Genomic DNA, 57,671 nt, shown 5'->3' on the forward strand with positions numbered 1-57,671 from the left:
TCTTACGGCGGACTTGGTGCTGATGGAGGATATAACATTCGCGTAGCCCGCTCCCAAACGCCCGATGGTCCTTTCCTCGATGCCGAAGGAAACGACATGATCAACGTTAAAGCGGACAAGGATAAACCGTTGTTTGACGATCGTTCTATCGAGCCTTTTGGGGTCAAATTATTGGGGAACTTCCTGTTCGAGAGACAGATCGGTGATCCGGGTACTGGTATAGGAACCGGCTATGTATCGCCAGGACATAACTCTGCCTACTATGATGCGGAGACCGGAAAACAATATCTCATCTTCCATACTCGCTTTCCAGGACGTGGCGAAGAGCATGAAGTCCGCGTACATGAGATGCATATGAATGCGGATGGATGGCCTGTTGTTTCTCCGTATCGTTATGCGGATTTGGAAGCGGATACAGCACAACTGACAACACAGGATATCGCTGGCCAGTACCAATGGGTAAATCATGGTAAGGACATCACGGCGGACATCAAGCCATCCCAGACCGTTCAGTTCACGGCAGATGGGCAGATTCATGGTGCCGTGACAGGAACATGGAGTCTTGGTGCAGACAACCAGGTTCAGATCACTTCGAATAACGTTGTGTACAAAGGTATATTCACACATGAATGGAATTCGGAATTTCAAAGTACGGTTCTGACCTTTAGCGCTCTCTCCTCCTCCGGTATTGCCATCTGGGGAAGTCAAGGTGTTGAACGGAGTGATCAGGACATTGTTGACTCGGTAAAAAAAGATCTAAGTATTGGTAGTACAGATCATGTGTTCTTCAATCTGTCTCTGCCTACAAAGGGAACAAGTGATGCAGACATTACGTGGAAAAGCTCTAACACGTCGGCTCTATCCGCTACAGGTGTAGTGCAGCGACCACGCGCTGGTAAAGGCGATGCCAAAGTGAAATTAACCGCCACCATTCGTAAAGGAACTGCGGTAAGCTCCAAAACGTTCAATGTTATCATTCCACAGCAAGCGGTCAGCCCATTGCTTGGAGAGTATACTTTTGAACACAAGAAACTTGCCAAAGTCGCTCAGGATTACAGCAAAAACGAATATCATGGACAAGCTTTTAACGTGGCCAGCTCTACTGATGTAGGTAAAAATCAGGCTGCCACATTCAATGGGACAGACAGTTTCATCCAGTTACCTGGAATCGTTACGGATGCAACAGACTACACGTTTAGCGCCTGGGTCAATTGGGATGGCGGCGAGTCCTGGCAACGTATTTTCGACTTCGGAAATGGCTTGACGAGGCATATGTTCCTCACGCCCTCCCAGCATAATGGCGCATTCCAATTCACCATTCATAATGAAGGACGGGATCAAAGCCTGATTGCTGCAGATCCACTGCCTTCCAAAGAGTGGGTTCATGTTGCTGTAACCCTTCAGGGTGATGTGGGCACTCTATATGTGAATGGCACATCGGTCGCAAGCAGCTCCGAGATCACCTTTAACCCGAAAGATCTGCATGTGACAGAAGCTTATGTGGGCAAGAGTCGTTATGCGTCTGATCCGTTCTACAAGGGCAGTCTGGATAACGTGAGAGTGTATGATAAAGCATTAACAGCCAAGGAAATCCAGCGTCAGGCCAAAGAAAAGCCTTAAGATAGAGTCCTATCATTGGCGCTGGGTCCATCAGCACACAAATCAATAAAGCAGCCAATGTTTCGAACTGCACCCTTTGTTAGACATGACTATCAAGGAGTTGAAGTTCATTACATCAGGCTGCTTTATTGTCATTCCATTCATTCGTTACATCCACAGGCTGAACCTTGATATCACTTCGAATAATGAATAACCATGCTTAACTTGATAGCTGAAGCTCCGGGATTCATATAGGCATGGGGCTTGTCTGCTCGAAAACGGATCGACTCCCCTTGATTCACCGTATAATCTTCCGTCCCAACCCGAATCGTAACCTGCCCTTCAAAAACAGTAATAAATTCTTCGGTTCCTTCGATGTGCGGTTCAGCACTTAAAGAAGATTCCACATCCATCTCCATCATGTACATCTCAAAGTGGCGTCCTTCTTCAAAAGTAAAATGCGGATATATTCGAACCCTGCCCTCGTCTTCCATCAATACTTGAATATCATCGCCCGTTACAACGGTAGTATCTGACTTCGGCTCGTGGATCAAAGCAGTGAAGGAGGTTTTCAAGCCGTTAGCAATCTTCCATACGGTTGCAATCGATGGATTGGATTCACCACGTTCAATCTGACCAAGCATGGTCTTGCTAATGCCGGACATCTCTGCGACCTTGTCCAAACTAAGCTTTCTTTGTTCTCGAAGCTGTTTCAGGTTCTGAGCAAGAATACTATTAATATTTTTCAAAATCCATCCTCCTCATTTTATAATTATGTTGTGCTATATAACGCACATATTGTACAATAATAAAGACCGTACGCTACAACGTACATTTAGGTCATTATATCATACAACTAAGAAGACGTGGAGGATGCATGAACATCATACCTTTAGTGACATACGCAATCATTGCTTCATTTACACCTGGACCCAACAACATCATTTCCATGACGCACGCAAGAAATCAGGGGTTCCGTAAGACGCTTCCGTTTATTGGCGGAGTTGCAGCTGGCTGTCTGCTTATTATGTTTCTGTCCAGTTACTTCAACCTTATTCTTCATCAATACATCCCAAGGATCACACCTGTCTTGAACGTCTTAGGATGTGTGTACATGCTCTATCTGGCGCTTAAAATTATGCGAAGTAAACCTGCAGATTCCGAAGAAAACAAGGTCAATCATTATTCATTTCTGTTCGGGCTCACCCTGCAATTCATCAATCCCAAAGTCATTCTGTATGGGCTTACTGCCATATCCGTTTTTGTTCTACCTCTTGGACAGTCCCATGTTCAATTGATCGTATTTTCCTTGCTGCTCACCTTTATCGGCATTAGTGCCAATATGACCTGGGCGCTCGGTGGTCTGTTATTCCAGAGCTTTCTATTGAGATACGAGCGGCCTGTTAATATCGTCATGGGTATTTTGTTAATTTACAGTGCACTATCGATCCTGATATAAAATGCAATAGAAAAAGCGTCCACTCATTCGATGAGCTGAACGCTTTTATTTTTATCCTAATTCCGGTCTCCACCACGGATGTATAGGGTAATCCTCCGTATGAAGAACAACCTTCTCGCCGATTTTGGGTGTTGCAATCTTGACTTTCAGGGCATGTGCAGCCTTCGTGATTCGTTCGACCGGTTCATTCCAGGCATGATAAGCGAGCGTAAATGCGGCCCAATGAATCGGGATGAGCAACTTACCACCTACATCCAAGTGTGCTTGTACCGTTTCTTCCGGCATCATGTGAATGTTGGACCAACGCTCGTCATATTGCCCACATTCCATCAAAGTCAGGTCAAATGGACCGTATTTACTGCCGATCTCCTTGAAATGAGGACCATATCCGCTATCTCCACTAAAGAATACCTTCGTATGTTGTCCAGCGATAACCCACGAACACCATAAGGTAGAATTACGGTCGAATAATCCTCTACCCGAGAAATGGCGCGCTGGTGTGCAAGCGAATGTCAAACCTTTGAATGATAACTCATCCCACCAGTTATGCTCAGTAATCTGTTCTGAAGGCACACCCAGTTGAATCAGTCGACGACGGACGCCAAGTGGCACGATAAATCGCTTTGTTTTATCCTTCAATCTGCGGATGGATTCATAGTCCAGATGATCATAATGGTCATGCGATATAATGATTGCATCGAGCGTTGGGAAATCCTCCGGTTGAATTGGTAGATTGGTGCTGTAACGTTTGGTACCCACCCAGGATACGGGGGATGGACGATTGCCCAGCATCGGATCAAAGAGCAATCTATGACCTTCAATTTCAAGCAAAAAGGCCGAATGGCCGAACCATGTAACCTGTGGATTATCGGATGCATTAAAGGTTTCAGCAGGTTCACATATCTCGATAGGCATCATGCCCGATGGCCTCCGCTCTACATTGCCACGCATGGAATCTCTCAATATACTGATCAGGGACTTGAAGCTCATACCGGCTGATGTCGGGATCTGGTTTTCGTATTTTGTCATTGTGCATACCTTCTGTTCTATATAATCAATCTGTGACTCAACTTTTGGATAAGAACTATTCATATCGTAGCTTTAGTTTAATTCATTGGCTGTTGATATTCAATTTTCGGTAGAATTCAACTATCCCCGCATGATCGAAAGTAGATTCAATTAAGATAGAATTAAGACTCTGTTTTCTCTCGTATAAGATTGGGCATATATGATAGAGAAAATACATGGAGAGTATGTGAGAGAACATGAAGAAATGGCCCAAAAGATTAGTTAAATTTTTGATATTCGACCTGGCGGTAGTTCTGTTGCTTCTGGGTACTGGCGTGATTTACCAACAAGTGGGTTTAAGGCAGGATGCCAAAATACTCGTACCCCCTGGAAAACTGTACAACGTACATGGTGACAATATGCATTTATATACCGGTGGAGAAGGCGATGTAACGGTAGTACTTGCCTCCGGCTGGGGTACTGCCAATCCTTATGTAGATTATTATCCATTATATGAAAAGCTTGCTCCCAACACAAAATTCGCTGTATATGACCGGTTTGGATACGGATATAGTGATCGTACCGATAAGAAACGAGATGTCGATACCGTAGCCGACGAATTGCATGAGTTATTAGAGGTGTCCGGACAAAAACCACCTTATGTTCTGGTCGGTCATTCCCTCGGCTCGTTGGAAACCATCCGTTTCGCACAGAAATACCCGGATCTCGTGAAAGGCATCGTCATGATCGATGGCGGAAGCCCCGAATATTATTCCAATGACGATGATACCTTGGCGGATACAATTGGTGGGTTTGCAAACAAGTTACGTATTCAATCTGGACTATTTCGCCTTTCCATGCAATCTGATTTGGTTGTCGAGACTTCCAATGCCAATCGAAATGAACTGAAACTTGTACCCGACGATCTGAAAAAGTTGGATACAACTGCGCTCTTGCACAACTATGGCAATGCCAACACGTTGGATGAGTTACGTGAAATAGCAGCCAATGCCAAAGTGGTCGTGGATCACAAGCAAACGTTACCGTTTCCTCTCACCATACTGACCGCTGATTACCTTGGTGCCAGTGAACCCAATTGGGACAAAACTCAAGTTGAATTTAAGTCCTGGTCGGATGAATCCAAGCAAATCACACTCAAAGATACGGATCATTACATCCATCAATATCGCCCGGATCTTGTAGCCGATGAAATATTGGCCCTGGTGAAGAAGTAACTTACACTTAACTAAGGTAGGGATACTCTATATTGCGAAAGAAACCCCAAAGATTCTCCAATCTTTGGGGTTTTGGCTGTGAACATTATTGTGCTAACGCCAGTCTTGGTTGCTGGGATCTGAAATCATTGAAGGCTTGTTCGATCTCAGATGACGTGAGCTGGTGACGGTAAAAATACTGCTGCATCGCGTCCATCTCGTCTCGATCCCCATTGTAGATATTTTCAATTCTCTGAATTACTTCCTTATACAGACTCTCACGCCTGGACCTTACAGGTTCACACAACCAAAAGTCCGTTCTTTTCACATCTCCTGTCTCCGTCCAGAGCAAATTCTCATATCGGATGACATCCCAGTCCCAATATCCAGCATGAATCTGCTGAAGTTCCGTCGTTAATATATCGTATATTAAGTGGTGAGGAACGTGTCCATACTTCGCCCGATACTGTTTCAGGCTGAGTGCTTCAATCCATTCAGTCAGCGTGTACTCCCCTGGCGAATACGCATACAATTTGGGTGCATACGTATTGCCTTGCAATGACCGGAGAGCTTCACTTTCCATTTCTCCATCCAATCTTGCACGTGAAGCATATACCTTGAGACAGTAATCTTGCAATCTATATACAACCGAACTATTACTGATAAGCGAAGCCTGTAGAGTCAGGTGGCCATTTTTTTCGTAGTGCAACAGCATCTTTTCAATGTTATCGCCAATGGGATTAATGATGATCATAACGATGTCTCCTTGCGTAAAGATAAAATATAAACCGTTTTCGAAATGGTTAAAAATTGCACTAATACATTCTATATTACCCTTTTATATTAATATGAACATATACAATCTTGCCGGAACATGAAGTATTTGCTCTGAAAATTATTCTTTTGAACCACCATCGTCCGGCTATATTCTTACTCTAATTGCTGAAACCCGCTTCACGTCAAGTTAAAAGAAAGACAATATCTAAAAACAAAAAAAGCGATGGGTTCCTATACTAGGAACCCATCGCTCTTATATCATATCAGGTTATTCATGTTAGTTAATGGATTAATGCATAGGACCTTGTTGTCCTGACGTTGATCCGACTTTGACCCGTTTCACGAAGAGTGAAGTAATCAGACCGATAATCGACAGTACTAATGCGAATACAAATGCATTCTGTACACCTGACGTGAAACCTGCCAGCTGATTCTCAGGACTTTCCGGATTCGCCACTCCGCTCAAAAAGCGGGATTGTCCTGCGCTCAGTATACTTACTGCAACAGCCGTACCTATCGCTCCGGAAACCTGTTGCAACGTATTCATGATGGCAGTACCGTGAGGATAGTACTCACGTGGCAATTGGTTCAGACCATTCGTCTGTGCAGGCATCATAATCATCGAGATTCCGACCATCATGAACACATGCAGTGTAATAATTTTGGCCAGAGTCGTTGTTGGTGTAATTCCAGTGTACATGAAGAGTACAACCGTCACGACAGCCAGACCAATAATCACAAGCCACTTCGGACCAAACTTATCAAACAGTCGACCCATCACCGGAGACAGTAAACCGTTGAGCAAACTGCCCGGCAATAGAACCAGTCCGGCAGTTAACGCTGTAACGGCCATACCTTGTTGCAGATACATTGGCAGGATCAACATGGATGACAACATCATCATCATACAGATGAAGATCAGGATCAGACCAATCGTAAACATCGGATATTTGAACACTCGCAGATCCATCATTGGCTGTTTCATTCTCAGCTGACGGATGCTGAATAACAACAAGGACAGTGCGCCAATGACGATAGTGGAGATAACAACCGGACTTGTCCAGCCACCGCCAGTTTCTCCATGTCCTCCTGCACTACTGAAGCCATATACGATACCGCCAAAGCCTACTGTAGATAGAATGATGGAGAATACATCAATTTTGGGCTTGGTCAATTTCGAAATATTCGGCAAGAACAGCAACCCGCATACCAGTGAGATCAGGAAGAACGGCAAGGAAATCCAGAAGATCCAGTGCCAGCTCAGATTAGCCAGAATCAGACCGGAGATACTCGGACCGCTTGCTGGTGCAAACATGATAACCAAACCGATCAATCCCATGGCCGCGCCACGTTTTTCAATCGGGAAAATAACCAATATGGTGTTAAACATCAGTGGCAACAATAGCGCTGTACCTATCGCCTGCAATACCCGTGCCACCAACAGAATTTCGAAACTAGGTGCAAGTGCAGCAACAAACGTTCCTGCAATCGAGAAAATCAAGGATGTTGTAAACAGCTGTCTTGTGCTAAACCATTGCAACAGCATACCGGATACCGGTACCAGGATTCCCAACACAAGCAAGTAACCTGTGGTTAACCATTGAATCGTTGTAGGACCTACTTCCAGTAGAGTCATAAGTGGCGTCAATGCCACATTTAATGCCGTTTCTCCAAACAGGCCAATAAAGCCGCTCAGCAGCATGGCGAACAAAATCGGAAATACCTTGTATTGCTTTGTTTCTTCTTGATTCTGTACAGAATCAGCCTTCATGGAAACCTCCACGATCCCATCCTCCTCAAACGTATCGAACTTTCTTTTTCTCTTGGTATAACTTATTGAATCTGTCTGGCATTTTTCGCCACAACCGACAAATAATCAGCAGCCGTCAGCAGAGGCTGTTTATCCTGATTCGTCAGGCTGATAATCAGTGCTCCCTCCATCAAGGAAATGACCAGAAGTGATGTCTCCCGCGCCTTCTCTTCACCAATACCATCCATAATCAGATGTTTCGTAATGATATCCTGCCAACCTGCAAATACACCCTGACAGGCAATGCGTAGCTGATGGCTGATACAGGATGTCTCCACGGCCGCCCAGAAGCTGAATGGAAGGAATCCGGTAAAACCAGCTGCTTCCGTTTCATGAGCCATATCGTGTATGAATCGCTGAATACCATCTGCTGTATTGTCATGAGCTGCGAAGGTTTCTTCAAACTTTTGCAGGATATGCTCATTGGCTTTTTGAATACACTCGTGCGCGAGCTCCTCCTTGCCTTGCGGGAAATAATGATACAACGACCCTTTCGGCGTACTACTCTCCTTGATGATCTGATTCAGACCGGTCGCATGATATCCTTGTGAAAAAAACAGTCTCGCTGCTGTGCTGACAATGGACTCTCTAGCATTAGACTTTTCACTCAACGAAAGCCACTTCCTTCAAATAATTATAACAATCGGTCTATATAATTAAACTCGTTCAGATAAGGACTGTCAATCATTTTTATTTCAAATTTTAATGTAAACGCCATCATCTTTCTCATACCAGAGTCTGTATCTATGAGCATATTTTCTATTTTCAGACATGGGCTCTTTTTGCATCGCTTCATTAATAGAGCGCCAATCCACATGAACCTGTAGTGAAAATAAACAGGAGATTGCATAAACAATCCCCTGTAGAACCTGATCGTTTTGTTTCTTACCAAACTAGTGAATGTTCTGTGCATTCCATGCTTCCACATTCAACTCATGATTCAAGCTTACCGCAGACAACGCCCCCAGAGAAGCAGCCGTAATTGCCTGATACAACTCGGATGCTGCATCACCGGCACTGAATACACCCGGAACAGACGTTTTGCCAGATTCATCAACGATAACCGTCCCTGAATCCGTTATTTCACAACCGATGGCCTTCGGTAGTTCTGATCCGGTAAACAGTTTGGGTTGGAAGAAGATACCCGTACACGGAATCGTTGTACCGTCATTCAGTACCACTTGCTTTACCATTCCGTCTTCTGAGTCAATAGATTGAACCGATGCATCAAATACAGTAACATTATGCTGCTTCAGCTCTTCACGCTGCTCATCGGTTAACGAATCTGTTCTATTCGTACAGATCGTATAGCGTTCTGTCCAACCGGATATGACTTTTGCCATATGTAATGCCTTATCACCATTAACAATAATGACCAGCGACTGGTCTCTTAGTTCCCATCCATCACAATATGGACACACAAAAGCACTTTTACCGTACACCTCTGTTAACCCGTTGATATCCAAGGGCAGATCTTTCTTACCCACCGCAAACAAAATCTTTTTCGTACGATAACTTTCCCCCTGTGCAGTCGTGATTCGAAAATCACCATCGCTACCTGTTATCGCTGTCGCCGTATCGGATGCAAATTGAACTGAGGGATACGCTGCAATCTGTTCTTTGGCTGCTTTGCGGAATTCACGTGGACTGGCCCCATCTCTTGTCACAAACCCATGAGTCTCCCTTGTAACCCAGTTTCGAGGTGTCTCATCGTCAATGACCAGCACGTTCTTCCGGGCTCTGCCAAGTACAAGTGCTGCATTCAGCCCCGCTGGTCCTCCACCAATAATAAGTACATCCAAGAGTTGATTCATATTAATCATATTATACACCCTTTCCAGACATTTAATATCTCTAATTTAGTTTTAAAAATAACCTCCGCTTTCTCTAAGAAAAGTAATATCGGAGATTTACAAGAATACATTTAAACAACACTATTAAAGATATCTTATATCTACAATAAACAAAACCTGAGCATTTTGCAAGACATTCTTTATCTGTTCTCTTCAATACAATGTATAGCCGCATTTTTCGATTCTCTCCTGTAACACAGAAATAATTATTTAACAATTAAAAAAAACCTTGTTTTTAAATTGTTCACAATCAAATGACATTATTTTAAATACTAAAACGTTAATTAAATCACATAGTGTATTGAATGGTATAATAGCAACATAATATATAAGTATAGATATAGGAAGTGAGTTCTTGAAAACATTGAATAATGGTTCACAGACCAATATCAGCCTGGAGTATAGCTCGATTCCGAAAGTTTTCTTCGATACGATCAAAATCGGAATCATCAAGTCCAACCTGATCGCCATGTTTGCGGGTTTAAGTTTGGCTTTATATGTATTTGATGCTTCAATCTTAGCTAATATTGTACCGATCATCCTTTCCTTTATTGGGTCTTCCCTCATTATTGGGGCTGCAGGGGTGTTTAACAATCTGTATGATCGTGATATTGATGCGATCATGGAACGCACGAAGAAACGTCCTACCGTTACGGGACGCGTAGATACCAAGTCGGGTCTAATTCTCGGTATTGCAATTACCATTATCGGGGGCATCATGCTGTACATCGCTTCCCCATCCGCTGCTGTATTTGGTATTTTGGGACTGTTGCTTTACGTGTTCCCTTACACGATGTGGACCAAACGGACAACGATCTACAACACGGAAGTGGGAAGTCTCTCAGGTGCTGTGCCTCCGCTAATCGGTTGGGCAGCCATTTCACCGGAACTAGGTCATTTTGAGATCTGGGCATTGGTCGTTACGATGCTATTATGGCAAATGCCTCACTTTTACGGGATTGCGATTCGTCGTTTTGACGAATACAAGGCTGCTGGGGTTCCCATGCTACCTGTCGTTAAAGGTATTAGACGGACATACATTCAGACGAATGTGTATCTGGTACTGTTATTGATCTCCAGCTTTTTATTCTGGCCGATGAGTCCATTTGTCGCTATTGTGGCATTTTTGGTTAGCTTGGCTTGGCTTATTCTTAGTGTGGCTACCTTCGATCGGAAAGAAACCGAGAAATGGTCCAAACGGATGTTTATCTTCTCCATTAACCATATCACTATTATCTTCCTGGTCATCATTGCGTATTCTTTGATTGCTCAAATGATGAGATAAAGATATTCAATCGTTACACTCGTTATCCGAAAAAAGCCTTACAGACCGTACTCTTTCAAAAGAGTCGTCTGTAAGGCTTTTTTTCGTTTTTCATTGTTTTCTAAGTTTCTAGAGCTATCCAACTTTCACAGGAGTTTGCTCCCCTTGCCACAGCAGCTGCATCTCTTCATTGGTGGCAAGCAATTCTGCCAAGCTTCCCTCAGCTTCGATGCGTCCATCTTTCATAACGATAATATGATCTGCTTTGGAAAGTGCTGCTCTACGGTGAGACACCGCGATACAGGTTACATCCGGCTCTTGGAACAGCCCTTCCCATACTTGTTGTTCTGTCTCCACATCCAATGCACTGGACAGATCATCAAAGATAAACAGATCCGCCTCCGTCATCAGCATGCGTCCTGTAGCCGCGCGCTGAATCTGACCGCCTGACAGCATCACCCCTCTCGGACCAACCGAGGTCTCAAGCCCCTGATCCAGATGCTTGATATCTTTTTCCATCACAGCCAGACGAATGGCTTTTTCAAGAGCTTGCTCGATGTTTCCCTGTTTGCCCTGAACGATATTTTCTTTCAACGTATCACTGAACAATCTGGGCACTTGTGGGGTATAAGCTGCTCTAGGCGGCATCAGAAACGTCGCTGGATCAACAGCTTCTCCATTCCAGTGAATGTCCCCTTTTTGCTTGGGTAGTAGTCCAAGAAGTGTTCGTACGAGCGTTGATTTACCTGAGCCAATCCGTCCCGTAATGACAAGAAATTGGCCGCGTTTCAGACGGAAACTGATTTCTTGAATCCCATTTGTGGAATTCGGATATTGATAAGTTAGATTTTTAACCTCAAGAGATTGCAATTTCTCCTTGGGATCTCTCTGTTCACTTACCAGTTCCGGCGGATCTTCATACAGATAGATTTCTCTCGAATCCATGATCTGGTCTTCTTCCCCTGGGCGGAATAGCTTACGCATACGATCATAGGACACCTTGAGCCTTTTGTGCTGAAACACCATATAGCCAAACAGTGAAATGCTAAATCCGATATTGGCAAGATAACTGGTGAATAAGGCAAAATCACCGACAGTAAAGTTCCCTGCTTTCATCTCAGCGGCACACATGAGTAGAATCAATCCGGTACAGATACTTAGAACATGCTGATTCAATGATCTCATCCACTGCTTGAACAGATTATCCCGAAGTGCAGCTTGGCGACGACTTTCATTTAGCTGGTTAAATCGCGTAGAGACATTCTCTTCGGCCTGACCCAGTTTCAGAGCTTGAACGGCTCCAAATGTTTCCGCAATAAAACTGGTAATCCGCCCGGTCGCTTCGCGATTAACCTGAGCATACTTCCGAGCCCGATTCCCGGACAGATTGTTGAGTAAGGTTACGACCACCAGTGGCAGCACGGCAACCATGGTAATTTGCCAATTAATGTTCGCCATGATGATGATGGACACGATAGCAAATACGAGCCGCCCCCAGAAATCCACCCATGATTCTACATACTCGACGACTTCATCCACATCATCTCGAAAGCGACTCATCGCCTCACCTGGTGAAGCCGGAAGATTACGCCCCGGCCAGCGCATGATAGCTGCAAGCATATTGGTTCTTAAAATGGCTTGTATATGATACAAGTAGGTAACCCACGCATAGAACGCTACAAAAAATGTGCCCACCCGCGCCATTCGAACCAGAGCAATAAAGATCAGCGGCACAGCAAGCCACATATAGTCATTTGAACCCGCTGTCGTCCGATCAAAAAACCACTGCATCCCGATCCCGATGGCTAACGGCAAGGAATGAAATATACACCATAACAATCCGTTGATCACAAATAACAAAGGCCTGAATTGAAACAAACGGCCTATAAATCCCGCTACAGTCATGCCAATTCCTCCTCTCGGCCTGTAATCAGCAGTCTGGCATAATGGGATGCCGGGTTACTGGCAAGTTCTTCTCTTGCTCCAAATTCCAGCACCTTGCCATCTCCAAGCACCATAATCCGGTCTACTTTTTCCAGTGTAGCCAGTCGGTGTGCAATGATGACTCCGGTGGATTGTTTCATTAACTGGTCAATCGCAGATTGAAGCATGGCTTCTGTAGCAGCATCCAGACGTGATGAAGGCTCATCCAGAATAACCAGACTGGGTTCGGTCAGGAATACGCGAGTTAAGGCAAATAACTGTGCTTCCCCTGCCGATAATGAAGCTCCACCTGCTGTCAGATACGTATCGAGCCCTGCAGGTTGCGAATCAATCCATTGACTGAGTCCAAGTCGGTCGGTAGTCTCTTTGATCATATAATCCGAGACATCCCCATTGAATAGGGTCAGATTGTCACGCAACGTGCCATCGAACAGCTGCACATCCTGTGTCACCATACCAACCCGGCGATAGAGCGCTGGTAAAGAAAGCTTCGTGATATCTTTTCCACCCACACGTATCGTACCGTGATCCAGATTATACAGGCGGAGAAGAACACGACTTAGACTTGATTTGCCGCTACCTGTGCGACCAATAATACCCAGACGTTCACCAGGCTTAATTGCAAAATTAATGTCCTGTAATACAGGTTTATCCTGGTTATAACTGAAGTGAACCTGACTGAACTCCAGGCCAAGTGGCCCTTCAGGCAATTGCTCCTCTCTGCCCTCTTCAATTACACTCTGCATGGACAACAGCTCTCTGGAGCGGAGCATACCGGATTTTGCTTTCTGGAACTCTTGCACCTGATCTCCAAGCATTTCAATTGGATCATTCAGCATCTGTGTATATTGGTAGATCAGAAATAATGTTCCGATACTAATCAGACCTTCCATATAGTAATGCACACCCAGCAAAAGCACTGCAGTTACTGCCAGAGCGAACAAAACTACCGTGGTATTCCAGGGAATAACCCGAAGCAGCCAGGCTTTTCTCCCCTTGCGGAATACGGAGCGCATCGTGCGGTAAAAACGATTCATCACATAAGGCACATGACCATTCGCTTGCACATCCTCAATCCCGGCAATGCGTTCTTCAATCAATCCGAACAGGGAAGCACTGGCCGCCCGCTCGTTTTTGGAAGACTCCACTCCCAGATTTCGGATGAAGACCATGAACAGGATCGATAGCAATGTGAACACGGTCATGACCAAAGCAATGGGCACGTTGACGCTGAACATGAACCCGAGAATCCCGGCCAGCAGCACAAAACTCCCGATCACTTGCACAATGAACATCGCGAAAAAATTGGAGATGCTCGTTACGTCACCATCCACACGTTCAATCATCTCTCCAGGTGTTTTCACATTATGAAAACGCATATCAAGACGAAGGCAGTGCTTCAGCAAATCTCCGCGCAGCTGATTCGTAGCCCGCCAAGCCACGTCGTTCCCCAGGTAACTGACCGCTACCGTGATGAGTTGATTAATCACGGCGACCACCAGGAATAATCCTGCGAGTTGAATAAGATTGGTGAGGACTCCCCCACTTGCCGCTGTATCGATAAATCGTTTGATAATCTGTGGATTCACAAGCTGAAGTCCTGTTGACGTCAGCAACATGATCAAAAGTACGGTGAGTCGTCCTTTAACGGGTTTCAAATAGCGCAGCAGCCATGACATGGAGCGTTTTTCTGTTTTGGGCACAGGTCCCACCTCTTCATCGGTTTATTTAATTGTTCTTTGCCTTCTCTGTTGATGATCTTAACGAAACCAAATTTTCGACTACTAGGATGAATCATACATAATGACATTAAAATCAGCATTCCCCGCCCATAATTGATATGTAGAACGTAAGTTGACCATTGCACATTCTCCTTTTTAACATGTTAGTTTTTTATAAAATAACGCTTCAAATGCTCCTTTCCATGTGAACGGATTGGTGGAATGCATGCAAAAAAGCCATAGATGAACTAATGTTCATCTACAGCTTGTAACCAAAAGAGACCGGATGAAATGCGAAGTATTTCCCCAATTCTCCTCTGCTTCGCAATAATGATGAGCGTCCACGACAGGAGTGCACAAACATGACTGTCCCAACGCGATCATTGCAAAAAAAATTGGATTAATGTCACTATGCTCATGCGTATTCAGTTATCGATTCGAAATCTGGTTCAGCATAAACATAATCATCATCCCACCCGTTTCACATATTTGTTGTTATTGTATTCGCTGAATTAACATCCGTCAAGATAATTTTAACTTAATTGTTATTTAATTCATGTCATTACACTTCTACGTTCCTCTACATACTCAATGATGTAGGTTCTGTATGCTTCTCTCTGGCGACAAGACGTCTATGTGCTATCAGGAGAAAAGGTACTCCGAGTGCAGTCGTCAGCGCAATCGGTATAAATACAACGAGTCCATTCTCCGCTCCAAATTGACTTAACAGCAGCCCGCCCATGACAGGAGCAATGACACTACCGATATTATTGAAGCCGATCGTCCCGAAATACGTTCCTTTCCATTCAGGCTTCGCAATCCGGTCAATGAGCATATCCATCATCGTGAACAACAGTACTTCCCCAATGGTAAATAGTATGACACTCATCATCATCATGAGTACACCCTCAGCAATTCCGACCATCATCAGGCTGGTTGCGACCAGCAGATTACCCAGAATCAGGGGCACCAGAGGTGGAAAGTTTCGGAAAGTTCGAACTAGTGGATACTGAATAATCAGTACCGTCACGGCGTTCAGGGAGAGCATGTAGGAGAACATCTGACTTCCATTCTCAAAAATCGGACTACTCGCCAAGTACTGTGCCAACGTAGAACTGAAATGTCCGTAACCCAGCACACAAAATGTGGTACCAATCAACACCGGGAGAAATACCCGGTCGCGACCGGTGGTCATTAGCGCTTCACGCAAACGTGGTGCGGTAGCCTGGTGACGCTCGGGCAGATTGGCATGCTGTAGCTTGAATTGCAGAAATAATACAAGTCCATAGGCTATGTATACCATACCGGATATCACAAACGGAAATGTCGATTCTGACGACCCCAGCTGAAAGCCGATAATTGGCCCAAATACCACACCAAGATTGATCGCAGCATATCTAAGGTTGAATACCAGCAATTTGTTCTGCGGAGAAGTAATATCCGATAATAGTGCTCTTGAGGTTGGTTCAAATACAGCACGGCATAACCCGTTTAATGTATTGGCCACAAAGAACACCCATAGATGCTCTGCCGCTGAGAAAATGAAAAATACACCTGCCCAGCTAAATACCGAGATTAACATCACGATTTTGCGACCGATCCGGTCCGAGATATAACCTCCGTAAAAGCTGACCATCACACCTGCCAGCGAGCTGACCGCAACAGTAATACCGGTCTGTGTTGGGGTCGCCTCCAGTACACGTGTCAGATAGATGGATAGAAACGGGATACTCATGGACGTCACAAGACGTCCAAACATGGTACCGACAATGATCGTCCATGCCAAGGGGTGAATTTGCCTTAAATATTGCTTCATTCGAACTTCTCCTATTCATTCTAAATGCTTCAATGCGGACTATTTTTGACAACCTCTACTAATGTATAATTGTAAGGATAAAAGGGGGAAATAAAAGTGTAAACATATGATCACACTTTTCACCTTTAATAGAGGAGCCGTGACCATGGATACCATACATACTCACTTTGTAAGGCTCGCCGGGGCCGAACAACTTTCTTTCAAACTTCATGAACCTGTAGCGGTGACGATTGACAGCCTGTCCGCCACCTTGTGCTGCACCCCTCGTAATGTAAAATTCATTCTCAGAAAATTGGAGGAACAGGGCTTCATCCATTGGCAACCTGGACGTGGTCGTGGACATCATTCGGTGCTAACGATGCTGCGTAGCATGAATGAGGCGCTGGAAGCGAGTTTTACGGAACTTCTGGGTAAAGGCAAAATGAAAGACGCGATTGAACTCATCGGAAACGTACAGATGGATGATGCACTGCGAGAACAACTTATGGTCTCCCTCCATCAACAGATGGGATTTCACGGTCACAATGAAACTGCTTCAGGTCAGGATATCCTGCGCATCATGAGGTCACGCCAGTTGGGCGACCTGGACCCCGCCTTTGTCTATACTGCATTTGAAACCTATTTGCTGAGTCAAGTCTGTAATACGTTGATCACTTATGATGCCAAGACGGAATCATTCCTGCCAGCTCTGGCTCACATGTGGGAGTGCAGTGAGGACCATCGATTATGGACCTTCTATCTCCGAAAAGGTGTACGTTTCCACAATGGCCGTGTTATGACGTCCCGGGATGTACAGGCGACGTTGCAACGATTGTTTGAGGTGAATAGTCCCTCTATCTGGTTGTATCGGGATATCGAACGTGCGGAAGTTGCTGGTGATTACTGCATCAAGTTTGTTCTTCGTCGTCCTAATCGGTTTTTCTTGCATTTGTTCAGTTGTATTCGGATGACGATCTTGGCCTACGATTACAATGTAGCCAATACCTTGATGGGGACTGGTCCTTTTCAGATTACAGAGCAGAATGAAGATGTACTGGAGCTTGCCGCTTTTGATGCATACTACGGCATCCGGCCGCATCTGGATCAAGTCCACTTCTGGTTTGTGCCAGACCTGAGTCCGAATGATCGCTACTATGAGCTACCGGGCACAGATCGATTGAGTCTGGCAACCGGTTGTGATCACACCAATAGCATCAATTATCCTGCGCTGGGTTGTCAGTATATGATGTTCAATTTTCACAAGGAAGGCATCCATCATCATTTCCTATTTCGACAAGCCCTGCGTATCGTCTATGATTCGGTTGCGCTTGTCCAGGATCTCGGTGGGAATCGGATCACACCAGCCAGCAGCTTCCTGCCCTGGAAAAGTGCAGCCCAAGACTGGACAGTTGCCTCTCTTGAGCATGCTCGTGAATTACTCTACCGCTGTGGATACCAAGGTGAAACGATAACATTATCGTATAAGCATAATAAGGATGCAGACGTTGCGGAGTGGTTCCAGTATCGTGCGCAGTCCATCGGTCTGAACATTAGCATGCAGGCCGTTGTGGATTATTTCAACTCAGAGGAAACTACCAACGCGCAATTGATCCTGGCTGAAGAGATCCTGGAGGAAGACTGGCAGTACGGCATGATTCATTTTTTCAAAAACCTGTCCAATCATTTTCATATGTGCATGTCTCCTGCTTTCCAATCCCTGTTGGATGACAAACTGGATCATTTCGCCCAGCTCCATCGGGCAGACCGCACAGAACTCTTGGATGAAGCGGAAGCTTTACTGCGTGATCACTGTTGGATCTTGCATGGCTGTCACATGAACAAGCAAGCTGAGCTGGATCAGAGCATCTTCGGCATGCAGACAGCGGAATTCGGATATATGGACATCTCCAAACTGTGGATCAAAAATCCATAGGGATCCTTTTCATGAGTTAATTCAAAAACAAAAAGCCGCTAACTTATCAATGATAAGCTAGCGGATCTCTTGACGATCAAGTGTGAGTCCATTCAGAGATTACACTTCATGTAATAGGTCTCCAATGCTTGCATAATGGATTCGATCTTAATCGGTTTGCTTACATACGCATCCATGCCTGCCTTCAGGCATTTATCCATGTCTCCTCTTAAGGCATTTGCAGTCACCGCAATAATATATGGACAATCCTCAGAGGACTTCAATTCTTTAATCATTTTTGTCGCTTCGAATCCATCCAGCCTTGGCATATGCACATCCATGAAGACAATATCGTATGCATTGTGTTTGACCGCCTCGACCGCTTCAACACCGTCCACGACATGATCCACAACATGTCCTTTTTTCTCGATTATCCTGCTAAGGACGAGCTGGTTCACTTCATTGTCTTCTGCAATTAAAATCCGCAAAGCGGATGTTCTGTTCTTTTTCTGTTGTTGGTCTAACCTGTTGCCCTCTTCACCGTTGGTTAATTTAAAACGAGCAGTAAATACAAATATTGTACCCGGTTCATCCGATTCCTCGATCCAGATATCTCCCTGCATGAGCTCCACCAATTTTTTGCTAATGGCAAGGCCTAGACCCGTGCCCTGAGGTTTGCGGGTCATGAAATTCTCCAGTTGGTAGAAAGGTTCAAATAATTGTTGTTTTCTCTCAACCGGGATCCCAATACCCGAATCCTTCACCTTAAAATAAAGCTGTACGGTATTGCCACACTGCTCCTTGATCCCAACGTCAATTTCAACACCGCCCTCTGAAGTGAATTTAACCGCGTTGCCAATGATATTGGTAAGTACCTGTTTAAGACGGTAAGCATCACCATACACCGGAGTCGGGATGGCGTCATCTACGCACATACGAACATCCAACTTCTTTTCGCGAGCCAGTGGTTTTACGATTTGCACGGTCTCTGTCACGATTTCTGCGAGATCAAAAGGATCATCTACCAGATCGGTTTTGCCTGATTCAATTTTGGAAAAATCAAGAATATCATTAATGATGGCCAGTAAGGAATCTCCGCTCTTCTGGATGATTTCGATATATTCCTTCTGTTCCCCGCTAAGACCAGGGGTATCCAGAAGCAAATCCGTCATCCCAATTACACCGTTCATCGGTGTACGAATTTCATGGCTCATCATCGCAAGAAACTCACTTTTGGCCTTATTCATTCTCTCGGCTGTCTCTTTGGCGACGAGCAGTTTTTTCTGCTCCGTAATATCCTTCGCAATCAAGTAGAACCCGACATTGGAGTTATTAATAATGATCGGAGCAAGCGTAGCCAAGACTTCTGTCTCTGTTCCATCTGTATGACGAACAGCATTGATTTCCTTTTCAGCCATCTCATAATTACTCCGCAGGATCAGACCCAGATTACTGGCCCCGATGAATCTGCTTATGCTTGTGCCCATCATTTCGACCACGGGGCAGCCCGTCAGTTTCACCGCTACTGGATTGGCATTCATAATATTACCATCCATGTTAAACGAAATAATGGCATCATGATTATATTTCTTAAGTGAGGTGTATCGCTCAACAGATTCTTGCAATTTGAATTCAATGCGTTTGCGCTCAGTGATGTCCTGTAATGTTCCGTTCAGCTGAACTGGCTGCTGATATTCATCGAGCGTGATCAGCCCGCGTAAGTGAAGATACTTCTCACTTCCATCAGAGCTACTGTGCTTGTATTCAAAATCAAGCGGTTTTCCTTGTTTTACCCATTCCATTTGTTCTTGCAAAGAGGCTATGTCCGCAGCATTCATAACTTTAAAAACATCATTTGCACAATATGATTTGCGGGTGCGTTCAAGTTCAAAAATCTCAAAAATCTGATCTGAAAGTGCGATCTGATCTTTGACCATATCCCACTCCCAACTGCCAATTAAGGCGATGCGTTCAGCCTCTGCACTGATGTCCTTATGTTTTTTTCGTTCGGATACATCTCGTCCAATCGAAAGAATCTGCTGTCCATGCTCAGCATCACCAAAGACCTTGTATGTGGTCTCAAACCACAGATAATGCCCATCTTTATGGCGGGCCCTAATATTCAACAGATTCCCTTTAGTCAAGTCCATCTGTAAGATCCGCTCCAGATCTTGTGGGTGAAAATACGCATCATTATTTTGACCAATCAATTCTTCTGGCGAATGACCCAGTAAACGTTGGACTGAGGGTGAGCAGAATCGACAAACGCCCTCCTGATCAGCAATATAGATGATCTCCTGAGCATGATCTGTAATAAGTTTGAACATCTCTTCACTATGCAGAAGCTTTTGTTCGGACATTTTGCGGTCAGTAATATCCACAATATGGCATATGAAGTAAAGAGGTTCATCCGTAATTCCGCTACGAACTAATGAAACATGCAATGAAGTCCATAAGATGTCACCACTTTTATTGATATAACGCTTTTCATATTTATACTCTTTAGAATTACCTTCGAATAGCTCGCAGTTATAGAGTACATCTTGAGGTGAATCATCCGGATGCGTAATATCCTGGTAACTGAGATCCATTAACTCCTCACTAGTAAAACCCAGCATACAGCAAAAAGCAGGGTTCACTTTCATCCATTGTCCTGTCGGAGCAACGAGTGCAATTCCAATAGGTGCTTGGTTATAGATCTGCTCGAACAATTCATGATGGTCGACCTTTTGAACCTGCATTGTAAACTCTCCTTTTGGCATATAAACTCAAGTTATAGATTGTCGAAATTTATATTTTGCTAAATATGGTTATTCTACAAGGACAAGTCGGTTTTGAAACAACAATACCTGCTTAATAACCAGTATTTTAGCCATTGAAACGGTTCTTTTCAAAAGATTTGTGTCTATGAAACCAAACAAGGCCTGAAATCCATCAATATGGAATCCCGACCTTTGTCATTATATATCATTATAAGTCATATGCAGCGCGGAATCGCGAGAAAAATATGTCAGCGCTCCCGCCCAACGAGATAATCCAGTAGGTGTCTCAAGAACGGAATAGGTTTTGGCATCTCGTTCAATGCATCTGTTGCAAGACAATAATGCTCCCACATCTCTTTCTTTGCACCTTCATCACCAAGAATGGACACAAAGGTTGAATTATTGTTCCGCTCATCCTGACCTGCCGGTTTACCAAGGATAAGGTGATCACCCTCGTAATCCAGCAAATCGTCCTTGATCTGAAAGGCGATTCCCGCATGATACGCGAACTTCTTCAGGGTTGCAATCTCCGGTTCCTTTACTTGAGCCAGAATGGCTGGCATGACGAGGGCAGCCTCAAAGGCAATGCCTGTTTTGTAAAAACAGATCATGTTTAGCTGTTCCAGCGTCAAAGCCTTGCCTTTGGAGTTCAGATCCATCGCCTGCCCCATGCACATATCCTCTGCTTTTTCAGCTGAATATTGAATCAGTGTGAGCACAGTCGCCGCATCGAAGTGATCCAATGATGACTGCTCACCAATCGCCTTCTGAATGAGAAATAGACCCGTAAGCTCTGCTGTGGCGCTATTGTGTACCTGATGCAGCGTGGAGCGACCACGCCTTGTCGAAGCATTATCCTGGGTGGGCAGATCATCGAAGATCAGGGAAGCCGTATGCATGTACTCCAGCGACCTAAGCAGCGGAACGATGGAGGATTCAGGTAAGCCGTACTCGCGCACACCCATAACCCACGTCAATATGGGGCGAAGCCTTTTTCCATCTCCCTGCAAGCTGTAATTGGCCGCATCGATCAGCGTTTCTTTCATTTCGGGAAGTCCACCGGGCTTGTTTATCTGTAACTCCACATTAATCTGTTCGCGAACCGTTCGAACGGTCTGGCGGAACTCCTCTTTTTCCTGCTTGTCATTCTTTAATTGAAGCACGACCTGATCCCGTAACAATTTATCGAGGAAATCGACATCATCTGCTTTGCGTACCATCTGTTGAACCAATCGATTGAATTCGGGCTGTCCGGAAGCAAAAATCATCATCACTTCATCATATTTCGCCTGACCCAGGCGCTCTTTACAACGCTTCAGACCGTTAATGGCACGATCGAGTATGACCTCGCGGGTCTTGGCGTCCGAGTTATATACATCATGGATCAGATGTGAGATGACTGCCCAGTACAATTCATAGGGATTAATCAAGTCGGGACGCAGGTCTCGATACTTCAAATAGTACGTATACGGGGTCACTGCCCCTTCTTCCATATCGTCAAACATATCGGCAAAATCATCTGCAAGCTGATTGTATATTCCGTAATAGAACGTCCGCAGATCAAATCCTTCATCCTCTTGAGCACTGAGAACAGATCGAACGATTAATCGGGAGGAAGATGATTTGATAATAATCGGAATGTACAGTTCTTCATTCGTATAATTCGCATTGGATAATTTCTTGTTACGATCGATCTCCTGAGACTGAAAGAACACATAGGATTGCTCGAGGAACGTGCGCTGAGTCTCCGAACGCTGGTAGTTCTTAATATACTCAAATGCTTCCCGAAGCTCGGAATGAACATATCTAATCACTTCCAGATTACTGCCTTTCCACTCTCCCAAATCGGGTACGACTCCGGTAAGAAGTGCATCACGTATCATCAGGGAATATTGTTCTTTTTCCTGAACAGTCAGGGCCTGAGAATCCAGAAGGTCATCTACAAATGGATACGTCAAACCGTAGGAATAACCGAGTCGGATTGCCGCATCAAATCTCCGCGCCCGTTCTTCAGGGGGTGTCTGCTCGTTCATCTCATCGTCCACATGAAGGACCACGCCAAGAATGATCTTGATGAGCTTCCGCTGAGCCTGCTCTGCATCCAGCTCTTTCGGGATGTTGGATGCTACATTCTTTAATTTGTTCATCACCCAGATGACAGCCGCTTCAATGTGCTCCTTCTGTCCCCACCGGTACAACGCAGCCAGACTGATATAATCAGGCTGTCCTTTGCGTTCGGCAGCTGAGCGCATAAAGTATTTTTTGGTATTCCGGACAACGTGTTGAATTCGGGCCTGCGTATCTGCAGAATCAAGGGCTTGCCCCAGATCCCGCATATAAATATATGAGATACTCCGATCCAGGTAATCATCCAGCTTTCCTGTCGCATTCAGCCAATTGATATATCTATGAACATCCCGGGGATCCGGTTTTCTTTTGCTTGGTGATAAAAGAGAAAGCCAGGAAAAACGATGAATATGTTTTTTTTGCCATACATGAATATCTTGAGTGAGTGCAGTCGTGTACGAATTATTCATAAGTTGCTGTTGAAGAGAAGTAAAATACTGAGATGCTTTCTGCTCAGCTAGCCGATATCCTGCATCAGCCTGATCTATAAGTACGTTATTCATAGGGTGGATACCTCAACTTCTATTAATGTTAAACATGTATCCATGAAAGGAGTGTGAGGTGCTCCATGGACGAAAACTGAACTCATTCGGGTGGTGTATCCAACGCGTCAGCTCATGTTCATAACCTTTATACGGCGATCGAACCGTTTGGTTACGAAATCGTTATTGTTCATGCCAGCGTACGTGATTTTACAAAATGGAGGACCAGACTTTGACCGCTGTAATGGCAATAAGTACAATTAATGCATACCGAAGTACCCTCACATTGATCATCGAACTAACCCGTGAACCAAGGGATGCCCCCAACAGACTTCCGATTACCGTATAAATGATGGGTTCCAGCGGAATGTCTCCACCCGTAATTTTCCCTATAACGCCGCCAATTGCGGAGATAAATACAATTGCCAGTGATGAAGCAATCGTCGTCCGTACTGGAATGTTGAGAATCGTCAGCATGATGGGAATGAGAATGAAGGCACCGCCCGCACCAACAATTCCAGAGACAATGCCTACTGTAAAAGCAGTACCTGCCGCAATCCATCGGTTATACACCAGCGGATCTGATGTCTCAAGCTTTCCCTTCCCGGGAATCAGCATGAGAACAATCGCGATGATAGCCAGAATGCCATAGATCAGATTAATAACCCTTCCGTCCAAATAACCGGATATGAAGCCCCCAATCAGACTGCCAGCAAGAATGCTGGAGCCCATGTATAACACCAATCCGCGGTGAACGATAGCCCCACCACTTCTACCCGTTTTTACTTTTCTACGGAATGCAATCACACCGGCAAGTGAAGCGAAGAACACTTGAAACATACTGATCGATGATACCTGATGTGCTGAGAACGGCTCCAATCCCATGAGGGATGGAACATATAACAGTAGCGGATAATTGATAATGGCACCACCGATACCCAACAAACCGGAGAAGAACGAACCGATCAGACCCAGTATAAACATGATGACAAAAAGCAGAAGATCCATCGGTTATGCCCTTCCTTTCTTGCTATATAGATCTCATTTCAATTCAGCTTAAAAGTGGTATACACAGCGAATATTATCCGTTATAATAAAAACCAAGTAAATTAATCCGAAATGAGTGATTAAGCATGTTTAACGTGTTGAAGACTCTTTTTGAAAATAAATGTCCACTATGCAACGAAAAATTACAAGTTCACAACGATGCGTTATGCTCGACGAAAACTTGTTCTCAATGTCATTACAAAGAAGAGAGCTATGGCTCTCTGGGTGTTCGAATTGTGTATGACACACCACAAAATGATAAAAAGATTCAGCCTTGCTAATTGTATCACGATCTCTGAATTTTCGGGATAATTCGACAAACTAATTTATAACATATGCCAGGTTTATTCCTATAATAAAAATACAAAAACGGTGCAAAACGAATAAATCGTTCTGCACCGTTTTTATTGTTTTTATCAAATGAGTTTCCTTATAAGCCTTGCTTATTTGGTTTTGAAGCTGAGGAACCCATCATCCACTGCGATAGTTGTACCGTTCACTGCACTTGCTGCTTCACTGAACAGGAATGTAACCACACTGGCTACTTTTTCCGGTTGAATGAGCTCTCCACGCATATGTTGGGTAGCAAGCGCATCCTTCATGGCTTGGTCATCACCCAGAATCGGTGTTTCGATAAAGCCAGGTGCTACACCAACCACGCGAATTCCATGCTCAGCCAGTTCCAGTGCACCGGACTTGGACATCATGACAACAGCAGCCTTGGCTGCATTGTAGTTAAAGCTGCCCACTGCTGCAACACTTCCATAGATCGAAGCCGTATTAACAATGGTACCTTGTACATTCAATTCAACCATCTTTTTCGCACCATAATACATGCCGTAGTACACACTATGCTGGTCTACATCAATGACTCTGTGATAGGATTCCGGGTCCATCTCCAGAAATGGCTTCACAAGTCCAATCCCTGCGTTATTGAAAATACCGCTTAGCGTACCATATTGCTCTACTGTCCAGTCGATCAGGGCTTTGATCTCGTCCCCTTTGGATACATCCACTTTGTACGCTCCTGCTGTTCCGCCTGCTGCTTCAATCTCTGCGGCAAGCTTCTTCGCACCATCTTCATTATAGTCAGCGACAACTATAGTCGCGCCTTGACCCGAAAGTTGAAGTGCTGTCTCTTTACCAATACCACTCGCTCCACCTGTAATAATGATTACTTTTCCATTGTGCTCAGTCATGACGTAGTTCTCCTTTGGTAAAATATATTTAGACCCAACATAAAACTTATAGTAAGTAACTATACTTAATTAATCTATATATTCATCATACGCCTCTGTCACAACCTTGTCAAACAACATAGAATAGTCACTCCTATATGTGAATAAATTCATATCATTTACATCTAGGTATTATATAGTCTTGCTAGTGTGAAGCTAAATATTCATCGGAATCGGCAAGCATCTTCTCAGAATAAGAGATATCCTTACTTAGAGGCCTTCAGCTAATATCCGTTTCAAAAATTGTCCCGTATAGGATGCATGAACTTCAGCTACCTGCTCTGGTGTACCTGCGGCCACAAGCTCACCACCGGCTGCTCCGCCTTCCGGACCAATATCAATAACCCAATCGGATTCGCGAATCAGTTCCAGACTATGTTCTACAACAACAACAGTATTTCCGGACTCCACCAGTTTATCCAGCAGGATATGAAGTTGCTTGATGTCTGACGGATGAAGGCCGGTTGTTGGCTCATCCAACAGATAGAGCGTGTGTTTTTTGGTCTTTTTACTCAGCTCTTTTGCCAATCTGATCCGTTGCCCTTCGCCGCCTGACAATGTTTTGACGGATTGTCCCCACTGAAGATATCCAAGTCCAACTTCACACAGCATCTCAACAAAATCGGTGATTTTGGTATGGCTTTTTAGAAGCGGCAGACTTTCCGCCACGGACATGTTCAATAGATCAGAGATTGAGAAACCCTCATATTGTACCTGTAATACTTCTTCCGTAAACCGTTTGCCTCTGCAGTCATGACAGGTCACTTCCAGATCAGGCAGGAAGTTCATATCTACAGATAATACGCCCAGACCCTGACAGGTTTCACAGCGACCCCCGGGTGTATTGAAGGAGAAGTGTTTGGCCGTAAGCTTCCGCGCCTTGGCATCAGGCAAACCAGCAAACAGTTGGCGCAGGTGGGTATACACGTCCGTGTAGGTGGCAACATTGGATCGTTGCATTCTCCCCATCGGGGTTTGGTCAAAAATAACAATATCACCGACATGCTCCATACCCGTCATTTCCCCATAAACAAACTTCTTCTGCATCGAAGGATTCGCCCCTGCAAGAATATCGAATACAAGTGTGGATTTGCCAGACCCTGATACCCCTGTTACAGATATCAGCTTGCCAAGTGGAAAGGATACAACTGGAATATCAATATTGCGGAGCTGAGCTTCACGAATAACAATATGCTGCCCCGTACCCTCTCTTCGTTTATACGTAGAAGTACCGAGAGATTCATTTCTCAGATACGCTCCCGTAACCGAATGCTCACTTATCATTAAATCCTCCAGGCTTCCCTCTCCTACCACCATTCCTCCATTCAATCCAGCTCCTGGACCAATGTCAATCACATGATCGGCTGCACGCATCATCTCGACATCATGTTCAATGACAAGAATCGTATTGCCCAAATCACGCAACTCCTGAAGCACACGAATCAGGCCAACCGTGTCCCGTGGATGAAGCCCTGTTGTCGGTTCGTCCAGGATATACAGAACGCCGGTTAAACCGGAGCCTAGAAGTGATGCGAGTCGTAATCGTTGGGTTTCGCCGCCAGACAGGGTTACCGTTTGACGATCCATGGAGAGATAGCCAAGTCCAACATCGATAATGCGTTGCAGCTTGATAGGCATATCATGAAGGATTGGATTTAGGAGGTGGTGCGCTTCCGGTGAGATCATCTCTTGTAACTCAAGCGTCCATTCCGATACCTTGCTGAATGACCAGTTGGTTACTTCAGAGATGGAAGCATCAGCTACGTGTACAGAAAGCACCTCTTTTTTCAATCGCGCTCCCTCACACTCGGAGCACCGTTGTTGATGAAAAAAACCTCCGTCTTTTTCCGTTGCACCAGCCTCGCCTTCCTTTTCCTTATAGCGACGCCACAGTCCGGGGATCACACCTTCAAACTTGGTTCCCTGGATCGGTTTGATCGTAGGGTAATGTCGTTTGAATTGTTCGCTATCCACACCGTAATACAACAAATCATGCTCGATTTCACCGAACTCTTTCAATGGAAGATCCGGATCGAATTCGAATCCGAAGTGTTTGCTGGCTGCAACCAGAATGCGGATCTGTATATCACGATATACACCGTTCAACGATGCTACCCCTCCCTCTCGTACACTGAGTTCCGGATTAAATACAGCCTCTTCATTGATCGTTGCCACATTTCCTAGTCCTCTGCATTCTTTACAGGCTCCCTCCGGTTTATTGAACGAAAAGTGTGACATCCCCAGTTTTTCAATCACCGCACTGCAATGAGGACAATTCATCGTTGCATGATCCATGTACTCGTCTTCCTCAACAAGCTGACCTGCAGGTTCCACAGTTGGTGAAATGATACCTTTACAAACGGGACATAATCGCTCCCCAAGTCTGGAAAAAATGAAGCGAACGAACGTGTAAATGTCTGTCACTGTGCCAACCGTAGAACGTGGATTTCGATTGGTCACGTGCTGTCCCACACTGATTGATGGTGATAGACCTGTAATGGATTCCACTTTCGGTTTGCTGATCGAATCCGACGTTAATCCCATCGATTCCATGTATTGTCTCTGGCATTCCCGTTGCAGGGTATCCATCGCCAGCGTGGATTTGCCTGAACCGGACGGACCTGTGAGAACGACCAGCTTATACTTCGGAATTGAAAGCGAGATATTCTTCAAGTTGTTCTCGCGTGCCCCTTTAATCCGTATTGCATCTCTCACATCAATCGTCCCCTTTGCAAATAAGTACAATGTCCGTTAAAATGAGTTGAATTTATCATACGTCAATCTAGTATCTTCAAAATCAATTATCTCGTTAATCTAATATCTCGATAATCAAGATATATGTCATCTTAAGAGGGGGCCTACCTTTTGTCAAGAGATCAACATCAGCAACCGACAGCATTGCAGGAGAATTTTACATTACGAATGCGGAGCCTGGGTACGCGCACCGTGTTATATCAGCAGCATGTGGCTGCCTCTCTGGGCTTGTACAACAACGATTTTATATCCGTTGATATTCTGCGTGAGAAAGGTCCAATTACCGCAGGTGAACTGTCAAAACTTACCGGTCTGGCTACAGGAAGCGTAACAACGTTAATTGACAGGCTAGAGAAGAATGGTTTTGTTCGCCGTGAAAATGATCCTAATGACCGCCGTAAAGTTATTATTGTTCCGTTGTATGAGAACAAAGAAGAGGTCAGTAATACGTATCTCACCCTTCATTCCGCTATGGTTGACCTCGCTTCCTCATATACTGAGGAAGAACTGGCGCTTATTACAGGATTTCTGAGTAAAGCAGGAAACGTTTTGGATCAACAGATTGATGATCTAAGCTCCAAGATCCGTAGCAAATCATCTTCATAAGAGCCGTTATTGTTGGATGAACAAAACAAAAAAAGGACGATATTCCCGATTGGTCAAAATGACTTCGGTATATCGTCCTTTTTTTGTCGGTCAGATATCTTTTACATCATATCGCTCGATATCATTCCGATTATTCATTCCCAAGTCCGCTAAGCGGATCTTTCAAATTATTGATGTTGGTGATCAGTTCAGGAATCCCTGTCTTCTCCCAATTTTCTGCCGTAAAACCTTGCTCCGCTATCGTATTCTCGAAATTGCCTACGACTTCGGTTAATTGCGTATTATAGCTGACCAGATTCTCATGAATGCTTTCTCCTATTGCGGGTGCCGTCAATTGGGAAAATTCGCTTGCTTCTGCTTGGATCAGATCGATTTTCTCCTGAATCTGAGTGGTTATCTCCGGATTATTCACCGCACTTGATGCGAGCTCTTGCAGATCAGCCCCGGCGTTCGATACCTGTTCTATATAATCAGTAGCCCCACTCACATAATTTAGACTCTGATTGGCTTGCTCCACGACAGAGCAGGCCGAAATCAACAGAATACTTGATGCAATAAGGCCTGTCATCATCAATGTGTGTTTTCTTTTCCGCTTGAACATGATCATCTCCCCCTTCTCCTCATCAAAATCATTATTCTAGTCCATGATACCTGTTCAGGCAGCTTCATTGCAAATGGGTCTGCAGCTAACGTTATTAACATGTATAATAGTATAATCACACGGTAAAGGGATGTCATGATTATGCTTCAAGCCTTAAACCAACGCTTGAACCGCATCATGCCACTGATTACTCCAATCAGCATTATTATTGGCGTGTTATGCGGGAGTTTTCTTTCTTCTTATACCTTTTTATCCCCTTGGCTCTTTGCGTTCATGACGTTCGCTGGAAGCATCAGTCTGGGGATACGGGATTTTGTGAACGTGCTGAAGAAGCCGTTCCCCCTGTTTGTATGTCTGTTCATATTGCATTTGGCAATGCCACTTATTGCTCTGGGTATGGGTCATCTGGTCTTTCCTACAGATGCGTACACCATTACGGGCCTCGTTCTGGCAGCCGTGATTCCGACAGGAATAAGCAGTTTCATCTGGGTTAGCATCTATCGGGGCAATATCGCGCTTACGCTCTCCATCATTCTGATTGATACCATGCTTGCTCCTTTCGTTGTCCCCGGGGTGTTATCCCTGCTAATTGGCACCAGTGTCACACTGGATACGGCAGCCATGATGAGCAGTCTGTTCTGGATGATTGTTGTGCCATCCCTGCTCGGTATGCTGCTGAATGAGTGGACCAAAGGCGCCATTGTCCCGGTCTGGGGACCGAGATTGAATCCGTTGTCCAAATTGTTCATGGCATCTGTCGTCGCGATTAACGGATCTGTCGTTGCGCCCTACTTGGCTGATTTCAACTGGAAGTTGGCTGGACTTGCGGTCATCATTATTTTCTTAGCATCATTTGGTTATGCGCTGAGTTATTTCATTGCCCGATTGTTGGGCTGGAATGAGGCCGATCAGGTCGCTCTGGTGTTCAATGGAGGCATGCGTAATATTAGCGCAGGCGCAGTACTCGCTGTTTCCTATTTTCCGCCACCTGTTGCTGTCCCTGTCGTGCTTGGCATGGTATTCCAGCAGATGCTCGCTTCACTGACAGGTTATCTGCTCGGTCGTCGCTCGCAGCTTCTGCAAAAGTCGGATAAGACATCCGCTGCCTAACAACATATTGGAATGTTTAAAAAACGCCGACATCATTGTCGGCGTTTTGCATTGAGTTGCTGTTATTACTATTATTGCTACGATACTGTTACGTTTCGTAAACTTAGTAATTCGTTTCTGGGTTACAAATCCACTTTCATATTGCCCAGCATCTTGGCAACTTCAGGATCGTCAATCTTTAGGAATAGACTTTCCTTGGTATCGAGTGTGGAAATGGTTGCAATCTCTTCTGGGCTCAGTACAAAATCAAAAATATCGAAGTTCTCGATGAGCCGCTCTCTGCGTACCGATTTGGGAATAACAACGACGTCCCGCTGCACAAGCCAGCGCAGTACAACCTGGGCGACGGTTTTGTTATGTTTCTCGGCAATGGAGGCCAGCACTTCGTTGCTGAACAAATTGTTGCGACCTTCGGCAAACGGTGACCAGGACTGGTGCTGTATCCCCTGTTCTTTCATGAAAGCAGCGCTGTCGACCTGCTGTTGAAACGGATGCGTTTCGATCTGATTGATGACAGGCACAATTTCGTTATGAACGATGAGGTCCATCAGACGGTCTGGAAGGAAGTTGCTGACACCGATTGCCTTGATCTTGCCTTCGCGGTACAGTTCTTCCATCGCACGCCACGCGCCGTAATAGTCACCAAACGGCATGTGAATAAGATACATATCCAGATAATCAAGCTGAAGCTTACTCAACGATTTGGCAAACGCCAGCTTGGCACTTTCGTATCCGGCATCCTGAATCCAAAGCTTGGTCGTGATAAACAGTTCTTCCCGCGGTATGCCGCTGCGTTTAATTGCGCGTCCAACCGCTTCTTCGTTCAAATAACCGGCAGCGGTATCAATCAGGCGGTAACCGGCCTTCAGTGCCTCATATACCGTGTTCTCGCATTCATCAGCATCGGGAACCTGGTAGACACCAAAGCCAATGATCGGCATTTTCACTCCATTGTTCAAGGTTACAGTTTGCATACTCAATTCCTCCTATGGTTCAATTGTGAATCGCAAGTGGTCACGTATTCCTGGAATCCTGCAACTAAGCGGGATTCCACTTCCGTCCGACTTGCGTTACAATAACCCTAGCTCCTTCGTCTTACACGAAGTCAAGCGGTCTCCAATATTTTTTTAGAAGGAGGATTCCATATGTATACTGTCCAGGATGCTGCCCAGCTTACGGGACTCACAGAGCACGCAGTTCGCTTTTATACGGATAAGGGCTTGGTTCCAAGCGTTCAACGCAATAAAAATAATATTCGGGTGTTTGATGAAGAATCAATCAATTGGCTGCATGGCGTCAAATGCCTCAAGCAGACAGGTTTACCGATTGAAAATATTAAGTCATACGTCGATCTCTGCCTCGAAGGGGATTCAACCGTTGCACAGCGATTTGCACTTATGATGGAGTACAAGGAAGCGGCGCTGATTCAGCTTGAAGAAGCCAAGAGCCGCGTTGCCCATTTGGAAGAGAAAGCACGTCAATATCAGGCCATTTTGGAGCGACGCATCCCGGATATGACCAACCCTGCCAATTGGGAGACCAAACGTGACGAAGAAGGAAGTTGTCCTGCATCCCGATTAAAGAGCCGCGGTCTTCCTGAAGCCGAAGCTTCGGGTCAATGCCCGCTAGCTGCTATGAAGCAGCAACTAGCATAGTATCTTAAACCTAAAGTCATGATAGGTCACGTTTGTTCTAACAATAAAAGTTTCTTCTTACTTTATGTATATTTTAAAAAAAGGGGGAGGCTTCCCTTTCATCAAGTATAAAACGTCGACAATCACGTCGGCGTTTTTCGCCGTATTAATCCCTATACACTTTTGCTCCGTGTATCAACTACTCACCATTTCGGTCCCCACAATACAAAAAAACCATCAACGAGTGATGGTTTTCATTTAATCATTCTGTTCAGAAACTGTTGTTGCTCATGATGCTTTCGTACTTATTTCGGCTGAATATATCCTTCAGCTTTGAGCAGTTCTGCGATCAGAACCGCACCTCCTGCCGCTCCGCGGAGCGTGTTGTGAGACAATCCCACGAATTTATAATCATAGAGTGAATCTTCGCGCAGGCGGCCTGTGGAGACACCCATTCCGCGTTCGATATCACGATCCAGTTTCGTCTGCGGTCTGTTCTCTTCTTCAAAATACGTAATGAATTGTTTCGGTGCGCTTGGCAGAGCCAGTTCCTGCGGACGACCTTTGAACTGCAACCAACGCTCCAGAATTTCGTTTTTGCTTGGTTTATTATCGAAGTTTACAAACACTGTAGCCAGATGTCCATCCGTTACAGGTACACGAATACATTGGGTTGTAATTAGTGGAGCCGATGCTTTGACGATCTGATTGTTCTCAATGCTGCCCCAGATCCGTAGCGGTTCCTGCTCACTCTTCTCTTCTTCGCCACCGATGTATGGAATGACATTATCGAGCATATCAGGCCAGTCGGTAAAATTTTTACCTGCTCCCGAGATTGCTTGATACGTGGAAGCGACGACCTGAGTCGGGTTGAACTCACGCAAGGCGTGCAGTGCTGGCACATAGCTCTGAATCGAGCAGTTTGGTTTTACGGCAATGAATCCGGTTTTGGTTCCCAGACGTTTGCGTTGAGCTTCAATGACATCCAGATGTCCCGGGTTAATCTCAGGGATTACCATGGGTACATCTGCTGTCCAGCGGTGAGCCGAGTTGTTGGACACGACAGGTGTGCCTGTTCTGGCATAAGCCTCTTCGAGCGCTTGAATTTCATTCTTTTTCATATCAACCGCGCAGAAAATAAAATCAACCTGGCTGGCAAAAGCCTCGACCTGGGAAGCATCCTGAACAACGATTTTCTTCACAGCTTCCGGAATAGGAACTGCGAGTTTCCATCTGCCTTGTACGGATTCTTCATATGTTTTACCTGCCGAATTGGCGCTTGCAGAAATTGCTGTTACTTCAAACCATGGATGTTGATCGAGCAGGTCCACAAAACGCTGACCTACCATTCCCGTTCCTCCGACAATACCGACTTTCAATTTTGCTGACATTCAATCATCATTTCCTTTCGGTTTGAGTGATTCTTCTCTTTGAATCAATTTCATAACTCACTAAAAACGTATTATGAAATTGACTCCTTAATTAACACTATTCAGACAATTCCAAAGCGTGTAGTCACAGCCCCGGAAAAACCAAAAAATCCCATCCCCAAGACAATAGTCTCAGGGACGAGATTGAACTCTCGTGGTACCACCCAGATTCGCCGATATGTCACCATATCCGCCTCTTCAAGTAAAGGATTACAACCATGTTGCTAGGCTGTACCGTTCATACTCTAGCTCTGTAACAGGAGCTCCTGTCACACCATCCCTTAATCCTAAGTTCCGATGTGCTGCTCTGAGTCTTTATTCAATAAAAGATTCTTTACTCCTTTTCAGCTGCCGGAGCTCTCTTTGAAAGAATGAATTTTATCTACTCGTCTCTTCATCGCATTTGATATTGCGATTATAATATCAAAATTACCGTGATGAAGTAAACATATTTTTTTAGATAATGGAATTTATACGTTTTCAGCGGGGCTGAACAATTCAATTATCGCAAGAAAAGCTTCAGCTAAATGCGGTCTGTCTCCTGTGAAAGTACGTCGATAGAACTTTTTCTTATAAAAAGATGCAACTAGCTATTTTCTTACTGTTTTTTGGCAACAATCGCATACGTTCCCAGTGGACTCCCTGGCCCCGAGGCATGATATGTTCTAAGTAATTTCAGTTCGGAAAGAAGAAGTGTTCTTACCTTGTCCGGGATCGGAAGCATCTGCAGTTCCACAGGCGCTTCTGCCAGTGTCATTTCAGTTTCCCAGCGACCGTCCTGCAACTCGGGAGAATGGATCGAAATCTCTTCCTTCATCGTCCAGCCTGCCGCAGAGACAAGCTCTTGGATATCCTCCGGTGTAAAAAGCGTGCGTACATTGGAGAAGCTATTCTCCTTGTAGCATTCGACCTGGGACTGAATCAGAACGGATAACCAGTGCGAGAGCTGGCTCGCATCTGTAACTCGTGCATCCCATTCGGCAAAACACAACTGATGTCCCCACGTCCTAACCTTGCTAAGAATCCGGGCGAGTTCGTCAATCGATTTCAAATACCAAGAACAATGGGATAGCACAATCACATCAAACTCATCCTCGGCGAATTGGGCTTGATCACTTAGAATGTCGAAATCATAATCCATTCGAATTCGATCACCCAGCGGAGATCTCCGCAGCTTGGCTGCCGCTTCGCCTACGGTCAGCGGTGCACCATAATCCTCTGGTGCAATATCTACACCGTGAACGTGCCCATGCTCCCCCACCAGATGTGCAAGCACGGCCGTTGTATCTCCCTGACCACATCCGATTTCCAGAACGCGGCTGCCTTCCTGTATCCCCCAAAAGAGTCCCAGTTTCATCCGATGCTCGGTCTGAATGTACTGGGTGGCGGCGTTGTCCTCCACGTCCATATACTGAATAAGGTCCCTGATGATAGACTCATTCATGATTCCTCACTCCTCAAAGAGCAACTTGAACTTCTTGTTGATTGTAGCGTTACAGGAAGCATTGTACAATGCTGGAAAAACCTCTGCCACATATCAATCCCTATGCCCACTGGGTTGCAAGCTTCTGAAGATATGGTGTCAGCATGGGCTGTAATTCCTTGCGCATCAGTCCGATCTCCAAGATCGCCTGAATATATCCGAATTGATCGCCAATATCGTAGCGTCGTCCCTCCAGTTCAAGGGCCAATAGTTCCTCCGTCTGACTTATTTCTTTCAAGGCATCTGTTAACTGATATTCCCCTCCAGCCCCTCTCTCAATCTGATCCAGAATGGGGAAGATGGAAGGTTTCAGAATATATCGTCCCATTACCGCTGTTCGGGATGGGGCTTCTGCAAGGGAAGGTTTTTCGACCAGATTGGTGACCCGGTGAACCCGGTCCTCTACGCCATTCGAATCAATGATGCCATATTTGCTCACATTTGCGGGCTCTACCTGACGGACACCGATGATTTGGTTGCCTGTCTTTTCATAGAGATGGATCATCTGTGCAAGTGCAGGCGGATCAGACACCATAATGTCATCTCCGAGCAGTACAGCGAAGGCATCATCCCCTACAAATTGCCGTGCACACCCAATCGCATGCCCTAGTCCAAGCGGTTCTTTTTGACGAATAAAATGAATATTTGCCATCTCGCTGATAGCTTGCACCTCTTCCAATAAAGACTGTTTGCCTTTGGCATATAAAGAATGTTCAAGTTCAACCGATTTATCAAAATGATCTTCTATGGATTTTTTGTTGCGTCCGGTCACAATGAGGATATTCTCAATGCCTGACTGTACTGCTTCTTCAACAATGTATTGGATGGCCGGTTTGTCCACAATCGGTAACATCTCTTTGGGCTGTGCTTTGGTCGCTGGCAGGAAACGGGTTCCGAGACCCGCTGCCGGAATGACTGCTTTTTTAATTTGCATTTCCTCATACACTCCTTTCATATGGTAGTTGCACGAAACACCCAATATCTGCTGGCCATATAATTGAGAACCATTCCCATCAAGGTTGCCAGGATCTTGCTCACCACGAGACTCCAACCCAGCATGTCGCGCAAAGTCAGCAGAATGAGGGCGGATAACGCGAGAACGATGAGATTGGTGATTAGAAAACGAATAAGTTTCACTCTATCGCCGCCCCCTCGTGCTGCATCTCGAAAAGTCCACCTGCCGTTCAGCCAATAACTGTTCGCAACTCCGCAGCTGTACGAGATTACCTGAGCAATCAGAACCGGTACACCGACCACTGCGAGCAAAGCAAACACCACCGCATCCACTGCCGTATTCGTGACACCCACAATTCCGAACTTGAAGAGTGTGACCAGACGATTAGTCATGGTGAGCCACTCGGGCTGTCAATCGGGATTGTACTTGCTGGCTCTCGGCCTGAACCACGTCTCTCACAATGTATAGCGGACGCGCCTTGGTCTCATCATAGATTCGGCCAACGTACTCGCCCAGAATGCCCAGCATGATCAGGATGAATCCGTTAAACATCAGCATGATGCTTACAATGGATGGCCACCCCTTAATCGTTGAATCCGTAAAGATGGCCGAACCAATAACCGTTAGCATATAGATGAATCCACCTACCGACAGGATCGCACCGACATAACCTGCGAGCTTGAGCGGTTTATGCGAAAATGAAGTAATGCCATCCAGGCTCAGCTTTAGCATGCGTTTGAGCGGGTATTTCGTTTCTCCTGCCAGACGTTCATCACGTTCGTATTCAATGGCAGTCTGACGGAATCCGACCCAACTGACCAGCCCGCGCACGAACCGGTTTTTCTCCGGAAGACGTTTCATCTCATCACATACTTTGCGGTCAATCAGGCGAAAATCTCCGGTGTCCACTGGGATATCCGTATCCGTTGAGGTACGAAGGACACGATAGAAGAGACTGGCCGACCATTTCTTGAAGCGGGTTTCCCCACTTCGTCTGGTGCGACGGGCATACACGACTTCATAGCCCTCTTTCCACTTCGCAATCATATCCAGAATCAGTTCGGGAGGGTCCTGAAGATCCGCATCAATAATAACGACCGCATCCCCCGCTGCATAATCCATCCCCGCAGTTATCGCAATCTGATGACCGAAGTTACGGGCAAAATCAATCAGTTTCACACTCTCGTCCCAACGGGCGTAGTCACGGATCATCTGTGCACTTTGATCCATACTGCCGTCATTGACAAATAGCAATTCATAGCTCTCTCCTGTGCTACCCATTACCTTCTTCAGACGCCGATAGGTTTCCTCGATCATCGCTTCCTCGTTATACATGGGAATAATAATGCTGTATCGGTACATGTGAGCCATGTTCGTCCCCTCCCTTTTCAATGGACTTCGTTCGAGATTTTCATTCTATACAAATTGAACCAAAGATTATTTACACTGCACACTTCGATGACAGAACAACCTTCCGATCGCTGTTATCCTCCGGGGATAGCGTATGGCTTCCGATGTAGCTTTCTTGCAGAAAGCTTGTAGGCGAACGCTTCGCTTTTTCAGGTTTTTTCTGTCCTCTCCGTTATCGTGTAAATGATAAGTTCAATTTATATAGCTACAATTTCACTTCATACAAGGTAGTCTGTCCGCCGAATCCAAATCCAGCTCTGTTTCCGGTGTCTGCGTTATCCGTAGTTCCGCTGTCCGTGCCTGTCTGCCATTCTGAGGCTGGAATCTCGGTACCGTGCTCTTTGATCCAATCGCTAATGTCCGAGTTACCTCCTCGTCCACCCATGCCGCCAACCATGAAGTACTTCACTTGACCACTCTTGACGAGTTGTTCCAGTTCCTCTGTTGTGTACACCGGATCTGAACCTGAGAAACCTCCCAGCGTAATTACCGATGCTTTCTCGTCGATAATATAAGGTGCTGCCTGATTATAGTCTGTTGTGGCGAAGAGATACGTTTCGCCTGTATTGTGCTCTTTCAGATAATTCAATGTGGTTGTATCCACTTCTTCGTTACGGTTACCCATTCCGCCACGGCCACCCGTTGTAGGCATTTCTGTGACTCCTGCACTGTTACCCATCTGCATGCCCATTCCAGCTCCGCCTAACATGCTATTGGAACCAGTAGGTCCTGCTGCAGGAATCATACTGTTACCACCGTAAGTAATTGGGGTGAATGACCAATAGATTGGACCGATCAGCATGACCACGAATCCTGCGATAACGAAGCCCTGTTTCCATCGATGTGTACGACGAAGCATAACGACCAGGATAACCGTGACCAGCATGCCTGCGATCAATTCACTAATGGACCAGCCTGCACCGATCGTATCGTTATACCCCTGCATGATATACCAGCCGAACAAGGTCGTCAGCAGCACGGACACCGGAAGCAACCAGACCTGCCAGCCAATTCGTTCACGATATGACTTCCACATAGCTACATATCCTGCACCAGTCAGCGCCGCAATTGGTGGTGCAAGCATAATCAGATAATATTGATGGAAGAAGCCTGCCACACTGAAAAAGGCAGCAACGGGAAGCAGCCAGGCAAGCCAGAATAAAGCCTCCTTGTGCTTGTTCGTTATATTTCTCCATCTCAACCCTGCAAAAATGGCAATGCATCCAAGCAATACAACTGGCAGAAGCCAGCTGGCTTGACCTGACAGTTCAGTTTGGAACAAACGCAGAGGACCTTTCTCTCCCGTGCCAAACATTCCTCCCATGCCTCCGCCACCATTGCCGCCGAAATTTCTTCCGTTTGGCATTTCCATATCATTCGGCATCTGCCCGTTCGGGAAATTGCCATTTGGACCAGAAGTCGAATCCCCTCGATTGCCACGATTATTGCCCTGTCCAGTAGAGTCCGGCATCCCCGCGTTACCTGCTGTGTTCTGCTGACCCGTTAGACGAGACAGGCCATTATATCCAAATGCCAGTTCCATGACCGAGTTTGTTTCACTACTGCCGATATAAGGGCGTTGGTCTTCGGGTATAGAATCTACCGTTACCGCCCAGGATAAGGAAACCAACGCCAGAACAGCTGTGCTGCCAATCAGCAGGAGGATCTTCCTTCTCCATTTCGCCTGAAATGCGAGCAGGTAGAACAAGTAAAAAGCCGGGAGAACCATGTAGGCTTGAAGCATTTTCATATTAAAAGCCAAGCCTATTAACGCAAAGGCAACCAGAATACGGCACACACTGCCTTGTTTGCTGCCTTTGAACAAAAACCATGAACCCAGCAGTAGCGTAAACACCAGCATGCTGTCAATATTGTTGGTCCGACTTACTGCCGCCACGACAGGCACAGTCGCCATTGTAATTGCCGAGATTCGTGCTGCTGCAAGTCCATATGTAGGTTTCACCATGAAATAAATCAGGAGCACCGAACCGATTCCCGCCAATACCTGCGGCAAAATAACGCTCCATCCGTGCAATCCGAATACATAGGCAAAGGCCGTCTGGATCCAGAAGACAACAGGTGGTTTGTCAACAGTTACCGAGCCTGCCGAATCGAGTGAAGCATAGAAAAAGTTATGGAAGTTGCTGAGCATACTCCCAACGGCAGTCGTATAATAGGAATTCGCATATGGATCGTTCCAGATGCCGTACCCGTTCAGAAAAGCCGCCAGTAATACAATCGGCAGAAGGACAAAATCCATCCTTCTTTTGGTGTTATTCAATGTTAATCACTCCTTATTAGTTCTTCATGTCTAGTATTGTGACATGCCAAAATAAAGCTGGGATGAGTGCCCGCTGAATGTTGTCTGAGGATAATTCACAATCCTTTCAGCTAAATTTCAGTTTGGTCAGCGATAATACTACATACCGTCCCTCCGAATTGAGGGAGAAATTTAGATGGATTCAAGCAAGGAGGGAACGCACATTATGAAGCTTAGCAGCGGAATTAAAATACTTTTGGCTGATGATGAACCACATATTTTGCAATTTCTGGAGCTGGGATTAAGTAATGAAGGATTCGATGTGCGCACCGCACCGGATGGAGCAGCTGCACTAGAGTTGGCACTTGAATTCAAGCCGCATATGGCTATTCTGGATGTCATGATGCCAGAGATGGATGGATTCGAAGTGGTCGAGGGTCTGCGTAAGACCGGAGCCCAGGTTGGCGTAATTATGCTGACAGCGAAGGACGAAGTCGAGAATCGGGTTAAAGGTCTGTGGCTAGGTGCTGACGATTACATGATCAAGCCCTTTGCCTTCGACGAGTTACTCGCCCGAATTCAGGCCAGACTGCGCAATCAATTTCCTTTATTAATAGGAGCCGTCACTCATGGTCCATTCCGAATTGATGATCAGCGCAAAGAGATCACTTATCAGGATCAGGTTCTGGAGCTGTCTCCAACCGAATACGAACTGCTAAAATTTATAGTGCTTAATCATGGAATTGTACTCAGCAAAGCGACCATTCTGAGCCGGGTGTGGGGGTATGATTTTGGAGGGGAAGAAAATATTGTAGAGGTATACGTTCGCTCCTTGCGTGACAAACTCGGGGATAAAGAGCACAGACTCATTCGCACACTTCGGGGTGTCGGGTACAGGGTGGATCTCTGATGAGTTCGCTGTTCAAGAAAAATAAACTTCGTTTAGAATGTCTTCAGCAATGGATCTGGCCGCGTTCCCTGCGTTCTCAATTGCTCTCACGTTCCCTGTTCGTGCTTGCCGGGCTGTTATTGTTAATTGGTATTCTGCAATTCTGGATCATGGAAAGCTTTCTCTACCGGAACCAGGCAAAAACCATGGAGGAACAGCTCATGTCCATGCCCCCGGTTTGGCTCGGAATCCAGTCACGTAGTGGCTCTTCCAACAATCCTTTCGGTGGACAGGCAGGAAACGGGTCTGGCAATCGGGTGTTGTTTATTCCTGACCGTTCACTGGCTCTGTTTGATAACCAAGGTACGTTTGAGGATGTTTTTGGAGAAGATGGTCTGAACGCCCCTCATCTCTCAACCATTGAATATCAGGACATCACAGAACAGCTAAAAGAACAAAAACATATTCCCTACCGGATCGTAACGGACAGCCAAGGTAATGAGCAATTGATTGTCTTCGCCTCACCTGGTCCACGCAATCGGGGCTTACCCATGGTCCAGATGGGTACGGCTACGAAGCCACTGAGAGATCTGATTATTAAACAGCTTCTCATCTTCCTCATGTTATCGCTTCTGGCCATGGTAGCCGGTCTTATTCTGTATACCAAGGTGCTGCGCCGGACACTGGTTCCCCTGTCTAACATGGTAAATAAAGTACAGCAGATCGATGCAGGAAGTCTCGCAGAACGCCTTCCCGTCGTTCAGGGACAGGAGGAAGTGGATCAGCTCGCACTCTCATTCAATGGCATGCTTGAAAGGCTGGAGAACTCTTTTGAAGCGGAGCGGGAATCGAAAGAGCAGATGCAACGTTTCTTATCCGATGCTTCCCATGAACTGCGCACCCCCCTTACCTCCATTCATGGCTTTATCGAAGTTCTACAGCGGGGTGCAGCGACCAATCAAGATCAACTATATAAAGCGCTGGACAGCATGCACGGCGAATCGATACGAATTAACAAGCTGGTTGAAGATTTACTGCTCCTGACCAAACTGGATCAAGCTCCAAAGCAGGAACGAGAGGTCATTCAACTGGACAATTTACTACTTGAAATGCAATCACAGCTTACCATGATGGCTCAGCGAAGATCCATTCATCTCGATCTGACGGCTGAAGTCCATGTACTGGCTGACCCTTACAAGCTGAAGCAGGTTGTGTTGAATCTGTTCCATAATGCGGTGCAGCACACCAATCCAGAGCATGGAGCCATCTCCATAACGTTGTATGCCACGCACCATAAGGCTGAATTATCTGTGAAAGATAACGGAACAGGCATTGAACCTGAACATCTGCCCCATATCTTTGAACGATTTTACCGCACAAGCAGTTCCCGTTCGAGAAAACAAGGTGGCGCAGGTCTTGGTCTAGCCATTACCCGCTCGATTGTGGAGTCGTATGGTGGGGAAATTACGGTGCGAAGTGAAGCAGGCTTGGGAACGGAATTTATAATTTTGATGCCTCTGTATAAGGGTGGTGTCTAAGCTGAGCGTAGGCTCACGTAAGCTCTTCAAGCGTTGCTTTTCATCTTAATTCCTCTTTTCATTGCATGACGAATCCCCCTTTCATTTCGAACTAGAAATGAAAGGGGGATTCAATTTAGCAGCATCCGATTGGTGGGTGGCTAGCCCAATGGGTTTCAAGCTAACGAATCTGTGACGTTTTATTGAAGCGCATTATGCTCTATATTCATCTCGATCTATCGGTTGCTTTTGGCAACGTTGGATTACCAAGGGTACAGGCCATGCTCATCCAGGAACTCCCCGTTATGACGTTTACCATCTGTCGCATAGCCCACGATAATCGCAGCTCCAGCTTCTTTTGATTTACCGCCTTCGGCATTGCCGTTAAGATCTGTTGATGTGAATCCAGGTGTTACCGCAAAGACTTGAGCCCTGCTGTTTTTCACTTCATAAGCCATCGAAAGTGTCATGGCACTATTGGCCGTTTTGGATGAGTTATAGTCGAAGGCGTTCAAAGTAAATTCCGCATTTTGCATATGATCCAGAGAAGCCATGTCGGTCGATACATTAATGATTGTGCCTTCATTATCTTTGATTAACGGGAATAATCGCTGATTCAAACGGAAGGTACCGAAAAAATTGACTTCAAAGGCGTTCCGCAGATCTTCCTCTTGGGTAGCCGTAAATGAATGTGAGAAAGCACCTGGCATACCAGCGTTATTGATCAGAAGGTTTATTGTGGGATAAGTCTTGTTAATCGTATCGGCTGCCTGCTCGATGCTTTTCAAGTCACTCATGTCGATTTGTAAAAATTCTACGTCTAATCCTCGGGAAGTTAACTCGGAAACAGCTGCTTCACCCCGTTCGACACTGCGTGCGCCAAGGATAACTTTCCATCCTGCTTCACCTAACTGCTTTACGATTTCGAATCCAATTCCTTTATTTGCTCCGGTTACAAAGACAATCTTTTTCATGCAAATCCTTCTTTCCATAATTTGATTTATATTTAACAATGTTTAAGTTACTATGCTACACTTAGTGTAGGTCAAATCTTTTTTATAAAAGGGGCTTAACATGTTAACCATTGGAGAAGTAGCAAAAAAAGTCGAGGTCTCGATTGGAGCGATCCGCTTTTACGAAAGGAAGGGACTGTTGAAACCCTCTGCACGAAGTGAGCAGAATAACCGTCTTTATTCCGAGGAGGATCTGAAGTGGCTGGTTTTTATCAAATGCCTTCGCGAAACCGGGATGAGTGTGGAAGACATCAAAAAATACTATGATCAGGTAAACGAGGGAACCTCCACTCTGAAGGAAAGAACCCAACGGATTGAAGATCAAAAGCAAAAGTTGCTGAATGATATCGAGGAGAAAAAAGCACAGCTTGTTCATTTGGATAACAAACTGGAGCGCTATTATCGCGGAGAAAATTATTAATATATACTTGTCCTAAATACTACACTTTTAAAGCTCATGTAAAAAAAGCACAACTCAGAGGATGTTTCCTCAACAGCTTTTAAACAAAACAAAGAAATCAGGCAGCAGTATAACTGTATAACCTGATCCGAAAATTTGATATTATAAGCCATTCTCTCTGGGGCTTTGTTATATTAAGAACGACCTTGATGCTTATACAATTGGTAATGGTTATAGGGTTCATTCTCAATTTCTATTCTATTTAAAAGTTCAAAATTACATTTCTGTATGACCTTATTGGATGCTTGATTGGTAATCAAAGCGATGGCATTCAGCAGCTCAATGTTCGTATGTTCAAATAAATAATCCGTCATTCCTTTGAGTGCCTGCGTTGTGTAACCACGATTTCTGAAATGCTTGGAAATACCGTACATAATCTCCCGATTGGGTGCTGGCAGTTCGTCCTTGATCCCTGAGCAGCACCATCCTATGAACTCATCACTTTCTTTGAGTACGATAGCCATACGCAAGTATAACTCTCCGATATCCCCTCCCGCCAAAACAGCTTGTTTAAACTTCTGATTCTCAGGGATCTCATAATCGGCGAGCCAAAGGGTTCTCTCTTCAATCGTAGCGTTCCATCCTGGTAGGAACTCATACACCTCGGGTTGCCACGTAATTCCCTGCAATTTCTCCAAATCCTCAAGTCGATACTCGCGCAAATAAATATCCTTGCAGTCGATGATTTATTCATCGTTTGAATTGGTTTGTTTCATTAGGTTGCCTCCACATACTGATTTACGTTACATTATTAAAGAGCCATGTACCATTGCTTTAACGGCAATGCCTTGATATGTATAGCGTCAGGATCTTGGGTTTTTTCAAGTTGGGGAAAACACTCTGGATATTGAGCCAAATATTCGCTAACACACCATCGAACCGACCAGTTAATATCTGTTGACCAGTTTATCCAATTGTGTATTTCCTCCTTTGGAGCATTTTGCAGTAATCCATGCATATACCATCCACGCACACCCCCTTCTGTTTCATTCGTTAAGCATACCCAATACAGCTGCCGCTCTTGTTCGTTCATCGGTTCACCGAGGGTAGATACTGCAATTTTACGAACAATAGCGGATGAATCCTTAGTGAAACTCCATAACTCTTCACGTGATAATTCATCGCTTTCGACTAAAACAGTTAAAGAGAGCGCTCTTTCAATTTCATCCATTGAATGAATTGCGCTATAGGGATTTTGATTTTGAATACTTATCATGGGTAATTTTTTTGGTATGTATCTTGGCTTATCTGCCATGTTCAAATAACGAATTGTATTCTCAACGTTAATTCGAGGAGCCAAATTATCATGACCCTCAAGCGGTTCTCCATGCTCGACTAATACGTGTTTCAGCATTTCGGAACTTAGACTCGGAAATTGGGAGAACAATTGGGCTGCAACACCAGCTACAAGCGCAGCAGCTCCAGATGTTCCCCCATAATAAGATACGTTATGACCAGGATCTTCAGTTTCATAGTATGGGATTGTAAGATGTAGTCTGGGAGCTAATATATCTGGCCTAAAGTGACCATCTCCATTTCTGCCATAAGGCTCATCCGGGAAAGGAACATGTGATGAACGATCAGCCTTTCCATAATCAGCGTAGCCCCCTACTGCTAAATACTGTATTGGCGGCATGATGTTATTTAAACGTGTATTTCCATTCGAACAAATAACCAAAATACCATGTTGCACAGCTGTCGCCAATGCTTTAACCGTTGAGTTTTCACTCGTATTTTTAAGATAAACTTCATTATCTGATGCCTGCCAACCAGTGCTTAGAATGATTTTTATATTCCATTCAACCCTATGTTCAAGAATCCATTCCATTCCTTTTTTCAGACGATCTCCCTCTCCAGCTGTAAATGCCCCATGGTCAAGAATGATATATGTTGCCGCTGATGCAATCCCGACATGAATCTGTTCCTCTAATAGAATAGGCTTATGGGCCAAAGCCAGCACACTCATAAGGCCATGCTCACCTTTCCGATTATCCTCTTCCCCAGTCATAGATGATATGTCTCGCATAGTGACAGTCATATTTTGATGCACGACAACACATTTGATTCGAGTGTTTAAGTCATTTATGAGATGATGTGGCTTAATTGAATCAATAATTACAATCCCCACACCCTGACCTGATGTATGAAAATCAGGCTGTTCAGAAAAACCCAACCTTTTCCATGTTGGATCGGGTATTACTCTATCCACACGATCACCTCAGATTTTGATATTATTGTAGTATTTTCACCTTCCACCTAATGCACATTACCATTTATCCAACTAACATTGGCAGACCTCGAGCACCCTAACGATCTTTTTTATAATGAACTCAAACAAGCCCTTCTTTAACCATAAACTCGTCTTTGGTTAATCCAAACAGGATCAGATCCTGATATCTACCCTCGGTATAGATCACCTGGCGACGAACGCCTTCCTGAGCACATCCTAGCTTTCGCATCATGGCTGCGGAAGGTTCATTTCCTTCGAGCACATAATCATTGAATTTATGGAGCCTGCGCTCGAAAAAAGCATAGTTCAGCAAGATCCGAACGGCTCTGGTTCCGTACCCTTTTCCTCGATGATCTCTGTCAATTTGAATGCCAATGCTAAAGGTACCGTTTCTTTCATCGATGCTGTTCAGATTCACACCTCCGACATTCTCACCATCCATATTCTCAATCGTGAACATGATCCGTTCTTTGGCTAAAGAAAAATCAGAGAAGTTTTCCGTGAAACTCTTCGCTTCAACATGGGTTGGCGGCAACTCTACTGCACACTCTAATAACCGACGGGCGGGTGTATCAAAGCGGTTATAATAATGATCTTCCCAATCTTCCTCAAGTAAAGCACGCAATCTAACCTTGTCATCCTGCCAGAAATATTGACTATAATCGATTTCTCTCATTCCGAACCCTCCGCATAACCAACCAATTTTTTACTGTTAGCTACAAATATAATAACCCGTAATGTGGTATTAGAGGAATTTTGTTTTCAAACTATCTCAACGAAAATAGCCCCCGAACAGGACAATCCTGTCGGAGGCTATACTCTACTTTATATCCATATGTCATTTACGACTCTTCCGTATATTGAGGCTTGGTCACGTTATCCGGAACCGTTTCATCGAATACATCCTGACCCGGATAATCCCGCACTTCTCCCTCGTGAAGCTCATGATTCTCATAATCAAACCGGTGTGCAGATCGTTGATCCACCCGCCATGGAGAACTCTTCCCAAGAGACTCGGATAGAAGAGATGAACCGTAAGGACCCTCCGGGAATTCTTCCAGTGTGATGTCGTTTCGTTGCGATTCCACCGTAGACACATCAGTATATTCTCGCCGTTCTTCACGCAAAAACTTATCTTTCATCGTTCGTCCCTCCTAGTCCATTCCAGATGATCAACGCACACTTATTGTGAGCGAGCACTTACGAAATTATGCATGATTATTGGAAAACACTGCGTTTAAGCTTCTGATCCATCACCTGATCAGCACGTTAATCATCGCCATCATAGTTGGCGAATCCATACTAATAGTACAAAACCAATGAGACCAGCCATGCTAATCCAGGTATCTCGTTTGGACCATATCAATAACGAAGAGCGTGCTCCAAGCAAGGAATTCTCTCTAACTTTACGCATTTCCATCGCAATGGTCATATCCTCTGCACGTTGGAACAGTGCCATTAACAAGGGGATAACCATCGGACCCAGGTCACGAATCCGCACAGTGTTTGGTCTTAAAGCCGCCTTCCCACGTGCCCGTACGATCAGCGAGAATCGCTGCCACTCACTCCAGATCATCGGGATAAAACGAAAGATTAACGATACAGCAAGTGCAAACGAAGCTACGGGAAGCCTGATTTTTTTACCGATACCGAGTACCCAGTTCAACCCTTCTACCATTCGCCCATAAGGCGTCGTCAGTGAAAACCACAGACTTGCCAACGTGACGATAAACAAACGATACACATTCAGCAAAGTGCCCTCCGCTTGTACCAGGGAAAAGCCAAAGTGCAATCCTCCTCCCTCTGTTGAAAGGGTTGTTCCAGATAACGCCGTTGATATGAGGAAAAAGAATAACAGTGGTTTCATTAACTTTAGGCATCCAGCCAAAGTCTGACGAGGAAGAATAGCAAGTGCCGCAACAACTGGCACCAATGTTAACGTCAATCCCAGCCAGCGCTGTTGAAGCATCGCGGCGGTAACCAGTAAAATATACAAAATCCACTTCAGACGCGGGTCCATCACGCCATATAATCCACCCGAATGAGTCAAGGTGTTCGGAAGAATCTTCGGATCATCTTCCGTTTTAATGGACGATAGCATCGGTGCTCCTTTTTCATACTTCATTGCATCGCTCTTGACTTCCATCGTTATTGTCCCTGATGCTTCTTTCGATTCGTTTTGAATCTGTACTTCAACTGACTTGGACTGAACAATGCTTGCTGCCATCTCCTCTGGCGTCATCGCGGTAAAAGGTAAATCAATACCTGCAGTTCTGAACTGCTGTGCCAGTCGCATGGAAGGTGGCAATCCGATCCCTGTCTGCTCCAGCAGTTCAGGACTTTCGTGAAGTTGTCTCGGCGTGAGATTAGCGATTAGACGACCTTCCTGTAACAACAATACCCGATCAGCACAAGGCAAGAAGGTATCCAGATCATGGGTTGCAACCACGACCCCACCGCCCGCCAGACGATGTTGCTCTATTGCATTCAGCAACAGTCCGACACTTTGCGCTTCCAACCCAGCGCTCGGCTCATCCAGCAGAAGCCAGTGTGGATTGGTCACACTTCCGAGTGCAAGTCCAAGCCTGCGCTTCTCTCCCCCACTTAGTGCAAATGGCGACCTGTCCAGCTGAAATCGCCGTTCCATCTCCGGGGATACCGGTGGATCCCATTGGTTAAGTGCTTTCGCAATCTGCTCTTGTTGCTGGCTCTCCGAAAGTCGATATGGACGCAAAGAATATGTGAATTCACGCTGAATGCTCCGGGCAAACAATTGTTGTTCCGGGAATTGAAATACCAGCCCCATCTGCAATAAAATCGACTGCGGCACTTTCCCTTCTCGCCAGAAAGGCGTGCCATCCAGTGTAATACTTCCTGCATCAGGAAGTTTCAAGCCAGCCAGCGTCTGTAATAGTGTTGTTTTCCCCGAACCCGTACAGCCTATTAGTAAGGTAATCTCCCCGCTGTTCAACTGTACCGTAACATCTTCGAGCAATGCGCGTTTTCTCTGTTCGGATGCTTCTATACGTATATTGGTTAATTGGATCTCCAACGTGCGACCTCCTTAGCCAGTTGCTCGGGTCGCAGTGGCATAGCTTCTGGCAGCATGCCTTTTTGCTTGAGCAATAACGCAGTTTTTACAGTAAAAGGAGGGTCCAACCCTAACTGTTCACAGGGGGATAACTGTACATTTTCCCGGGTAATCTTCTCATTCGTCTCTTTTTCATAATAAAAGGACTCAGGCACCCCGTTGTAGACACAACGTCCCCTTTCAATAGCAATAATTCGATCACACAGCGTTGCTTCTTCCAGATGATGTGTAATCCAGATTACCGTCGTCCCCCGCTGGGTGATCTTCTGAACGATGGTCTCGATGCGGTCTCTTGCTTCCGGATCAAGCATGGCTGTCGGCTCATCCAGAATCAAGACATCCGGCTTGGCCGCGAGCGCTACGGCAATGTTAAGCAGCTGTTTCTGTCCGCCGGATAATTGTGAGATGGCCATCTCCGGGGGATATTGAAGTCCTACGGTATGTAATGCGTCCTGCCTGTTGTCCAATTGCTCTTCTACAGAATCCATCAATGGTGACAGCGCAAAATGAAACTCCTCTTCAATCGTATCCCCCAGTACCTGAGCATCCGGTTGCTGCAATACACCCCGAATGATAAGTTCATCCGAGATATTTCGTACCCCTCCCGATAGCGGCGTAAATCCGATTAGCAGTCCGGCAAGCGTACTTTTTCCACTCCCGTTCGCGCCTACAATACTTACCCACTCTCCTTGGTGTAACGTGAGTGAGACTCCATCCAGTGCTTTTCTCACTTGACCGGCTTCGGAAGCATAGTGAACTCTAGCATCTTCTAATATCATTATTGGCAGGTTGCCTTGCATCGTAAATTAGTCCTTTCCCTTTCTATGGTTATGTGGTACGATCCTAATCGTTAACCATATATTTCGAATTGGTTAACAATCATATTATCAAAATCGAGAGGATTGTTCAAACATGAAATTATCTTTGCGAGGCATTGTATTCAGCGCACTTATGGCCGCAATTTTAGTACTTTTTGGTTACATAAGTATTCCCATTGGCTTCTCCCCTGTACCGATAACATTACAAACTTTGGCTGTCATGCTGGCCGGAGGATTACTTGGTCCACTCTATGGTTTTCTAAGTGTCACGATGGTTGTTCTGCTCACCGCTCTTGGATTCCCCTTGCTGCACGGGACCGGAGGACTTGCGGTACTACTCGGACCTACCGGAGGATATGTGATGATGTGGCCAATCTCCGCATTATTAATTGGACTGCTGCTTGCACGAATCAATATCAGAGGTGTCACAGGATTCATTCTCGCTTTTGTTGTATTTGAACTATTTGGTTCACTCCTCGTGTATGTATCCGGGGTCCCTTGGCTTGCCTATGCATACAAAATGGACCTTCCTGAGGCTATGATTCAAGGGTTCTATCCTTACATTATAGGTGATCTGATCAAAGCTGTATTTGCTGCGATCATCATTGCGCCAGTACGCATGGTTTTCCCGCCTCAACGCCTCACCGGTAACATGCATTCAACGATTGTAAAAGTCGATTCTTAATGAATCTACATATACTATTAGATCAAGAGCCTCCATATTCTCAAACAAAAACAGCCAAAATCACTTTGGCTGTTTTTGTTACTTCTCTTCCTCTATAGATTTATTTTCTATATAAATTGAAATAACATTTACACAAAACGGAGAGGACAGAAAGAACCTGAAGAAGCGGAGCTAAAAGCTTTCTGTGGAAAGCTACTTCGTAAGCATAAACTCGCCTTTATCCCCGGATTTGCCCCTTTTATAAAAGGAATCAAAAAAATCTGGGGATAACAGCGATCGGAAGGTTGTTCTGTCATCGGAGTGTTCAGTGTAAATATTCTTTAGTTCAACTTATATAGTCACCTGAAGCAATCGCTGATCTGAAATCTGAAATTGTTGATCTGCTGTATTTTCAATAAACGTCTGATCATGAGATACATACAGAATTGTTCCCTCATACGCCTTGATAAAACGCTCCAACGCTTCCAGTGCATGCATATCAAGAAAATTGGTTGGTTCATCCAACAAAAGAATATTGTATTGGCCCAGAAACAAGTGACATAGTTGAAGACGAATCGCTTCTCCACCGCTTAATGTCCCAACATTCTTCAGCAGGTCGTTACCTGAGAATTGCATCGCGTGCAACGCACTTCTGAGCTCTGATTCCTCATATTCCGAACGATTCTTCAGGAATTGTAATACGGTCTCTTTCGTCGTGAAACGATAGCTCATTTGCTGAAAATAACCAAGTTTTGCTTTTGGAGACATAGTGATCTGATCTCCGACATGGAAAACATGGTTAAGCAATGTGCTTTTCCCACTGCCATTGGCTCCGGTTATCGCTATTTTTTGCTTTAATGGAACCTGAAAACTTACATCCTCCAACAATACGTGGCCTTCTACCTCAAGTGTAAGACGATCTGCCATAATCGGAAAGCGATTGTGCAGCTCCAGTGTCTTTGGCTGACGGAAGATGATAGGCCGATCCTCTTGCACCGCTTTCACCTCGTGAAGTTGTTGCATACGCTGTTCAATCGCTTTGGCTGCGCGGTGCACTGCTTTTTGACTGGTGCCTTTGGATTTTGTTTCAACCATACGATTTGCTTTTGCCTTTGATTCTTTTTTGGACATGCTTCCGGCCTGCGTTATTTTTTCAGCTTTTTTCATCTTTTCCCTGGCGGCCAGTTCCAATCGTCTTTTCTCCTTGGAGAATTGTTCATGGGCCTGGTTCTGCTGTTCACGCTCAAGCCTCTTCTGTGCCTGATAGTCACTGTAATTGCCGGAATATACACGAACCTCTCCCTGATTAATTTCCCAGATCGTGGTTACCAGCTCATCCAGTACCGCACGATCATGACTAATCAGCACAATTGCCCCATAGTAATAGCGCAATTCATCCAGTAGGAATGCAATGCCCTCCTGATCCAGATGTGTTGTTGGTTCATCCAGCAACAATACTTCGTGATAATGAGTGAACATTTGAGCGAGTTTTAGACGGGTTTGTTCGCCGCCACTCCATTGCTGGTCGTGTTGAGGTATGGCTAATTTACTCAGTAAAGCCCCGTCAACTTCCAGATGTCCATTAGGCTGGGGTGGTTCAACTTGTTCCAGATAGCCGAACTCTGCGTAACGTTTTACCTTTCCAGCGGTTGGCTGAATCTGTCCCGCAATGAGTTTCAATAACGTACTTTTACCCTGACCATTCCCACCTACTACACCGATACGATCCAGTTGATGAACAGCCAGTCGCTCAATATTCAGTACTGCTTTATCCATATAGGTCATCTCAACCTGTTTTAATTCAAAACATATCTTTTCCATATTCGCTACCTCCGAAATAAGATTTATTTCGTATCGATAGCGAAGCACGCTTCTATCGATACGAGCTTATCGTGCCAGCTCGTATCAATAGAACAGTAACGTCATCATAGCGGTACCTCCAGCAGTAGTCTGTATTGAACGCCTTTACCTAATTAAGATAGTCATAAGAAAAACAAAGAATCACAGGCCACGGCCTGTGATTCAACGTAAACGGGAAAACGAGTATAACACTTATTTTAAGGTCAGGATGATTGAAAATGACAGACTGATCCCGTTTACTCTGAACCAGAGGTCAGAGCCTTTGAACGTATGCAATTACCGATTCAAAGGAAGAAAACGCAGTCTCATCGCATGTGTCATGTTCAATAATCCACCTTTCATTATCATTATAGATGCACAATCCTAATTATAATTTTCCAATTCCACCATGTCAACGGAACGATGAAAATATGACAGCATCGGATTAGTACATCAATCTACTTTTGTTCCTGACCATTCCCACTACTTAATTTCAATAGAAGCTCTTGGCTATTAACTTGCCCTTTAGCCTGCGGAATCACTTCTTCGTAGTTGGCTGAATTGGTAACAATAATAGGTGTCACCGTATGATAACCGGCGGCCTTAATCTGTGCAATATCGAATTCCAGCAACAGATCCCCCGCTTGAACCCGATCACCTTCTTTGATATGGGAGACAAAATGCTGCCCGTCCAACTTGACCGTATCTACGCCAACGTGAACCAATATCTCAGCACCGGTGTCTGATACAACAGCCAAGGCATGTTTTTTCTTGAATGCAACCGTAACTGTACCGTCAAAAGGCGCTACCACTCTGCCCACTGCTGGCTCAATCGCAATCCCTTTACCCATCGCTCCGGATGCAAACGCTGGATCTGGAACTTCCGACAATTCCACAATTGTTCCTTGGATTGGGCTAAATACAACTTCGTCTGAAGCATTCGTTGCACGAACAGGTTGCTCGGCGGATGCAGTAGGTTCGGTTTTTGTTTCTTCTTCGACCGGATCTTTGAAGCCCATGATGTACGTCAGTACAGCAGAAACGACGAACGATACTACGATACCCAGAATCAATCCAGGGAAGCCTTGTCCACCTGGTCCGTAGAAGATCGGCAAGGTCAGCAACCCCGGTGCGCCAGATGCGAATGCCAATGTGCCCGCTTGTCCAATAATAGCTCCACCAGCTGCACCACCGATAACTCCTGCGATGAAAGGACGTTTCAGTGGTAATGTTACCCCATAGATGGCCGGTTCAGTGATACCGAACAATGCTGTCAATGTGGATGATCCCGCCAATGTTTTCAGTTTTTTGTTCTTGGTTTTTAGCATAACCCCAAAAGCTGCACCCGTTTGGGCAAAGATCGAAGCCGTTGCAGCTGGTTTAACCCCGTCCTGTCCATACACAGCAACGTTGTTGATAAATACAGGAATCAGACCCCAGTGAACTCCGAAGATAACGAGCAACTGCCAGCTGGCACCCATCACTGCCCCTGCGAGCAATGGACTGAATCCAAACGCAGCAACGAGACCGGCTGCAATTCCATTACCAACGTATACACCGAATGGTCCGAATACGAGCAGTGTCAAAGGTACCATGATCACTAGCAGGAACAACGGTGTAACAAAGTTTTTCACACTATCGTGAAGAGCCTTGTTGAAGATTTTTTCCAATTTACTCATTACGATTACAGCTAAAATAATCGGAATAACCGTAGACGAATAGTTCATCAGGATTACAGGAATACCGAAGAAATCCGTGGGTGTTCCCTCTGCTTTTAGCGTAATGATGGAAGGATAGATTAATGCACCCGCTATCGTCATCGCTACAAACATATTCCCCTGGAATTTGCGAGCTGTTGTAACCGCTAACAACAGCGGCAGGAAGTAAAAGAGACTATCCGCTGCTGCATACAGGATTTTATATGTTGTTTCGGTCGTTTCCAGCCATCCGATATTGCTTGCAATCAACAATAACCCTTTAAGAATACCGGCTCCTGCCATAACACCAAGGAGCGGTGCAAATATGCTGGATATGACATCAATAATGCCCCCAAATCCTTTGGCTGCTTTGCGAGGTTTTTCTTTCTCTGATGAATCGTCCAGAATGTTACTGATCTGCCCAATGGCACTATAGACCTCAGGCACCTTGTTACCAACAACAACCTGGAACTGTCCCCCATTTTCTTTGACTGCGATAACACCTTCTGTTTTCTCCAATTTGGCTTTATCTGCCTTCGCATCGTCCTTCAATACAAACCGTAACCGTGTCGCACAATGAACCAGCGATTCCACATTTTTCTCACCGCCAACCAGTTCTACAATCTCTTTGGCCAGTTTCTCTTGACTCATAATCTGCACCCCCACTTTTTCTCAAACAGGCTCTTTACCGATTTTTTTGCACGCAAAAAACCTAAGCCTTGAGTGAGGGGACACAATGGTCCTGACCTTCTCATGACTTAGGTTTTGCCTGCGTAACCAGTAACAATCCCAGTTAAATCGTATTCAATTCCTGTTAATCACATATTATTATAATTAAACCATTTTTGTCAACATTTAAATATTATCGATTGACTACTCGTTCGATATGAACGGTTAGATACAACTTTTCTTCATTAGTCAGCTCGTGGTTATATTCCTTTTTGACAAACAACTCTATTTTCTCCGTACACGCTGCGGCATCCGGATGTTTCTCCTTAATCATGTCATAGAAATGATCATAGTTGTTGTCATAGTGAGTTCCACTGAGCACTCGCTGGGAGAAAAACTTCAGATGTGTGATAAAGCGAAAATAACTGAGTGATTCCTCGTCAAATTCCATTTTAAAATGATACTTCGCTATATTAATAATCTGCTGGATAAACTTCGTAATATTCATCGTCGTAATGACTTCTTCGTTCATCTCTGCGTTGACAATATGCAGGGCAATATAAGCGGCTTCATCTGGTGGAAGCTCAATATTCATGCGGGTGTTGATCTGTTCCAGCGTCTTCAGGCCCAGTGCGAATTCGGGCTTGTACAACTGCTTGATCTCCCACATTAATGCGTTCTTGATCTCCACACCTTCCCGATAGCGTTCAATCGCGAAGTTAATATGGTCCGTAAGAGATACATAGATGTTCTCATTTAATTTTCGGCCCAGATTCTCACGTGCATACGTGATGATCTCTTCCACAATTTCAATCAGTTCCATCGGAACTTCGCGTAGCAGCATTTTGAAATTATCGGATGTTTGTTTGTTTTTCAGTGCAAATACTTTCTGGATGCGGGTCTCGTCTACTTTATCCCCCGGCTTTTTCTTAAAGGCAATCCCACGCCCCATCACCACAAGCTCTGCTCCATCCGCCTGATAGATGCTAATGACGTTATTGTTGATAACCTTTGCTATTTTCACTTCAATCCCCCCGTCACGTTCCACTCTCTTGGCAGTTATACATCGTCTTATGGGCATACAAAAAAAACCTGAAGCATCACAAAATAAACAAGACATGGTGGTCTGTTTTTTTGGTGCTTAGGTTTTGCCTACGTCGTGTAGTAACAATCCCAGAAACGATATAATTGCGTCAAGTATAGCGCGAACCTGACTATATGTCAACGCTTTCAATGTGTGGACAATCGGAAGTGCCGTGAATTCACGGTTCTTCCGATTGCTCGAAATCAGAACTAATCCATTTTGCCCTGAAGACTACGCGTCGCCCAGGTTGGTTCCGTTAGATTCGATCACATTTTTGTACCACTCAAAACTCTTCTTCTTCAATCGTGTCAGTTCACCATGACCTTCATTATTACGATCCACGTAAATGTAGCCATAGCGTTTTCTCATCTCACCAGAGGAAGCACTCACAATATCAATAGGTCCCCAGCTGGTGTAACCAATGATGTTCACCCCATCCTGAATGGCCTCACCCATTTCAGCTACATGCCGTTTCAAGTAATCAATCCGGTACGCATCATCCACTTCACCTTCCGGGGTAACCACGTCATTGGCACCAAATCCATTCTCAACGACAAACAGCGGCTTCTGATAACGGTCATGCAGTTGATTGGCGGTGATACGGAACCCTTTAGGATCAATCGTCCAACCCCATTCGGACTTCGCCAGATATGGATTCGCTACCGATCCAAATACATTACCGCTTGTCATATTTTTGATAACTTCCGGATCGGTACTGGTTGTACGACTTGAATAGTAGCTGAAACCAATATAATCTACCGTATGATTCTTCAAGATTTCTGCATCACCCGGCTGCATAACGATGTTCAATTCGTGGTCCTTGAAGAAACGTTTGGCGTAACCAGGATATTCCCCACGTGACTGCACATCGATGAAGAAATAGGACTCTCTATCTTTTTCCATGCCCTGGAACACATCTTCCGGATTACAGGTATACGGATAGAAGCTTCCTGCGGCGAGCATACACCCAATCATGGCACTAGGAATAATCTCATGACATGCCTTGACTGCAAGTGCACTTGCAACCAGTTGGTGGTGAGCAGCCTGATATTGAATCTCCTTGATGTTATCCCCTTCATTGAACGCCAGCCCCGCCCCAAGGAACGGAAGATGTAGCAGCATGTTGATTTCATTGAATGTCATCCAGTATTTCACCTTGTCTTTGTACCGAGTGAATACCGTTGTAGCGTACGTCTCGAATAGTGTTACCAGTTCACGACTTCTCCAGCTGCCATACTTCTCGATCAGATGCACAGGCACATCAAAGTGAGCCAATGTAACCACAGGTTCAATACCGTTTTTCAACAATTCATCAAAAAGGTTATCGTAAAATTGTAATCCGGCTTCATTCGGCTGTACATCTTCTCCAGTCGGGAAAATCCGTGCCCAGGCAATCGAGACACGCAGTGCTTTGAATCCCATTTCTGCAAATAGAGCAATATCTT

Annotated in this window: 45 protein-coding genes and 1 other annotated feature (2 of these 46 running past the window's edge); of the genes, 12 read left to right on the top strand and 33 right to left on the bottom strand. The window is 45.1% G+C overall.

What is annotated here, in order from left to right; genetic code table 11:
- A protein-coding gene (gene abnB / locus AC4G47_RS17245) for an arabinan endo-1,5-alpha-L-arabinosidase AbnB (protein ID WP_491101969.1) crosses the window boundary here: on the top strand, window positions 1–1,620 show its 3' portion. The gene continues 798 nt to the left of window position 1, outside the view; only the last 1,620 of its 2,418 coding nucleotides appear in the window; the start codon falls outside the window, past its left edge; its stop codon occupies window positions 1,618–1,620.
- Window positions 1,621–1,793: 173 nt separating this feature from the next.
- Here abnB and AC4G47_RS17250 read toward each other — a convergent pair whose 3' ends face one another.
- Window positions 1,794–2,348 carry a helix-turn-helix domain-containing protein gene (locus tag AC4G47_RS17250; RefSeq protein ID WP_491101970.1) on the bottom strand — a complete coding sequence of 185 codons (555 nt, stop codon included), beginning with the start codon at window positions 2,346–2,348 and terminating at the stop codon, window positions 1,794–1,796.
- A 128-nt stretch (window positions 2,349–2,476) separates the two neighbouring features.
- On the opposite strand from AC4G47_RS17250, the gene AC4G47_RS17255 reads away from it, so the two are divergent.
- Window positions 2,477–3,058 (top strand): LysE family transporter, encoded by a 582-nt coding sequence (locus AC4G47_RS17255; RefSeq protein ID WP_491101971.1) that lies wholly within the window; start codon window positions 2,477–2,479, stop codon window positions 3,056–3,058.
- Between the two features lie 51 nt (window positions 3,059–3,109).
- Here AC4G47_RS17255 and AC4G47_RS17260 read toward each other — a convergent pair whose 3' ends face one another.
- A complete protein-coding gene (locus AC4G47_RS17260) occupies window positions 3,110–4,087 on the bottom strand; it encodes an MBL fold metallo-hydrolase (RefSeq protein WP_491101972.1) in 978 nt (325 codons plus the stop codon).
- Window positions 4,088–4,323: 236 nt separating this feature from the next.
- On the opposite strand from AC4G47_RS17260, the gene AC4G47_RS17265 reads away from it, so the two are divergent.
- Window positions 4,324–5,301 (top strand): alpha/beta fold hydrolase, encoded by a 978-nt coding sequence (locus AC4G47_RS17265; RefSeq protein WP_491101973.1) that lies wholly within the window; start codon window positions 4,324–4,326, stop codon window positions 5,299–5,301.
- 85 nt (window positions 5,302–5,386) lie between these two features.
- Here AC4G47_RS17265 and AC4G47_RS17270 read toward each other — a convergent pair whose 3' ends face one another.
- From AC4G47_RS17270 to AC4G47_RS17285, 4 genes are all read right to left on the bottom strand, one after another.
- Window positions 5,387–6,034 carry a hypothetical protein gene (locus AC4G47_RS17270; protein WP_491101974.1) on the bottom strand — a complete coding sequence of 216 codons (648 nt, stop codon included), beginning with the start codon at window positions 6,032–6,034 and terminating at the stop codon, window positions 5,387–5,389.
- Between the two features lie 312 nt (window positions 6,035–6,346).
- The gene (locus tag AC4G47_RS17275; protein WP_458127229.1) at window positions 6,347–7,828 is read right to left on the bottom strand and encodes a DHA2 family efflux MFS transporter permease subunit; all 1,482 of its coding nucleotides are present in this window, start codon (window positions 7,826–7,828) and stop codon (window positions 6,347–6,349) included.
- Between the two features lie 62 nt (window positions 7,829–7,890).
- The gene (locus AC4G47_RS17280; RefSeq protein ID WP_458126707.1) at window positions 7,891–8,478 is read right to left on the bottom strand and encodes a TetR/AcrR family transcriptional regulator; all 588 of its coding nucleotides are present in this window, start codon (window positions 8,476–8,478) and stop codon (window positions 7,891–7,893) included.
- 282 nt (window positions 8,479–8,760) lie between these two features.
- On the bottom strand, window positions 8,761–9,681 hold the full coding sequence (locus tag AC4G47_RS17285) for an NAD(P)/FAD-dependent oxidoreductase (RefSeq protein ID WP_491106731.1): 921 nt from the start codon (window positions 9,679–9,681) through the stop codon (window positions 8,761–8,763).
- 394 nt (window positions 9,682–10,075) lie between these two features.
- Here AC4G47_RS17285 and cyoE point away from each other — a divergent pair, with 394 nt between their 5' ends.
- Window positions 10,076–11,005, top strand: a complete 930-nt coding sequence (gene cyoE, locus AC4G47_RS17290) for a heme o synthase (RefSeq protein WP_458126706.1) — start codon at window positions 10,076–10,078, stop codon at window positions 11,003–11,005.
- 114 nt (window positions 11,006–11,119) lie between these two features.
- Here cyoE and AC4G47_RS17295 read toward each other — a convergent pair whose 3' ends face one another.
- The 3 genes from AC4G47_RS17295 to AC4G47_RS17305 form a co-directional block, all read right to left on the bottom strand.
- Window positions 11,120–12,889: an ABC transporter ATP-binding protein gene (locus tag AC4G47_RS17295; RefSeq protein ID WP_491101975.1), complete on the bottom strand. Its 1,770-nt coding sequence runs from the start codon at window positions 12,887–12,889 to the stop codon at window positions 11,120–11,122.
- The gene (locus AC4G47_RS17300; protein ID WP_491101976.1) at window positions 12,886–14,631 is read right to left on the bottom strand and encodes an ABC transporter ATP-binding protein; all 1,746 of its coding nucleotides are present in this window, start codon (window positions 14,629–14,631) and stop codon (window positions 12,886–12,888) included. Before AC4G47_RS17300 ends, AC4G47_RS17295 begins: the two co-directional genes overlap by 4 nt.
- Before the next feature lie 598 nt (window positions 14,632–15,229).
- A complete protein-coding gene (locus AC4G47_RS17305; protein WP_491101977.1) occupies window positions 15,230–16,465 on the bottom strand; it encodes an MDR family MFS transporter in 1,236 nt (411 codons plus the stop codon).
- Between the two features lie 145 nt (window positions 16,466–16,610).
- Here AC4G47_RS17305 and AC4G47_RS17310 point away from each other — a divergent pair, with 145 nt between their 5' ends.
- Window positions 16,611–18,377, top strand: coding sequence for an ABC transporter substrate-binding protein (locus AC4G47_RS17310; protein WP_491101978.1), 1,767 nt, complete (start codon window positions 16,611–16,613; stop codon window positions 18,375–18,377).
- 92 nt (window positions 18,378–18,469) lie between these two features.
- On the opposite strand, the gene AC4G47_RS17315 is transcribed toward AC4G47_RS17310, so the two are convergent.
- The 5 genes from AC4G47_RS17315 to uvrA all read right to left on the bottom strand — a co-directional run bounded on the left by AC4G47_RS17315 (window position 18,470) and on the right by uvrA (window position 28,727).
- Window positions 18,470–21,097 (bottom strand): PAS domain S-box protein, encoded by a 2,628-nt coding sequence (locus tag AC4G47_RS17315; RefSeq protein WP_491101979.1) that lies wholly within the window; start codon window positions 21,095–21,097, stop codon window positions 18,470–18,472.
- A gap of 269 nt (window positions 21,098–21,366) precedes the next feature.
- Window positions 21,367–23,748 (bottom strand): polyprenyl synthetase family protein, encoded by a 2,382-nt coding sequence (locus AC4G47_RS17320; RefSeq protein WP_491101980.1) that lies wholly within the window; start codon window positions 23,746–23,748, stop codon window positions 21,367–21,369.
- A gap of 189 nt (window positions 23,749–23,937) precedes the next feature.
- Window positions 23,938–24,735 carry a sulfite exporter TauE/SafE family protein gene (locus AC4G47_RS17325; RefSeq protein WP_491101981.1) on the bottom strand — a complete coding sequence of 266 codons (798 nt, stop codon included), beginning with the start codon at window positions 24,733–24,735 and terminating at the stop codon, window positions 23,938–23,940.
- A 482-nt stretch (window positions 24,736–25,217) separates the two neighbouring features.
- Window positions 25,218–25,973 carry an SDR family NAD(P)-dependent oxidoreductase gene (locus tag AC4G47_RS17330; RefSeq protein ID WP_491101982.1) on the bottom strand — a complete coding sequence of 252 codons (756 nt, stop codon included), beginning with the start codon at window positions 25,971–25,973 and terminating at the stop codon, window positions 25,218–25,220.
- A gap of 249 nt (window positions 25,974–26,222) precedes the next feature.
- Window positions 26,223–28,727, bottom strand: coding sequence for an excinuclease ABC subunit UvrA (gene uvrA / locus AC4G47_RS17335; RefSeq protein WP_491101983.1), 2,505 nt, complete (start codon window positions 28,725–28,727; stop codon window positions 26,223–26,225).
- Between the two features lie 207 nt (window positions 28,728–28,934).
- Here uvrA and AC4G47_RS17340 point away from each other — a divergent pair, with 207 nt between their 5' ends.
- On the top strand, window positions 28,935–29,372 hold the full coding sequence (locus tag AC4G47_RS17340) for a MarR family winged helix-turn-helix transcriptional regulator (protein ID WP_491106732.1): 438 nt from the start codon (window positions 28,935–28,937) through the stop codon (window positions 29,370–29,372).
- 130 nt (window positions 29,373–29,502) lie between these two features.
- Here the strand turns inward: AC4G47_RS17340 and AC4G47_RS17345 are convergent, their stop codons facing one another.
- Window positions 29,503–29,973: a DUF6376 family protein gene (locus AC4G47_RS17345; protein ID WP_491101984.1), complete on the bottom strand. Its 471-nt coding sequence runs from the start codon at window positions 29,971–29,973 to the stop codon at window positions 29,503–29,505.
- A 141-nt stretch (window positions 29,974–30,114) separates the two neighbouring features.
- Between AC4G47_RS17345 and AC4G47_RS17350 the strand changes: the two genes are divergently transcribed.
- Window positions 30,115–31,083 carry a bile acid:sodium symporter family protein gene (locus tag AC4G47_RS17350; RefSeq protein WP_074094894.1) on the top strand — a complete coding sequence of 323 codons (969 nt, stop codon included), beginning with the start codon at window positions 30,115–30,117 and terminating at the stop codon, window positions 31,081–31,083.
- A gap of 122 nt (window positions 31,084–31,205) precedes the next feature.
- Here the strand turns inward: AC4G47_RS17350 and AC4G47_RS17355 are convergent, their stop codons facing one another.
- Complete coding sequence (locus AC4G47_RS17355) at window positions 31,206–32,057, bottom strand: aldo/keto reductase (RefSeq protein WP_491101985.1); 852 nt, start codon at window positions 32,055–32,057, stop codon at window positions 31,206–31,208.
- A 171-nt stretch (window positions 32,058–32,228) separates the two neighbouring features.
- On the opposite strand from AC4G47_RS17355, the gene AC4G47_RS17360 reads away from it, so the two are divergent.
- On the top strand, window positions 32,229–32,738 hold the full coding sequence (locus AC4G47_RS17360) for a MerR family transcriptional regulator (RefSeq protein WP_491101986.1): 510 nt from the start codon (window positions 32,229–32,231) through the stop codon (window positions 32,736–32,738).
- Window positions 32,739–33,022: 284 nt separating this feature from the next.
- On the opposite strand, the gene asd is transcribed toward AC4G47_RS17360, so the two are convergent.
- The 6 genes from asd to AC4G47_RS17390 form a co-directional block, all read right to left on the bottom strand.
- A complete protein-coding gene (asd, locus tag AC4G47_RS17365; protein WP_491101987.1) occupies window positions 33,023–34,108 on the bottom strand; it encodes an aspartate-semialdehyde dehydrogenase in 1,086 nt (361 codons plus the stop codon).
- Between the two features lie 170 nt (window positions 34,109–34,278).
- Window positions 34,279–34,554 (bottom strand) — a binding site (T-box leader).
- A 191-nt stretch (window positions 34,555–34,745) separates the two neighbouring features.
- Window positions 34,746–35,591, bottom strand: a complete 846-nt coding sequence (locus tag AC4G47_RS17370; RefSeq protein ID WP_491101988.1) for a class I SAM-dependent methyltransferase — start codon at window positions 35,589–35,591, stop codon at window positions 34,746–34,748.
- A gap of 100 nt (window positions 35,592–35,691) precedes the next feature.
- The gene (galU, locus tag AC4G47_RS17375) at window positions 35,692–36,564 is read right to left on the bottom strand and encodes a UTP--glucose-1-phosphate uridylyltransferase GalU (RefSeq protein WP_491101989.1); all 873 of its coding nucleotides are present in this window, start codon (window positions 36,562–36,564) and stop codon (window positions 35,692–35,694) included.
- A gap of 17 nt (window positions 36,565–36,581) precedes the next feature.
- Entirely contained in the window at window positions 36,582–36,977 is a 396-nt protein-coding gene (locus AC4G47_RS17380; RefSeq protein WP_491101990.1) for a GtrA family protein, read from the bottom strand.
- Window positions 36,970–37,956, bottom strand: a complete 987-nt coding sequence (locus AC4G47_RS17385; protein ID WP_491101991.1) for a glycosyltransferase family 2 protein — start codon at window positions 37,954–37,956, stop codon at window positions 36,970–36,972. The genes AC4G47_RS17380 and AC4G47_RS17385 overlap by 8 nt, the downstream gene beginning before the upstream one ends.
- A gap of 244 nt (window positions 37,957–38,200) precedes the next feature.
- Complete coding sequence (locus AC4G47_RS17390; protein WP_491106733.1) at window positions 38,201–40,255, bottom strand: glycosyltransferase family 39 protein; 2,055 nt, start codon at window positions 40,253–40,255, stop codon at window positions 38,201–38,203.
- A gap of 226 nt (window positions 40,256–40,481) precedes the next feature.
- On the opposite strand from AC4G47_RS17390, the gene AC4G47_RS17395 reads away from it, so the two are divergent.
- Both AC4G47_RS17395 and AC4G47_RS17400 read left to right on the top strand, forming a co-directional pair.
- Window positions 40,482–41,165 (top strand): response regulator transcription factor, encoded by a 684-nt coding sequence (locus AC4G47_RS17395; protein ID WP_491106734.1) that lies wholly within the window; start codon window positions 40,482–40,484, stop codon window positions 41,163–41,165.
- A complete protein-coding gene (locus AC4G47_RS17400) occupies window positions 41,165–42,682 on the top strand; it encodes a sensor histidine kinase (RefSeq protein WP_491101992.1) in 1,518 nt (505 codons plus the stop codon). The genes AC4G47_RS17395 and AC4G47_RS17400 overlap by 1 nt, the downstream gene beginning before the upstream one ends.
- Window positions 42,683–42,924: 242 nt before the next feature.
- Here the strand turns inward: AC4G47_RS17400 and AC4G47_RS17405 are convergent, their stop codons facing one another.
- On the bottom strand, window positions 42,925–43,635 hold the full coding sequence (locus AC4G47_RS17405) for an SDR family NAD(P)-dependent oxidoreductase (protein ID WP_491101993.1): 711 nt from the start codon (window positions 43,633–43,635) through the stop codon (window positions 42,925–42,927).
- A 100-nt stretch (window positions 43,636–43,735) separates the two neighbouring features.
- Here AC4G47_RS17405 and AC4G47_RS17410 point away from each other — a divergent pair, with 100 nt between their 5' ends.
- Window positions 43,736–44,095 carry a MerR family transcriptional regulator gene (locus AC4G47_RS17410; RefSeq protein WP_491101994.1) on the top strand — a complete coding sequence of 120 codons (360 nt, stop codon included), beginning with the start codon at window positions 43,736–43,738 and terminating at the stop codon, window positions 44,093–44,095.
- 173 nt (window positions 44,096–44,268) lie between these two features.
- Here the strand turns inward: AC4G47_RS17410 and AC4G47_RS17415 are convergent, their stop codons facing one another.
- The 6 genes from AC4G47_RS17415 to AC4G47_RS17440 form a co-directional block, all read right to left on the bottom strand.
- The gene (locus tag AC4G47_RS17415; RefSeq protein ID WP_491101995.1) at window positions 44,269–44,796 is read right to left on the bottom strand and encodes a GNAT family N-acetyltransferase; all 528 of its coding nucleotides are present in this window, start codon (window positions 44,794–44,796) and stop codon (window positions 44,269–44,271) included.
- 89 nt (window positions 44,797–44,885) lie between these two features.
- The gene (locus tag AC4G47_RS17420) at window positions 44,886–46,343 is read right to left on the bottom strand and encodes a S8 family serine peptidase (RefSeq protein WP_491101996.1); all 1,458 of its coding nucleotides are present in this window, start codon (window positions 46,341–46,343) and stop codon (window positions 44,886–44,888) included.
- A 121-nt stretch (window positions 46,344–46,464) separates the two neighbouring features.
- A complete protein-coding gene (locus AC4G47_RS17425; RefSeq protein ID WP_491101997.1) occupies window positions 46,465–47,040 on the bottom strand; it encodes a GNAT family N-acetyltransferase in 576 nt (191 codons plus the stop codon).
- A gap of 166 nt (window positions 47,041–47,206) precedes the next feature.
- Entirely contained in the window at window positions 47,207–47,506 is a 300-nt protein-coding gene (locus tag AC4G47_RS17430; RefSeq protein WP_458126688.1) for a hypothetical protein, read from the bottom strand.
- Window positions 47,507–47,646: 140 nt separating this feature from the next.
- Window positions 47,647–49,416, bottom strand: coding sequence for an ATP-binding cassette domain-containing protein (locus AC4G47_RS17435; RefSeq protein ID WP_491101998.1), 1,770 nt, complete (start codon window positions 49,414–49,416; stop codon window positions 47,647–47,649).
- On the bottom strand, window positions 49,401–50,234 hold the full coding sequence (locus AC4G47_RS17440) for an ATP-binding cassette domain-containing protein (protein WP_491101999.1): 834 nt from the start codon (window positions 50,232–50,234) through the stop codon (window positions 49,401–49,403). The genes AC4G47_RS17435 and AC4G47_RS17440 overlap by 16 nt, the downstream gene beginning before the upstream one ends.
- 133 nt (window positions 50,235–50,367) lie before the next feature.
- Between AC4G47_RS17440 and AC4G47_RS17445 the strand changes: the two genes are divergently transcribed.
- Window positions 50,368–50,958 carry a biotin transporter BioY gene (locus AC4G47_RS17445; RefSeq protein WP_491102000.1) on the top strand — a complete coding sequence of 197 codons (591 nt, stop codon included), beginning with the start codon at window positions 50,368–50,370 and terminating at the stop codon, window positions 50,956–50,958.
- 330 nt (window positions 50,959–51,288) lie between these two features.
- On the opposite strand, the gene AC4G47_RS17450 is transcribed toward AC4G47_RS17445, so the two are convergent.
- The 4 genes from AC4G47_RS17450 to AC4G47_RS17465 form a co-directional block, all read right to left on the bottom strand.
- Window positions 51,289–52,758: an Msr family ABC-F type ribosomal protection protein gene (locus AC4G47_RS17450; protein WP_491102001.1), complete on the bottom strand. Its 1,470-nt coding sequence runs from the start codon at window positions 52,756–52,758 to the stop codon at window positions 51,289–51,291.
- Window positions 52,759–53,234: 476 nt separating this feature from the next.
- Window positions 53,235–55,124, bottom strand: a complete 1,890-nt coding sequence (locus tag AC4G47_RS17455) for a beta-glucoside-specific PTS transporter subunit IIABC (protein ID WP_491102002.1) — start codon at window positions 55,122–55,124, stop codon at window positions 53,235–53,237.
- A gap of 211 nt (window positions 55,125–55,335) precedes the next feature.
- Window positions 55,336–56,166: a BglG family transcription antiterminator LicT gene (gene licT, locus AC4G47_RS17460; RefSeq protein WP_458126682.1), complete on the bottom strand. Its 831-nt coding sequence runs from the start codon at window positions 56,164–56,166 to the stop codon at window positions 55,336–55,338.
- Between the two features lie 291 nt (window positions 56,167–56,457).
- Window positions 56,458–57,671, bottom strand: partial view of a 6-phospho-beta-glucosidase gene (locus tag AC4G47_RS17465; RefSeq protein WP_491102003.1) — the 3' portion only. Its footprint extends 229 nt past the window's final position; the window shows 1,214 of its 1,443 coding nt (coding positions 230–1,443); its start codon lies beyond the right edge, outside the window; its stop codon occupies window positions 56,458–56,460.

It is taken from the genome of Paenibacillus sp. Negev47 (assembly GCF_058313655.1).

What these genes read in the sequence shown, in the direction of transcription:
- AC4G47_RS17370 (WP_491101988.1), bottom strand. Translation starts at nt 35,591, where the DNA reads ATGAATGAGTCTATCATCAGGGACCTTATTCAGTATATGGACGTGGAG.
- AC4G47_RS17350 (WP_074094894.1), top strand. Translation starts at nt 30,115, where the DNA reads ATGCTTCAAGCCTTAAACCAACGCTTGAACCGCATCATGCCACTGATT.
- AC4G47_RS17305 (WP_491101977.1), bottom strand. Translation starts at nt 16,465, where the DNA reads ATGAAGCAATATTTAAGGCAAATTCACCCCTTGGCATGGACGATCATT.
- AC4G47_RS17345 (WP_491101984.1), bottom strand. Translation starts at nt 29,973, where the DNA reads ATGTTCAAGCGGAAAAGAAAACACACATTGATGATGACAGGCCTTATT.
- AC4G47_RS17330 (WP_491101982.1), bottom strand. Translation starts at nt 25,973, where the DNA reads ATGACTGAGCACAATGGAAAAGTAATCATTATTACAGGTGGAGCGAGT.
- AC4G47_RS17405 (WP_491101993.1), bottom strand. Translation starts at nt 43,635, where the DNA reads ATGAAAAAGATTGTCTTTGTAACCGGAGCAAATAAAGGAATTGGATTC.
- AC4G47_RS17255 (WP_491101971.1), top strand. Translation starts at nt 2,477, where the DNA reads ATGAACATCATACCTTTAGTGACATACGCAATCATTGCTTCATTTACA.
- AC4G47_RS17430 (WP_458126688.1), bottom strand. Translation starts at nt 47,506, where the DNA reads ATGAAAGATAAGTTTTTGCGTGAAGAACGGCGAGAATATACTGATGTG.
- AC4G47_RS17360 (WP_491101986.1), top strand. Translation starts at nt 32,229, where the DNA reads ATGTATACTGTCCAGGATGCTGCCCAGCTTACGGGACTCACAGAGCAC.
- AC4G47_RS17445 (WP_491102000.1), top strand. Translation starts at nt 50,368, where the DNA reads ATGAAATTATCTTTGCGAGGCATTGTATTCAGCGCACTTATGGCCGCA.
- AC4G47_RS17450 (WP_491102001.1), bottom strand. Translation starts at nt 52,758, where the DNA reads ATGGAAAAGATATGTTTTGAATTAAAACAGGTTGAGATGACCTATATG.
- AC4G47_RS17265 (WP_491101973.1), top strand. Translation starts at nt 4,324, where the DNA reads ATGAAGAAATGGCCCAAAAGATTAGTTAAATTTTTGATATTCGACCTG.
- AC4G47_RS17390 (WP_491106733.1), bottom strand. Translation starts at nt 40,255, where the DNA reads ATGGATTTTGTCCTTCTGCCGATTGTATTACTGGCGGCTTTTCTGAAC.
- AC4G47_RS17275 (WP_458127229.1), bottom strand. Translation starts at nt 7,828, where the DNA reads ATGAAGGCTGATTCTGTACAGAATCAAGAAGAAACAAAGCAATACAAG.
- AC4G47_RS17425 (WP_491101997.1), bottom strand. Translation starts at nt 47,040, where the DNA reads ATGAGAGAAATCGATTATAGTCAATATTTCTGGCAGGATGACAAGGTT.
- AC4G47_RS17400 (WP_491101992.1), top strand. Translation starts at nt 41,165, where the DNA reads ATGAGTTCGCTGTTCAAGAAAAATAAACTTCGTTTAGAATGTCTTCAG.
- AC4G47_RS17395 (WP_491106734.1), top strand. Translation starts at nt 40,482, where the DNA reads ATGAAGCTTAGCAGCGGAATTAAAATACTTTTGGCTGATGATGAACCA.
- AC4G47_RS17320 (WP_491101980.1), bottom strand. Translation starts at nt 23,748, where the DNA reads ATGAATAACGTACTTATAGATCAGGCTGATGCAGGATATCGGCTAGCT.
- AC4G47_RS17310 (WP_491101978.1), top strand. Translation starts at nt 16,611, where the DNA reads ATGGATACCATACATACTCACTTTGTAAGGCTCGCCGGGGCCGAACAA.
- AC4G47_RS17385 (WP_491101991.1), bottom strand. Translation starts at nt 37,956, where the DNA reads ATGGCTCACATGTACCGATACAGCATTATTATTCCCATGTATAACGAG.
- AC4G47_RS17380 (WP_491101990.1), bottom strand. Translation starts at nt 36,977, where the DNA reads ATGACTAATCGTCTGGTCACACTCTTCAAGTTCGGAATTGTGGGTGTC.
- AC4G47_RS17340 (WP_491106732.1), top strand. Translation starts at nt 28,935, where the DNA reads ATGCGGAGCCTGGGTACGCGCACCGTGTTATATCAGCAGCATGTGGCT.
- AC4G47_RS17410 (WP_491101994.1), top strand. Translation starts at nt 43,736, where the DNA reads ATGTTAACCATTGGAGAAGTAGCAAAAAAAGTCGAGGTCTCGATTGGA.
- AC4G47_RS17260 (WP_491101972.1), bottom strand. Translation starts at nt 4,087, where the DNA reads ATGACAAAATACGAAAACCAGATCCCGACATCAGCCGGTATGAGCTTC.
- AC4G47_RS17325 (WP_491101981.1), bottom strand. Translation starts at nt 24,735, where the DNA reads ATGGATCTTCTGCTTTTTGTCATCATGTTTATACTGGGTCTGATCGGT.
- asd (WP_491101987.1), bottom strand. Translation starts at nt 34,108, where the DNA reads ATGTCAGCAAAATTGAAAGTCGGTATTGTCGGAGGAACGGGAATGGTA.
- AC4G47_RS17295 (WP_491101975.1), bottom strand. Translation starts at nt 12,889, where the DNA reads ATGACTGTAGCGGGATTTATAGGCCGTTTGTTTCAATTCAGGCCTTTG.
- AC4G47_RS17270 (WP_491101974.1), bottom strand. Translation starts at nt 6,034, where the DNA reads ATGATCATCATTAATCCCATTGGCGATAACATTGAAAAGATGCTGTTG.
- AC4G47_RS17315 (WP_491101979.1), bottom strand. Translation starts at nt 21,097, where the DNA reads ATGCAGGTTCAAAAGGTCGACCATCATGAATTGTTCGAGCAGATCTAT.
- AC4G47_RS17455 (WP_491102002.1), bottom strand. Translation starts at nt 55,124, where the DNA reads ATGAGTCAAGAGAAACTGGCCAAAGAGATTGTAGAACTGGTTGGCGGT.
- AC4G47_RS17440 (WP_491101999.1), bottom strand. Translation starts at nt 50,234, where the DNA reads ATGATATTAGAAGATGCTAGAGTTCACTATGCTTCCGAAGCCGGTCAA.
- AC4G47_RS17355 (WP_491101985.1), bottom strand. Translation starts at nt 32,057, where the DNA reads ATGCAAACTGTAACCTTGAACAATGGAGTGAAAATGCCGATCATTGGC.
- galU (WP_491101989.1), bottom strand. Translation starts at nt 36,564, where the DNA reads ATGCAAATTAAAAAAGCAGTCATTCCGGCAGCGGGTCTCGGAACCCGT.
- AC4G47_RS17285 (WP_491106731.1), bottom strand. Translation starts at nt 9,681, where the DNA reads ATGAATCAACTCTTGGATGTACTTATTATTGGTGGAGGACCAGCGGGG.